The sequence below is a fragment of the Mesorhizobium sp. WSM4809 genome (assembly GCF_055811655.1).
The window spans coordinates 1-47,331 of sequence record NZ_JBVVQW010000028.1 but is presented as its reverse complement, the minus strand read 5'-3'; the positions used below and the strand labels follow the sequence as shown (position 1 = coordinate 47,331).

At 60.1% G+C, this 47,331-nt stretch carries 43 protein-coding genes and 10 pseudogenes; 25 read left to right on the top strand and 28 right to left on the bottom strand.

The annotated features are described in order from the left end of the window. Positions 1–147, top strand: a pseudogene (locus AC0L24_RS32420) (IS630 family transposase); the annotation flags it as partial. Here the strand turns inward: AC0L24_RS32420 and AC0L24_RS32415 are convergent. The 5 genes and pseudogenes from AC0L24_RS32415 to AC0L24_RS32395 all read right to left on the bottom strand — a co-directional run bounded on the left by AC0L24_RS32415 (position 130) and on the right by AC0L24_RS32395 (position 6,982). Next, positions 130–1,137: pseudogene (locus AC0L24_RS32415) on the bottom strand (IS3 family transposase). The pseudogenes AC0L24_RS32420 and AC0L24_RS32415 overlap by 18 nt on opposite strands. Positions 1,138–1,586: 449 nt before the next feature. Continuing rightward, positions 1,587–2,342 (bottom strand): class I SAM-dependent DNA methyltransferase, encoded by a 756-nt coding sequence (locus AC0L24_RS32410; protein WP_473564926.1) that lies wholly within the window; start codon positions 2,340–2,342, stop codon positions 1,587–1,589. An 821-nt stretch (positions 2,343–3,163) separates the two neighbouring features. After that, a complete protein-coding gene (alr, locus tag AC0L24_RS32405) occupies positions 3,164–4,330 on the bottom strand; it encodes an alanine racemase (RefSeq protein ID WP_473564925.1) in 1,167 nt (388 codons plus the stop codon). A 517-nt stretch (positions 4,331–4,847) separates the two neighbouring features. Then, positions 4,848–5,488, bottom strand: a pseudogene (locus AC0L24_RS32400) (aldehyde dehydrogenase family protein); the annotation flags it as partial. A gap of 1,308 nt (positions 5,489–6,796) precedes the next feature. Beyond that, entirely contained in the window at positions 6,797–6,982 is a 186-nt protein-coding gene (locus AC0L24_RS32395; protein WP_473564924.1) for a hypothetical protein, read from the bottom strand. A 96-nt stretch (positions 6,983–7,078) separates the two neighbouring features. Between AC0L24_RS32395 and AC0L24_RS32390 the strand changes: the two are divergent. Together AC0L24_RS32390 and proB are read left to right on the top strand one after the other, a co-directional pair. Then, positions 7,079–7,369: pseudogene (locus AC0L24_RS32390) on the top strand (transposase); the annotation flags it as partial. Between the two features lie 473 nt (positions 7,370–7,842). Beyond that, entirely contained in the window at positions 7,843–8,715 is an 873-nt protein-coding gene (gene proB, locus AC0L24_RS32385; RefSeq protein ID WP_473564923.1) for a glutamate 5-kinase, read from the top strand. 439 nt (positions 8,716–9,154) lie between these two features. On the opposite strand, the pseudogene AC0L24_RS32380 reads toward proB, so the two are convergent. Then, positions 9,155–9,512: pseudogene (locus AC0L24_RS32380) on the bottom strand (IS21 family transposase); the annotation flags it as partial. Between the two features lie 199 nt (positions 9,513–9,711). Here AC0L24_RS32380 and AC0L24_RS32375 point away from each other — a divergent pair. Then, the gene (locus AC0L24_RS32375) at positions 9,712–10,125 is read left to right on the top strand and encodes a phasin (RefSeq protein WP_473564922.1); all 414 of its coding nucleotides are present in this window, start codon (positions 9,712–9,714) and stop codon (positions 10,123–10,125) included. Between the two features lie 608 nt (positions 10,126–10,733). On the opposite strand, the gene AC0L24_RS32370 is transcribed toward AC0L24_RS32375, so the two are convergent. After that, on the bottom strand, positions 10,734–11,246 hold the full coding sequence (locus AC0L24_RS32370) for a cold-shock protein (protein ID WP_473564921.1): 513 nt from the start codon (positions 11,244–11,246) through the stop codon (positions 10,734–10,736). A gap of 399 nt (positions 11,247–11,645) precedes the next feature. On the opposite strand from AC0L24_RS32370, the pseudogene AC0L24_RS32365 reads away from it, so the two are divergent. After that, positions 11,646–12,108 (top strand): annotated as a pseudogene (locus AC0L24_RS32365) (plasmid pRiA4b ORF-3 family protein). On the opposite strand, the gene AC0L24_RS32360 reads toward AC0L24_RS32365, so the two are convergent. Further along, on the bottom strand, positions 12,105–13,127 hold the full coding sequence (locus AC0L24_RS32360) for an RcgR family putative quorum lactone hydrolase (RefSeq protein ID WP_473564920.1): 1,023 nt from the start codon (positions 13,125–13,127) through the stop codon (positions 12,105–12,107). The pseudogene AC0L24_RS32365 and the gene AC0L24_RS32360 sit on opposite strands and share 4 nt — an antisense overlap. Further along, entirely contained in the window at positions 13,117–14,730 is a 1,614-nt protein-coding gene (locus AC0L24_RS32355) for an RcgA family putative transporter (protein WP_473564918.1), read from the bottom strand. Before AC0L24_RS32355 ends, AC0L24_RS32360 begins: the two co-directional genes overlap by 11 nt. 132 nt (positions 14,731–14,862) lie before the next feature. On the opposite strand from AC0L24_RS32355, the gene AC0L24_RS32350 reads away from it, so the two are divergent. Continuing rightward, a complete protein-coding gene (locus AC0L24_RS32350; protein ID WP_473564917.1) occupies positions 14,863–15,207 on the top strand; it encodes a hypothetical protein in 345 nt (114 codons plus the stop codon). Here AC0L24_RS32350 and AC0L24_RS32345 read toward each other — a convergent pair. From AC0L24_RS32345 to AC0L24_RS32335, 3 genes are read right to left on the bottom strand one after another with little or no spacing between them, the layout of a single operon-like run. Beyond that, positions 15,204–15,368, bottom strand: a complete 165-nt coding sequence (locus AC0L24_RS32345) for a hypothetical protein (protein WP_473564916.1) — start codon at positions 15,366–15,368, stop codon at positions 15,204–15,206. The genes AC0L24_RS32350 and AC0L24_RS32345 overlap by 4 nt on opposite strands. Continuing rightward, positions 15,365–15,916, bottom strand: a complete 552-nt coding sequence (locus AC0L24_RS32340; protein WP_473564915.1) for a thermonuclease family protein — start codon at positions 15,914–15,916, stop codon at positions 15,365–15,367. The genes AC0L24_RS32345 and AC0L24_RS32340 overlap by 4 nt, the downstream gene beginning before the upstream one ends. Beyond that, complete coding sequence (locus AC0L24_RS32335) at positions 15,903–16,523, bottom strand: cystatin family protein (RefSeq protein ID WP_473564914.1); 621 nt, start codon at positions 16,521–16,523, stop codon at positions 15,903–15,905. Before AC0L24_RS32335 ends, AC0L24_RS32340 begins: the two co-directional genes overlap by 14 nt. Before the next feature lie 130 nt (positions 16,524–16,653). Here AC0L24_RS32335 and AC0L24_RS32330 point away from each other — a divergent pair, with 130 nt between their 5' ends. From AC0L24_RS32330 to AC0L24_RS32275, 12 genes and pseudogenes are all read left to right on the top strand, one after another. Further along, on the top strand, positions 16,654–17,289 hold the full coding sequence (locus AC0L24_RS32330; RefSeq protein ID WP_473564912.1) for a lytic transglycosylase domain-containing protein: 636 nt from the start codon (positions 16,654–16,656) through the stop codon (positions 17,287–17,289). A 14-nt stretch (positions 17,290–17,303) separates the two neighbouring features. Beyond that, positions 17,304–17,618, top strand: a complete 315-nt coding sequence (locus AC0L24_RS32325) for a TrbC/VirB2 family type IV secretion system protein (protein WP_473564911.1) — start codon at positions 17,304–17,306, stop codon at positions 17,616–17,618. 3 nt (positions 17,619–17,621) lie between these two features. Then, positions 17,622–17,915, top strand: a complete 294-nt coding sequence (locus AC0L24_RS32320; protein ID WP_066991233.1) for a VirB3 family type IV secretion system protein — start codon at positions 17,622–17,624, stop codon at positions 17,913–17,915. Beyond that, positions 17,912–20,314 carry a VirB4 family type IV secretion/conjugal transfer ATPase gene (locus AC0L24_RS32315; protein ID WP_473564910.1) on the top strand — a complete coding sequence of 801 codons (2,403 nt, stop codon included), beginning with the start codon at positions 17,912–17,914 and terminating at the stop codon, positions 20,312–20,314. The genes AC0L24_RS32320 and AC0L24_RS32315 overlap by 4 nt, the downstream gene beginning before the upstream one ends. Further along, on the top strand, positions 20,298–21,446 hold the full coding sequence (locus AC0L24_RS32310; protein WP_473564909.1) for a transglycosylase SLT domain-containing protein: 1,149 nt from the start codon (positions 20,298–20,300) through the stop codon (positions 21,444–21,446). The genes AC0L24_RS32315 and AC0L24_RS32310 overlap by 17 nt, the downstream gene beginning before the upstream one ends. A gap of 11 nt (positions 21,447–21,457) precedes the next feature. Further along, positions 21,458–22,192: a type IV secretion system protein gene (locus AC0L24_RS32305; protein ID WP_473564908.1), complete on the top strand. Its 735-nt coding sequence runs from the start codon at positions 21,458–21,460 to the stop codon at positions 22,190–22,192. Positions 22,193–22,404: 212 nt separating this feature from the next. Then, a pseudogene (locus tag AC0L24_RS32300) lies at positions 22,405–23,365 on the top strand (TrbL/VirB6 family protein). An 81-nt stretch (positions 23,366–23,446) separates the two neighbouring features. Next, positions 23,447–24,157, top strand: a complete 711-nt coding sequence (locus tag AC0L24_RS32295; RefSeq protein WP_473564907.1) for a VirB8 family type IV secretion system protein — start codon at positions 23,447–23,449, stop codon at positions 24,155–24,157. Next, positions 24,154–24,960: a TrbG/VirB9 family P-type conjugative transfer protein gene (locus AC0L24_RS32290; RefSeq protein WP_473564906.1), complete on the top strand. Its 807-nt coding sequence runs from the start codon at positions 24,154–24,156 to the stop codon at positions 24,958–24,960. The genes AC0L24_RS32295 and AC0L24_RS32290 overlap by 4 nt, the downstream gene beginning before the upstream one ends. Continuing rightward, positions 24,957–26,429, top strand: coding sequence for a type IV secretion system protein VirB10 (virB10, locus tag AC0L24_RS32285; protein ID WP_473564905.1), 1,473 nt, complete (start codon positions 24,957–24,959; stop codon positions 26,427–26,429). Before AC0L24_RS32290 ends, virB10 begins: the two co-directional genes overlap by 4 nt. After that, complete coding sequence (gene virB11 / locus AC0L24_RS32280; RefSeq protein ID WP_473564904.1) at positions 26,426–27,448, top strand: P-type DNA transfer ATPase VirB11; 1,023 nt, start codon at positions 26,426–26,428, stop codon at positions 27,446–27,448. Before virB10 ends, virB11 begins: the two co-directional genes overlap by 4 nt. An 11-nt stretch (positions 27,449–27,459) precedes the next feature. Beyond that, entirely contained in the window at positions 27,460–29,622 is a 2,163-nt protein-coding gene (locus AC0L24_RS32275; protein WP_473564903.1) for a type IV secretory system conjugative DNA transfer family protein, read from the top strand. Positions 29,623–29,849: 227 nt separating this feature from the next. Here AC0L24_RS32275 and AC0L24_RS32270 read toward each other — a convergent pair whose 3' ends face one another. The 4 genes from AC0L24_RS32270 to AC0L24_RS32255 all read right to left on the bottom strand — a co-directional run bounded on the left by AC0L24_RS32270 (position 29,850) and on the right by AC0L24_RS32255 (position 34,093). Next, positions 29,850–31,787 (bottom strand): relaxase/mobilization nuclease domain-containing protein, encoded by a 1,938-nt coding sequence (locus tag AC0L24_RS32270; protein ID WP_473564902.1) that lies wholly within the window; start codon positions 31,785–31,787, stop codon positions 29,850–29,852. Positions 31,788–32,104: 317 nt separating this feature from the next. Further along, a complete protein-coding gene (locus AC0L24_RS32265; RefSeq protein ID WP_473564901.1) occupies positions 32,105–32,518 on the bottom strand; it encodes a MobC domain-containing protein in 414 nt (137 codons plus the stop codon). Positions 32,519–33,005: 487 nt separating this feature from the next. Beyond that, a complete protein-coding gene (locus AC0L24_RS32260) occupies positions 33,006–33,416 on the bottom strand; it encodes a hypothetical protein (RefSeq protein ID WP_473564900.1) in 411 nt (136 codons plus the stop codon). Beyond that, on the bottom strand, positions 33,413–34,093 hold the full coding sequence (locus tag AC0L24_RS32255) for a ParA family protein (protein WP_473564899.1): 681 nt from the start codon (positions 34,091–34,093) through the stop codon (positions 33,413–33,415). The genes AC0L24_RS32260 and AC0L24_RS32255 overlap by 4 nt, the downstream gene beginning before the upstream one ends. A gap of 114 nt (positions 34,094–34,207) precedes the next feature. Between AC0L24_RS32255 and AC0L24_RS32250 the strand changes: the two genes are divergently transcribed. Further along, positions 34,208–34,381, top strand: a complete 174-nt coding sequence (locus AC0L24_RS32250) for a hypothetical protein (protein ID WP_158302685.1) — start codon at positions 34,208–34,210, stop codon at positions 34,379–34,381. A gap of 10 nt (positions 34,382–34,391) precedes the next feature. Continuing rightward, a complete protein-coding gene (locus AC0L24_RS32245; RefSeq protein ID WP_245468549.1) occupies positions 34,392–34,823 on the top strand; it encodes a hypothetical protein in 432 nt (143 codons plus the stop codon). Positions 34,824–35,113: 290 nt separating this feature from the next. Here the strand turns inward: AC0L24_RS32245 and AC0L24_RS32240 are convergent, their stop codons facing one another. The 3 genes from AC0L24_RS32240 to AC0L24_RS32230 are packed head-to-tail and all read right to left on the bottom strand — an operon-like array spanning position 35,114 to position 36,433. Next, the gene (locus AC0L24_RS32240; protein ID WP_473564898.1) at positions 35,114–35,491 is read right to left on the bottom strand and encodes a hypothetical protein; all 378 of its coding nucleotides are present in this window, start codon (positions 35,489–35,491) and stop codon (positions 35,114–35,116) included. After that, complete coding sequence (locus tag AC0L24_RS32235; RefSeq protein ID WP_292337276.1) at positions 35,488–35,802, bottom strand: single-stranded DNA-binding protein; 315 nt, start codon at positions 35,800–35,802, stop codon at positions 35,488–35,490. Before AC0L24_RS32235 ends, AC0L24_RS32240 begins: the two co-directional genes overlap by 4 nt. A gap of 55 nt (positions 35,803–35,857) precedes the next feature. Beyond that, entirely contained in the window at positions 35,858–36,433 is a 576-nt protein-coding gene (locus tag AC0L24_RS32230) for a hypothetical protein (RefSeq protein ID WP_473564897.1), read from the bottom strand. A gap of 286 nt (positions 36,434–36,719) precedes the next feature. On the opposite strand from AC0L24_RS32230, the gene AC0L24_RS32225 reads away from it, so the two are divergent. After that, a complete protein-coding gene (locus tag AC0L24_RS32225; RefSeq protein ID WP_473564896.1) occupies positions 36,720–37,061 on the top strand; it encodes a helix-turn-helix domain-containing protein in 342 nt (113 codons plus the stop codon). Between the two features lie 82 nt (positions 37,062–37,143). Here AC0L24_RS32225 and AC0L24_RS32220 read toward each other — a convergent pair whose 3' ends face one another. Continuing rightward, positions 37,144–37,893, bottom strand: coding sequence for a hypothetical protein (locus AC0L24_RS32220; RefSeq protein WP_473564895.1), 750 nt, complete (start codon positions 37,891–37,893; stop codon positions 37,144–37,146). Positions 37,894–38,320: 427 nt separating this feature from the next. Beyond that, positions 38,321–38,594 (bottom strand): annotated as a pseudogene (locus tag AC0L24_RS32215) (DUF736 domain-containing protein). Between the two features lie 587 nt (positions 38,595–39,181). Between AC0L24_RS32215 and AC0L24_RS32210 the strand changes: the two are divergent. Together AC0L24_RS32210 and AC0L24_RS32205 are read left to right on the top strand one after the other, a co-directional pair. Then, the gene (locus tag AC0L24_RS32210; RefSeq protein WP_473564894.1) at positions 39,182–39,310 is read left to right on the top strand and encodes a hypothetical protein; all 129 of its coding nucleotides are present in this window, start codon (positions 39,182–39,184) and stop codon (positions 39,308–39,310) included. Positions 39,311–39,320: 10 nt separating this feature from the next. After that, positions 39,321–39,575, top strand: coding sequence for a WGR domain-containing protein (locus tag AC0L24_RS32205; RefSeq protein WP_473564893.1), 255 nt, complete (start codon positions 39,321–39,323; stop codon positions 39,573–39,575). Positions 39,576–39,752: 177 nt separating this feature from the next. Here the strand turns inward: AC0L24_RS32205 and AC0L24_RS32200 are convergent, their stop codons facing one another. The 4 genes from AC0L24_RS32200 to AC0L24_RS32185 form a co-directional block, all read right to left on the bottom strand. After that, positions 39,753–40,043, bottom strand: a complete 291-nt coding sequence (locus AC0L24_RS32200; protein ID WP_473564892.1) for a DUF982 domain-containing protein — start codon at positions 40,041–40,043, stop codon at positions 39,753–39,755. 286 nt (positions 40,044–40,329) lie between these two features. Beyond that, positions 40,330–40,515 carry a recombinase family protein gene (locus AC0L24_RS32195; protein ID WP_473564929.1) on the bottom strand — a complete coding sequence of 62 codons (186 nt, stop codon included), beginning with the start codon at positions 40,513–40,515 and terminating at the stop codon, positions 40,330–40,332. Beyond that, positions 40,515–40,826, bottom strand: a complete 312-nt coding sequence (locus tag AC0L24_RS32190; RefSeq protein WP_125000731.1) for a DUF736 domain-containing protein — start codon at positions 40,824–40,826, stop codon at positions 40,515–40,517. The genes AC0L24_RS32195 and AC0L24_RS32190 overlap by 1 nt, the downstream gene beginning before the upstream one ends. Before the next feature lie 1,075 nt (positions 40,827–41,901). Then, positions 41,902–42,174, bottom strand: a complete 273-nt coding sequence (locus tag AC0L24_RS32185) for a hypothetical protein (protein ID WP_473564891.1) — start codon at positions 42,172–42,174, stop codon at positions 41,902–41,904. Positions 42,175–42,512: 338 nt separating this feature from the next. Between AC0L24_RS32185 and AC0L24_RS32180 the strand changes: the two are divergent. Together AC0L24_RS32180 and AC0L24_RS32175 are read left to right on the top strand one after the other, a co-directional pair. Continuing rightward, positions 42,513–44,163: pseudogene (locus AC0L24_RS32180) on the top strand (MFS transporter). 307 nt (positions 44,164–44,470) lie between these two features. After that, positions 44,471–44,896 (top strand): hypothetical protein, encoded by a 426-nt coding sequence (locus AC0L24_RS32175; protein WP_473564890.1) that lies wholly within the window; start codon positions 44,471–44,473, stop codon positions 44,894–44,896. A 337-nt stretch (positions 44,897–45,233) separates the two neighbouring features. Here the strand turns inward: AC0L24_RS32175 and AC0L24_RS32170 are convergent, their stop codons facing one another. The 3 genes and pseudogenes from AC0L24_RS32170 to AC0L24_RS32160 form a co-directional block, all read right to left on the bottom strand. Beyond that, a complete protein-coding gene (locus AC0L24_RS32170; protein ID WP_473564927.1) occupies positions 45,234–45,698 on the bottom strand; it encodes a ProQ/FINO family protein in 465 nt (154 codons plus the stop codon). Positions 45,699–46,265: 567 nt separating this feature from the next. Beyond that, complete coding sequence (locus AC0L24_RS32165; protein WP_473564889.1) at positions 46,266–46,778, bottom strand: hypothetical protein; 513 nt, start codon at positions 46,776–46,778, stop codon at positions 46,266–46,268. 240 nt (positions 46,779–47,018) lie between these two features. Continuing rightward, positions 47,019–47,331, bottom strand: a pseudogene (locus AC0L24_RS32160) (chromosome partitioning protein ParB); the annotation flags it as partial.

Below are 47,331 nucleotides of genomic sequence, written 5' to 3'. Positions count from 1 at the left end.
CATTCCGTCGTCGACCTCCAGGCCGCCATCAACCGCTTTCTTGCCGACTACAACCAACAGCCCAAACCGTTCGTCTGGACCGCCGACCCCGACGAAATCATCGCAGCTGTCAAACGTGGGCACCAACCGTTAGATTCTATCCACTAGCATAGCTTTTTCCTCAAACTCGACGGGGCTCATGTAGCCCAATGTCGAGTGCCGTCGCCGGGATTGTAGAAGCGCTCGATGTAATGGAACACATCGGCCCTAGTCTAGCGTCATCCCTTGTCCTGTAGACCTTGCGGGCAGTCCGCTCGGTTTTCAGCGACGAGAAGAAGCTCTCCATCGCAGCATTTGTCCCAAACGTTGCCCGACCGGCTCATCGGACAGGTGATGCCGTGATCGGCCATCAGGCGCTGGAACTGCTCGCTCGTATATTGGGCGGCCCTGGTCGCTGTGGTGCAGCAGGCAGTCGGGCCGACCTCTCCTCCAGATCGCCATGATGAGAGCGTCAGTGACGAGCTGAGCTGTCATCTCGACCTTCATCGCCCAGCCGACGACACGCCTGGAGAACAGGTCGACGACGGCCGCAACGTAGAGCCCAACCTTCGGCAGTCCAGATGTAGGTGAAGTCGGCAATCCACTTCTGGTTCGGAGCCGCGACCTCGAAGGCGCGGTCGAGGATGTTGCCCGACACCGCGGATCGTTCGCCAGTATCCTTTGGCAGCCCACGACGCAGCGGTCGGGCACGCAGCCCGTTCTGACGCATGAGCCTCTCGATGCGACGCAAGCCGCAGGACAGCCCTTCGGCGAGCACGTCGTGCCAGACACGGCGGGCACCGTAGGTTAGGTCGCTGCTCTTGAAGCTGCGATCGACCGCCGTCACCAGCACCTCGTCGTGCCGGGAGTGAGCGCTGGGGCTGCGGTTGAGCCAGCCATGGAGGCCCGGCCGAGAGACATCCAGCGCCTTGCACAGCCATGCCACCGCCAGCCGGGAAAGGCGTGCTGCGGATCCGTCGACAGATCGCGCACCCATTTGCGCAGAACATTCTCGTGGACATCAAGGTCCCGGGCCGCCTGCGCAACCGCAACGCCCCGATCTTTCACCAGCCTCACCGCCTCAAGCTTGAACTCGCGGCTGAACTTCCTTCTCTGCATTCCAACTCTCCAGTTCCGTCAAACACCTTATCTCGGTGTCCACGAACCCGGCAGCAGGCCAAGGAGCCTTCAAGGTGAACCACGCACTTTGATGGGTCAGTGGGAATGGCTCGGCCCCATGTCCCGGCAGGGAGGTCTCAGGCGCTCAGAGCGGACGAAGTCGACCTGTCTCGAAGCGAACTTCGAACGGCGCAACCGACCCTCCGGAATGATTGCGGCAACGCCGAAATCAGCTGAAGTGGCTTGATGCCTCTATCCGGGATGGCCCTGGTGATGACGCCGGTTCCTGCACCGAGCTCAGGAACTAGCATACCGGACGCCGGGTTGGCCATACTTGCCATTTGGCGCGCGGAATGAACAGCCGTCGGCATGAGCGCGCCAACTCTTTTCTTCTTCTTTTTGCTAGGCCTTGAGGAAGCTGCGACTCGGAGAATCCTGCCGCGCCTAGATCAGGCCCTAAAGGAGGCACGCCGATAAACCGAGATATGACGTTTGGACCCTTCGTTGAACTCACCTCTGGTCCAATCTCCCCACCGCTCCGCTAGCTTCAATCCTGCGCATTCGGCCATGGTATCGAGCTCCTGATGATACACGTAGCGAGCGCGGTAGGGCAAACTTCTGACCGATGTACCGGAAAACCAGAGGAGGGTTGAACCCAAGTTCTGGTTTAGCGGATTGTGGATATCCGTAGTAACAAATGTATTCTCGTCATCAAGGAGCGTGGTAGTAGTCTTCTGGCCCCCAACGAAGCCACCCATCGCCGGTACAGGCAATTCTATCACCAGAGCGCCCTCATCACATATCGCCTCTGCGGCAGATCGGAGGCAACTTATTTGCGCTTCACGGGTGAGGAGCGCCGTCAACGTGTTATAAGCGCAATACACTAAATCATAGCGTTGCTCCGATCTGAAGTTGGCCATGTCGCCCCTCCAAGCCTTGATCAGATCGGTGCGCTTCGCGAGAAGTTTCAGCATGCTATCCGAACTGTCGATACCTTCGACCCTGACGCCCCGCTCGCTCAATGGCACCGCCACGCGTCCGTCGCCAATACCGAGTTCGAGAGCACTCCCTCCGTGGCAATATCGCTCAAGAAACGCGGCTGTCTCGTCTGCTTCAGCAACTCTGCCGCGGATACTGTTAAATTTTGCATAGATCGAGGCCCAATTTGAGGCCCAATTCTCGTTAGAGGCAAGGTAATCAGACATGGCAGATTCTCCGGTTTGGGTCGGTTTGACAGTTTTTGGCAACTCATCACTGGCAGGAGCCATCGGCCAGCATAACTGGATGCAGGTACGGTGAACGCGCAGTCTCGCCACGCACAAGTTTTCCCAAATATCGTGAGAATCAACGGCTCCGTGTTTGAGCGAGTGTTGACGTTTAAACAGCAAAAGCCATGCCAATCCGCTTTAACTCAATATCTTGCCTTTTCGCTACCCGTCCCGATGTTTTCTGCGACGCAATTTCGTAAGGTTTCCGACAATGAACAAGCGGATTGCCTTGAGAGCGGCCGGGGATACTGTGACGCCGACTCTAGGACGAGACGCGGTATGCGCAACGGCACACCGCCGATCACCTGCGGCGGAATGCTTATCCCGTTACATCCGTCAGCCTATGCTTCGACAGGTCACCGAAACGGCGAGAGCATACAGCGACAGTAGGGCTGCTTGCCGCCAATTGGCTGGCCGAACGCATCCACGTTATCGACTGCAACCATGGCAAATCGGAATCCAGGGCCGTTGCCCGCCACGACTTACAGGAACTGGTCAGCGAATTAGGCCTCTCAATCTCGGTGTCGTGAAGGGGCTGGACATCTCGCGCCTGGCCCGCATCTGCGCCGACTGGCACCGGCTGCTTGAACTGGTGCACCCTGACCAGCACCCTCATCCTCGACGATGACGCGGTATCCACGATCCGGCAGCTTCAACCAAAGCCCACTGTTGGGTTTAAGAAGGGCGAGTGACCGAGTTCTAGCGTCAAGCTTCGTCCACGGAGCCTGGCCCAAGACGAGCACCTACTTTTCCATCGGTCATCTCTCTGCTCTCGACGGGCGACTCATCGCCGCCATTGAGCGGTTTGCTGAAAACCCCGCAAATGGGGAGCACAAATTCACATATTTCCGCGTGCAACCAGCGCCAAGCCGAGTCAGCGTCTCCTGAGGACTCACGCCAGCGGCCGCTGCCAGGTCATTCACGGTGAAGTCTTCCGTCAGGAACTCCACAAAGGTGCCTGGGATACAGCGTCCCGCGGGGACATCTGTTATATCGATCATTATGTATTCCATGGATATTCTTCCTATTGACGGCGCTGAATGTTCCCCCAACCGAACGACTATCTTGTTTGCGCAGGACCATGGAAGGCCGTGCTTATACCCGATCCCGACAATTGCTACGCGGCTGCTTCGGATCGTACGAAACGTTGCACTATACCCGACGGCCTCCCCCGCCGGGACGTCTCGCACATCAAGTATTCTTGCTCTGAGCTTAACCACGGGTTGTAGGCGAGTTGCCTGCACGCCAGCGGTATCGATCCCGTACAGTGCCGATCCTACGCGCACCATGTCAAAATGGTAGGACTTGCCGAGCCATACACCGGCGGAGGCTGCCAGACTGCCGCCCGTGGGTCTCAGAAGATCATAGACTGACCGAAAACGATCCCTCTGCAGTACATTGGTTTCGTCCCAACTGCATTCGCCGCAGGCGAGGTGACTGAGCAAGATCGATGGGCGGCACCTTTCGAAGGTGCGTAGCAGATAGTTGCGATGGACATCACCAACACTGAGTCCAAAGCGAGAGAATCCCGTTTCCACATTGAGAAAGTACGTTTGCGCCTCTCCGACTGTGCAGATTGCATGCAATTCCTTACAGTTATTCACAACAGGTATTAGGCCATACGACTGATAACACGCGCCAAACCTATCAACCTCATCGCGAAAAACTGCAATTGCAATTCTATCAAAACGTGACCGTAGAAGTATAGCCTCATCCAAATTGGCTACAAACAGTAGGTCGCAGCCGGTTTCGATGAGTGCCTTTGCGATGTTTGCAAGACCAAGTCCGTACGCGTCACTTTTGACGACTGCAGCCACCCTTACGTCAGGTCCGACCAGGGTCGCGATGTACCGGAAGTTAACCCGAACAGCCGCTAGGTCTATTTCTAATACAACGTCGTCCGGCCGAGCTAGAGAAAACGTCATTTACTCTCCACAATTGCCTGGAACCCGGCCTCCTATTTGGAAGCGCGGTGCAAAAGGTCGACACCTGCAACTCTATCCACTATGGCGTTGGGCGGCAGGAAACGATATGATACAACATGGCGTTAACAGACAAAATTAAGTTATTGTCAAGTCAATGTCTCAAAGCTGAAACATTTATTCGAACAAGCCTAGATGGAGGGTTAGTATGTTTCAAGCGCTGCTGAGGCGTGACGACTATATTATCGGACAAATGCTCAAAGATTTCTGCATCGTCGGCTGTGGTAGGCCAAGGCTACCTCAAGCTGTTAAGGACCGCAGACGGAGAGCAGTCGTTATCACGTGTACTGCCGGAGCATTCCTCCAGCACGATCGTACCCACTTGAGCAGATGCTATGGGGCGAGCGGCGAGGGCATGCATCCTTCGCTGTTTCAACCATCATCAGAAGGAGGCGTCCCATGTCGCAATCTTTTGACGCGAGCCGGTCCCTTGCCGCTCTCGAACAGGATAGCACGATCTAAGTGCACGACTGTCGATCAGAGGTTCGAGAGCCACTGCCGGATCGAAGCCGACCCCTACTGAAAGGGGGCGATTCCTTCTCGACGAATTCATCATGAGCATTCAACTGGACATAAAAGCGATTGGCGGAAACACATGTTTGATCGACATTGCGAATTTCGCCTGCATCGCGTTGCCGCCAAGCTCGAGGCCCACCTTCTTGATCTGATCCGAGCACTGTCGCATCAAGAGCCGGCCGACCTCAGTTGACCCGGTGAAGCTGATCTTGCGGACCTTCGAGTTTGAGCAGGGTTCGCGGCCGACCGCATCGCCATCGGACGCATAGACCAAGTTGACGACACCTTCGGGAAAGCCGGCCTGGTGGGCGAGAGCGAACATCGCCCCCACCACGAGCGGTGTTTGTTCAGCAGGCTTGAGCACAATCATGCAGCCCGCCGCTAACGCGGGCGAGATCTTGCGCGCCACGATGGAGGCCAGGAATTTCCATGGGGTGATTGTCCCAACGACGCCGATCGGCTGCTTGATCACGATCATCCGCCGGTCGGTCGAGGGCGGGGAGATCGTCTCGCCATAGATGCGATTGGCCCTTCGGCGTATCACTGACGGTACGAGGCCGCATGCGTTACCTCCGACTTCGCTTCCGGATGGGCTGAGGTGACCCTGTTGCCAATGCAGCCGCCGCCTTCCGTGGCAGGTGATAAGGTAGCCGTCCCGCGAAAGTCCGATCCACGTCGCCATTTTGCGTCCAAGGCGCCGCGATGCTGAACCGCCCCCAGCCATTGTTAGGCTCTATCCATGCGCGGCGAGGATAGGATCGCTGGTCGGGATGGCCCCGAACCGCCGCTGCCGTGAGTTGCTCGTATCCAGACCCTCGTCGAAGGCCCTGGTTGCCGCGCCAACGTCCGCCAGCTCATTGAGCATGACGGTCTCGGGCACGATGACGCCCGCGTACTACAGGCGAGATACGTTGCGTACTTGTTTTCATAGAGCCTTACCGCACCGGCCTCCGGCATGAACATGCGTGCCTTCCGGAAACGAATTCGAATTCCGCATTCATGTCGGCGGCATAAAGGAGGTCCGGCTCAACCTTATCGATCAGACTGTTCAAAGCATCGAGCCCAGCCTCGGCAAGAATCCAGTCCCTTCACTGGTTTTGCCTCGGGAGCAAGGTCGACCGAACGGTTGCTGACGACGAAGAATGCATATCCGGTTGCCCAGTTCGCAGTGAAGGCGGGAACAAGCAATCCTTCGCGCAACGGGTGGTCAATGAGATGGGTCCAACCCAAGGCAATGCCTTGCCCTCCGATCGCTGCTTGCACAACCAGCTATAATTATTGAGGCGCCTGCCTTCACCAGTGTCGGCTAATTCAACCCCAAAATGGGCAAGCCAGTCCTTTCGATGCCGGACGCGGGCGGTGGTGCTCGTCAAGGTGGATAAGGGTCCGCCTAGCGAGATCTGGCAAATCGCGCGGCGCGCCGGATTGCGCATGGTAGTTGGGGCTGCAGAGAAAAGAGCGGTAAATAGTTGGAGAGATCGAGGCGCCTTACAGTCTTGAAGAAGCGAGCTGATGCGGTAAAGATCGCAACTTTCCCCTCCAACTACGAAGCGAGCCTTCAGGAAGCGGCGGCCGAGGCGCACGCGGACAGGATTTTTGGGCTTGTTGATCTTGAGCAGTACGCCGTGGCGTGCAAATTGCGGGGCGTGGCCCCGTCGAAAAGCTGGGCGAGTTCGAATTGTTCGGAGCGCTGACGACCGGAAACACTGAGCTGATCAAGTACGCCCCAGCCGCTTCGACACGCTTTTCATTTCGGAGCGCAAAGTCTCGAGGCGCGCCTTAAGCTCCGATGGCAGGTCTCTGCCTTTTAGCGCCTCCAAAGCTTGCCCTCGGTCGCGCGGGCAAGCTCGTGAGCCACCACCTCGACCATCAGTCCTAGGCCAGCCATTTGAATCATTTGCTTGCCGTCCGCTTCGACTTCTTCGATGCGTTTCTGAGCTCGCGCTGTAAGGTCTGGGAATTCAACGAGCGCGTGCTGCGGTCATCGACGACGTCTTGCTCTTCCTTGGGAACGAGCCGCCGAACTCGGGCAACCGCGGCCGAGGCGCGCGATGTCAGCTCATCGATTTGCGATTTCATGTCGCTGAGTTCGATTGGGGTAAGCTTGTGTCGCCTATCCACGTCCTTGAAGAAGCCCCAAAGTAGGTCCTTGATGACATGGTCCGGGGCCTGAACGAAGTCCGGTGCGGTGGCCGGATCGTCTCGGTCGCAGTCATCATCGCCGTCGGCGTCAACCCGGACCGCCGGCGCGAAGTGCTGGGCATGCCGAGCCGATCTGGACGGAGTTTCTGCGCAAGCTGACACGTCGCGGCCTGTGCGGCGTCAAGCTCGTCGTCCCGACGCGCACGAAGGCGTCAAGACCGCAGTCACCAGTGTGCTTCCGGCCATATGGCAGCGCTGTCGTGCGTCCACTTCGTGAGCAACGTGCTCGCCCATGCCGGCAATAGCGGCCGCAGGGCTTCATCGCCACCAGAATCCCGAAGGACGCACTAACTGCCGTTTTCAATAAATTCACACAACTTCACAACCGCAAATCGCCGACGATGATACTTTCAAACCAGGTCTGAGATTAGGCGCACCAAAAAGATTAGCATCTATGTACGCTTCGGACCGAGGCACGGCATGCAACTCGGGATCAAAAGCAATGGCCAAACGAGTGCTTATCCCGGTTGAAGGCTCGAGGACTGGCTGTTATCCGAGCACATCAACCTTGTCATCGGCGATAAATCGGATTTGCGGAAAAGGCATTCGCGATTGCATCGGCCCTTGGAGAATAGGAACCATCAGCGGCCCCCGACTTTCCGCATCAGGCCAGGTCGGCGTCATATGGAAGGTGATCGTCGTCCGAACGTTGAGGAAATTGAGAGCACGAGAGAAACGCAAGTCGAGGAGATACCAAACTTTGCTCCTGACCGCTCGCGCGACTGAATGCTATTGAAATGCAAAAAGAGATTGCAGAGAAATCTCTTGCAACGAGGGCGGTCCAATTGCCTTCGGCTCGCCGGTTGATCGTGAAGATTGGCTCCGCAGTAGTTGCCGATCCAGAGACCGGAGAGGTGCGCGGTCCTTGGCTTCAAACGCTGATAGAGGATGTCGTCCGATTTTTCGCACGCGGCCAGAAGGTGATCATCGTCACCTCCGGCGCCGTCGCGGTTGGATCACGTCACTTCAAGCAGTTGGACAGATCACTGCAAACTAAGGAGAAGCAAGCGGCCGCCGCGATTGGTCAGGTTCAACTCATGCTTGCCTATGAACAGAATTTGAAACGCCATGGGTTTGGCCTGGGGCAGGTGTTATTGACTAGCGCAGATGTAGACAATCAGCGCTGCCGCCTCAATGCGCGGTCAGCCTTTCAACAACTCCTCAAAGTTGGCGCTGTACCCGTTGTCAACGAGAACGACGCGACCGCAACGCCCGAGATATGTCTAGGCGACAATGATCGGCTGGCGGCACGGGTCGCGCAAATTGCAAAGGCCGACCTTCTCATTCTGCTTTCCGACGTTGATGGCCTCTTTACGGAAGATCCACACGACAACACCTCGGCTCGTATTATCCCAGAGGTGCGGCGCATTACCCCGGAGATAGAAACCATGGCCGGCCTCTCCCCCGCGCGCCATGGTTCGGGCGGTATGGCGACAAAGTTGATGGCAGCAAGGATAGCGATGGAAGCGGGCTGCAGCGTGTTAATTGCGAACGGAAACAGATCTTACCCGCTCACCGCAATTGAGAACGGTGCGCCATCAACATGGTTTATTCCTTCAGCGAAGGAGATGGCAAACGCGGGAGTCGTTGAAGAAATTCTCCCCGTTTGAATTACTTGGGCGACCATCGGCCCGATACTACGGAACCCACTTGCGGGTTGTCTCCAGGCAGATTCGTTCGGAGCCTGCGCGTCTGCCGCCCAGCCGAGCCTGAAAAGATGCTCTCGGCAGAGCGATGTCAGAAGGCCGGCCATTCGACTGCAGCGCCGACGCACCACGAAACCGCGGCCTTTTTTGCCGCATGAAGGGCTGGTGTGTGGATAATCAGCGCTGGCGTCTTGCCGATTGCGCCGGCCGGCGCGCACTCTCGCAGGCATGGTGGCTGAGCATGTTGAATTGGCGTTGTTTGAGCAGTCGCTCGGCATATCGAGGGGCTCAATCGACCTTTCTATGATCGCGTAGCGGACGCCGCGGAAAAAACCGCAGGGTCGCTTCTGTTCGATATTCGCGTCGACGGCGACCCCTGCGTTCAGCGAATGGCCGCGATTGGATAATCGTCGGGATGGGCAGCGCGATACTCCTGCCACAACAGCGTCAGCGTCACGCCCTTGCGCTTCAGCTCCCGGCCGATCAGCGCCCAGTCGGGCTCACTCAGATCCTGTGGCGGCCGGCCCATCCGGCGGAACAGAAGCCGCTCGAGCGCCGCATCGTCGTCGTAGCCGGGCGGCAACGGCCAACGCGAAAGCCCCGCCTTCGCTCGCGCGTAACAGATAGGTCGAAACCGTCGTCTTGCTGATCTTCAGCCGTTCCGATACCGCACGCACCGAAAGGCCATGCTCATGCGTCAGGCGCAAGATCGCTCGGATGTCCTTCACCGTCGTCTGTCTCGTTTGCTTCCGTCTTGGCATGGCCCCTCTCAACGTCATCGTGAGAGGTCCAAATGCCAGAACGGCGCAGCCGAGAACCGACCGTCAAATCCGCCCCGGAAACTGTCCGGGACTTAGCGGAAATGCTGTCCGCGACTTACTGAAATCACTGTCCGGGACTTAGTGAAATCGGCGTCCGGGACTTACCGAAACACGCACCAACGCCACCGATCAGTTGCATGTGGTTGCCCAAACGGCCGAGCAGTGGGCAGGAGCTATTGTCAGAGTCGCGCCGGGCGCCGAAGACGCCCAGAAGATGCTCAAAACCGTCTTCGACAACACAACGGCGGTCGGTATCGACTTGTCGCTGAAGACGATCGCTGCATTGCGGGCCAACGCCGAGGCAGACCTCTCACATCTGCAGGCGCTGCTTGGCGCCAAGCTGCCGTCGGAAGTTATCGCGCTGCAGTCGACCTTCTTTCGCAAACGGGTCGAACTCTTTGTCGAGCAGGCCAAGGAATTCCAGGCACTCAGCACTAAGGCCGTGGCCGATGTCAGCAGGCCGATCAAAAAAAACGTAGTACAACTGCTTCACAAATTGCGAGTCTGCCGCGGACTGTCCATGGGCTTGTGGAACACTGACATCAAACGATAGGCGGCAATACAGAGACTGGCGTGGTGATGGAAGCCCCGCCACCCTCGGCCTTCGCTGTGGCCCTGCCCCAGTGCCTTCGAGCTCCTGACGGTCTCGACGATCCGCCAACGCAGCTTGACGGCATCAACCAACTGGCTGATCGAAGTGTGATTTAACATGGGGCGGATGTGAATGGACGACGACGGCTCGATCGAAAAACCATGGGGCTAAACCTCACCGATCGATTGCAGAGGACATCGTCGCCATACAGCCAGTCGCCCGCGATACCTCTTCAGTTCTGCCCTTCGTGCCCTCTCGCCTTGACCGAAGTCGCCCCTGTTTACCCTTGCAATCTTCTGCGTCGTACCCGAGATGAGCCTCAGGGGCCGTTCCCGATCGCAGCCTCCCGTGCTCGGCGTTGTACTCGACGTTGAAGAATCGTCTCATCAGAGCGGAACGCGCCTCGCCCTTCGATTGAGCCTGCGACAAGGAGCTGGCATGATGAAGCTGCGCGGATGACGGCGTTCGCAGATTTGAACCAGCATACACGGCAGCGAGACCCGCCGCACACCGAGCTCTTGCCAACCCTCGAAGGGGCAGGAGCATTAACGCTCCGCCGCAGGGATAAATCAAAAGGGACTTCCCTCAGCGCTCGCAATCGTTGTCGTTTGAGCGCTGGGTTTTGCGGTCCTGTTTGTCCGCCTCGAGCGCCTTCTTCTTGTCAGTGCCTTGCTGCTTTGGCTTGACTGCTCAGCGCTGGCGCGCGACGCCTCTGGCTGGCAGCGGTCATCCTGCGCGGGAATATCTCGATCGCGCCCCGCGCGCTCGGGGAGCGGCTCGCCGCCGGTGCCACCGCTGCGACGCTGCTGCTGGCCATCGAATTGCACCTTCGCCAGGCAATCATGTTGCCCCCTTTTCGTTTCCTCCAACGTGACCTTGAGATGCGCTCCCTCGGCGACACCGTGGCTGCCAATCGCCTCCAACATGCGTAGGGGCAAATAGGCCCCTGTGCCGTTTGAGGCTTTGACGAACCCGAACCCCTTGCTTGCGTTGAACCACTTCACGTAGGCGTCGACAGGCGCCGCGACCGCGGGCGGCGGCCGCTGAAAGAAGCTGAGCACGAAGACTTTTCCGGAAAACAAAACGGCTCGTCGTCATCTCGATGCCGACGCGGCTTGCGATGGTCTTTGTACCTGCTCATGTTCTCTCGGCTGGCGGCTTCACCGCCAATCGCATCTTCGAGGCAACCGAGTTACGGATAGTCGATTTGGTTTTTTTCTACGATCCCCGACGAGCAGCCCATCACGATCCTCTATGAGTACGACTTCGGCGACAACTGGCGTTCCAGACGGAGCAGATGGCGTAGGAGGGAGGCGTTGCGCCCCTATGAATAAGGTGGGACGGCTAGCTGATCAACAATCGGGGTTCCTTTCGCAGCAGCGTTCCTTACCCGCGAAATGTCGTCGCATCCATCGCCACATTTGTCCCGCCGTAATTGCCGCCCCCTTTCTCACGCCATTCACGCGCGGCATGCTTGCCACATGCTCGACCCTTTCGCTCCCGACAGCTACATCGTGCGCGCAGAGGCCCACATTTATCGGAATTGAGCCGAGTGATTAGCCGCACCCTTGAGTGCCGATGGTGCTCAACCTTGCCCAACTCCACTCCCTTGGTTGGACCGATAGCCATTTGCACCAGTTCAACATCGGCGGCATCATCTATGGCGCGCCGGAGTTAGATGACGACGCCTTCCGCGCGAGGCAGGCGTCAATTATCCTCGCTGCATTGCAGCTGGCCGGTCAGGGCCGCCAGAGGACGTCGGCGGCCCGCACGGCCATGCCGAGTTCCTCGAAGCATGGCGCGACAGCGGTCACGAAGAGCATAAGCCATGCGCCGGTGGGCCGGCCGCAAATTTCATCCCGAAAACTGCACCTCGACGCCATAAACAACGCGATCGCCAAGGCAGTGCGCGCCGCACGAGGAAACTACCGCTTCCGCCGCTAACCCAGGGTAGAGTTGTCCGCACACGACAGAGACCGTTTCAAGCTCAAACCGGCCAACAAAATGTAAGGCGGCATGGCAAGCGAATAGTGACCACAGTTCAATGCCAATATAGTTAGCCTGGCTCCGGCGTGCTCCAGCCTCTGCATGAACCTCGCCGAGAGCGCCGGCAATACCACTTTGTCTCTCTTGGCCAACACGACGTGAAGATCGAGATCAGGCCGTGCCAGACTGTGTGCGTAATTCTCTAAGTTAAGTGGGCCCCAGGCCCTTCTGAGATCGGTCAGCTCAATCTCAGGCTCAAGGCTATCGCGTATCGTTCGTGTCGCGCGGCCCGTCCAGACCATGTCCGCTAGACTCCCCGCCGTCAGGAACAGCGAGGTTTTTGACACGGCCTGGTCGCGCGCAGCAATCAACCCCGCGACCCAGGACCCTAAGCTCATACCAAGAACCGAAATCTCTCTGTAGCCTTCGCTTTTCAACCAACGTATGAGCTTTCGCCCATCCAATACGGCCTGCCTTATGGACTGGATCGTTCGCCCGAGATTGGGGCTAAGCATATAATCGGCGTGGACGGAGCCAGGACGGCTGCGCTCGAAGTGATACGGCATGGCAATCTCGACAACGGTGATACCGCGCCGCGAGAAAAAACTGGCAATCCAACGGTTCCGCGCGCTTGCATTCCAATGGTGAAAGATCACCATCGCCCGATCGAACGACCCGCTTTCTGTGACTTTCGCCCACACAACATTGTTCGGTGCGATATCAGTCGCAATGTCCGACGGAAATTTTAGCCACCCATCTTTCCATTCAAAACGCTCATCGCTCTCACTCGGCTTATCGAAAAAGGCTGGATCAGCCACGGCCTTGTCGGCAAGGACACAAAACTCCTCGATGCTTGCAATCTTCCCCGCGCCCGGAAAGGCGCGGTCCGCGTCAAGGATGAAATCCGTTGTCTTCTTCCCTACCTCACCGCGTCGCGCACGGCGCTCATCCCAACGATCAAGCCAGCTATGATACACTGTGATTTTTTCCTAATTCGCTTGCTCGCCATCGCCCAAATCCGGGATCAAATAGGCCGTATGTCGCGAGCAGCACTCCAACGCCCAGCAGGATCGAAAAGCCATCAAATGCATCGATCAGCAAGTAGCCAGCAGCGAGTAACGCCACGACCGCCGACATCTTCCACAAAGGAACCTGAACCCGACTTCCGCCGCCTAAACGGATGGTCCCGTAGACAAAAACAACACAGGTCGAAATAACGATAAGAAAGCTGCTGTAATGTGTCGGCATCCTATAGGCGATCCCGTCGCTCACGTCGTTTCCGCCATAGAAGGCTGACGACACATCGTCGACCAACCAAGCCACGATGTTTTCTCCACGCGATGTCAGGTAAGCACTCTGGAGCTTCATGACTATGGCGATCAGAACCCCCAAAACAGTACACCGAAAAATTCCACGCATCACTCTGAGGCTGGCTTCGTTGACCTCACGTTGATAATCCGCCTCCGGCCCACTTTTCGATGCCCCGCCGATTCTCCAAAGATCATGGATCACCGTATAGAGCAAAATGAGACCTACGAAGAACAGATAAAAGCAAAGGCACATGTAGAGGTAAGCGAGCCCGGTGAATACCACCGCTTCTGGAACCGATATGACCTCAGGGCGGACAATCGCTAACGAGCCCCAATCCGTCGCATAGTCGCCACCACCTTTCATCAACGGGATCAATGACACGCCAATCCACTGAAAAAGACCGGCGAACAGCACACAAATCAAAAAAACCGCCCAATATGAATACGAAGAAGCTTCTACGCTGCGCGGCCAGGCATCGTCGCTTTCCATCTTATTGCGATTCCCCACAAGCTTTGGGCGGCCTTCATCTTTCCAAAAGGTCACTAGCTCGGTCACGAAGGCAAAAAACAGTGGCAAAAATACCATGAAGACGAATGTCCAATTCGCTGTCCAAAGAAACCCAACCTGCTTGACGACGCCATCCGCCCGGCCATATGTCACGCTGTGAATCCCCATAAGATATGACAAAAACCCAAGAGCGGTGACACCCGCAAACACCGACGCCGGTAAATTCAGGGGAGATCCGTGAGTAAAAAACGCCTCCGATTTCCTCGCCAAACTAAAACGCCGCCTCGGCCTCTTGGCGTCAGTATCCCGTTTTAGCTCTGCCGGAGACGCTGTGTCGTCATCGAAGGTCGCAGCCAGTGCTGTATCTGGAATCTCCTGTGCAATGCTGCTTCCGGCTCTCTTCCATTCTCGTCTCTTCGCCGACAACCGCGATTGCGCCGCACTAAGCTCCATCTGCCATTCGCTGGTTGCCACCGGATCATCGCATCCAAAAACCCTCGCCAGCCAACGGATGTTGGCAGCGCTAATTCCCTTCTCGTTCTCTTGAAACCAAAGCTGCACTGTTCGCAGATCGACTCCAATCCGGTTGGAATCAATTTGTGAAATCGCTTCTGCAAGAAGCTCGGGCGTCCATGGGCCTGCAGGAAATCCATCTTTGCCCAATGGCCGACCCGCACCCGCAGCGGCTAATCGTTTGAATAGTTCTTTAAAATCGCTCCCGTCTCTTGGTGGGGGGAGGAATAACTTTCCGTTCTTGAACAACTACTTACAGGCTCTGGTTTCGCTTCGTTTCGCTAGTCTTCGTATCTTATCGTGCCATCGTCGCTAATCAACTGTTTATCAACTCGATGCAACGGGCGAGCGGGCGGGGCGCGGATCACTCGGAGCAGGAAAATGGCTGTTGAACTGGCGAGCAGCAACGAAGAAGCGCAGGAGACGGACGCAGTCGCGGATCTGATTGCGGCGCACCGCCGCGCCATCTCAGATGTGGAGTATCTCGGGAAACGTTTGATGCACGCCGAAGAGGCCGAGGCGGAGCTGATCGGTCCGCGGCTTGACGCTGCGATGAAGAACGAGACGGTGATCCGACGCCAGGCAGCGATGGCGCTGGTGGCCGATTTCGGCGAGCTGAAAATGAAGGCCGCATATTTCGCGCGGCTCATGAACGACGGTTGGTGCGACGTGGATGCGGATGACTTGCATGAGCTGCTGCGATCTTTCGTGGACTTTCAAATCTAAGGAAAGAGGGCGGACATCCAAGACGCGAACGCGTGCCATGCGGCATAGGTCAGCGCCGGCACCGCGATGATGGCGATGAATGCGAACGCTCCGGCTATGGCACCGTCCGTTCGGCCCTCGACAGGGTAGTAGTAGCGGCTCGATTCATGTTCGTGGTTCATTGCTTGCGCTCCCCTGCCCGTCTCAGCAGAAGTCCAATGGGATGTTGAAACTTCATCGCCCACAGACCATCAGCCTTCATCTTCGCGTTGAGCTCAGCCACCAGATAATTGGCGCTGACGGTGTTGCCTTTCGCGTCGGTGGCAGCGAACGCGTAGCCGGCCGCGATGAGGGCGGTCCCAACGTCGATCGTATTGCCGTCGAGTTTCGCGCCACACACCACAAACGTCGCTTTGTCGAGCGCCAAGGCGATCGGCTGGCAGGTCACGGCCGTCGTCGAAAAAAAGGCGGCCAGGTGGGCGAGCGAGACGTTGCCGCAATCGAGCTCCTTGCCATTGGCATCCAGGGCGATCGTGCCGCGCAAGCATGATTGCACGCCATAAAGCCGGTAGAGCTTGCCGCGGTCGCGCCACGTATCTCCCGTCAGCAGTTCGACGCTTTTCGACACGAGGAAGGGAGTGACTGTCGCGCTTGGCGGCGCAGCGCCTTCGGCGCTCACGCCGTGGGCGGTCGCGAGTGTGATAAGCGCGGCGAGGCTAGTTCGCTTCATCGGTCTGGAACTGCTTGCCGAGATCTAAGGCATGTTCGAGATCCGGCCGCAGGGACTTGCCGTCCTTGTTGCGGCCGATCTTGGCCATGTCGAAGAAGACCATGGAATCGTCGTCATAAGCGACCGAATAGGGATCGTTGGCATTGCCGGCCCCGACGAGCGCAAAGCACGAAACCGCGTCCGGAACGCCGGGGTGGCTTTTGAGGACCAGCGTCTTGCACAACACGACGGATGCGCGGGTGTTGTAGACAGCGTCGTCGTAGTCCCGCACGGCCTTCGTGCAATCCCACTCCTCAGCCTTGTAGGTGATCTTGGGCTTCGGGCAGGCCGCGAGGCCCCGCAGCCTATAGGTGACGCCGTTGATGACGCGTTCGGTCGCGGACTTGATCTCCACCGGCTTGGCTAGCGCTGTTACGTCGCGCTGAAAGAGCGCCCCGCGTGCGTCGTAGCGCTCGTAGACGAAGGTCTTTTCGCCAGGTTTGGCGAACTTCTGCAGATACGCGGTCGACGGCTGCCCGAACGGATGCGGCTCGTTCGTGCCCAGATCGGCGGCGGATAAGACGGTGCCGTGGAGCAACAATGCCGCAAGGAAGAAAAACTGCTTCATCGGAAAAATGGCCTCGACTCTGCTTCTCGTATTGACACTTTACTTTGGCTCCATGTACCCATAGTAAAATGTCAAAATTGGTAGCGCAATGAAAAACCGGATCGCGCTTGCGCTTTCTCTCTCAGCCGTCATGGCGCCATTCGGCGCATATGCGGATAACACGACCTCGACGCGCATCGCTGCGGCGTTTGCTCTGCCGGCCCGCCCAGCGGTTTCGACCCGTTCGGCCGCTGAGAACGGTTCGCCGATCAGCGGCGGGTGTGCGCCGACGGATCGCGGGCGGGCCGCGGCCTTGGTGCGCCAGATCGCCGAACAAGAGGGCTTCGATCCCGATCTGAGCGAGGCGGTTGCCTGGGCAGAAAGCGACATGGGCGGCAATCAAGGGCCGTCTCGCGCGGGCGCTCTCGGCATCATGCAGCTCATGCCGGCGACAGCGTCGCGTCTTGGTGTGGCCGACAGATGCGACGCGGGAGCCAACGTCCGTGCCGGCGTCCGCTATCTGAAAGCGCTTTATGAGGAGTTCCATGATCCGCTGCTGATGCTGGCGGCCTACAATGCAGGCGAGCAGAACGTTTACAAAGCCAACGGCATCCCCGTGAACGACGAGACCACGAAATACGTGGTCAAGGTGCTCAATCGCTGGAAGCTCGGCAAGCTGATCAAGGCTCCCCTTCCCAACCCTGTTGACGATCATCGCGCAGCCGCGACCGGCGCGGCCGGTGGCGTCGCCTGGCAAGATGGTCACGTCATCGATTTTGGCAACTGAAAGGTAAGACGACGATGGATTATAAAAAGACGGGCAAATTCGCCCTGCAGTTTATGGCCGCCGCGGCGATCGGAATGGCGCTCGCGCCGGCCAGCGCATACGCGCAGTCGGCGGCCCCCGTCGAGGGCGTGCTGGAATGGTTCGTCGGTGTCCTGCAGGGCAGCATTGCTCGATCTTTCGGGATCATAGCGGTTTGCTTTCTCGGCTTCCTTGCCATGACCGGCAGGCTGGTGTGGATGATGGCGCTTTCCATCATCATCGGCATCGCTCTGGTCTTTGGCGCCGCAGCTCTGGTCGATTCCATCCGGTCCACCGCTGGAGGCGCGTGACCGATGGAGGACGAAGAGGTCTATGTCGAGCCGGTCAGCCTGCCTCTAACGCGCCCGCCGATGAAATGGGGTGTGCGCTACGAGGTGTTCGCGCTTAACGGCATGGCTGCCGTCATCGGATTCATCGCGACCAGCAGCTTCACGCTCGGCCTCGGCCTATTCAGCGCGACCCATCTAATCAGCGCCTATCTGTGCCAGCGCGACCCATACATCTTCCACATAGTCGAACGACGACTGTCGAAGCGGGGCGCGGTCGCAAACTCAGGCTTTTGGGGTGCGAGGAGCTATTCACCGTGACCGTGAATGCCGACCTGAAATTCGCCAAAGCCCGCAGACGGGAAAAGCCTGTTGAGGGCCATGTCCCATATTTGCGCCATGTCGACGACAACCTGGTCGTCACGAAAAGCGGCTTTCTGCTCGGAGTCATTCAGCTTAGCGGCCTGCCCTTCCAGACAATGGATCAGGCAGAGCTCAACAACCGCATGTTCAATCGCAACACGACATTCCGCAACCTCTCCACGTCCCGCTTTGCCGCCTATGCGACCATCATTCGGCGTCATGTGACGCCAGAGATCGAAGGAGATTTCGAAAACCCTTTCGTGGCGGAGCTCGATGCCCGCTACATGGACGAGTTGGGCTCGAAGAACCTGTTCGTCAACGAGGCTTTTCTGACTCTCATCCGCCGCCCGATGGTCGGGCGCGTCGGCTGGGTCGACAAGGCGCTCAACGCGTTCCGCATCAGCACGGCCGGCGAAGAGACTCGTGAAGAGGCGATGGCCGAATTGCACGATGTCCTCAATGGCGTCACCAAGGACTTTTCCGCCTATGGCGCGCGGCTCCTGGGCGTGGTGACGCGACGCGACAGCGTGTTTTCCGAACCTGCCGAATTCATCGCCAAGATCCTTGCCGGCGGGGCGGATGTCGAAATGCCGCTGCCGCGCATGAGCTTGGCGAGCGCCTGTGCGACGCGGCAAATCTTCTTCGGCAAATCCGCTCTGGAGATCAGGGGGGCGCAGACCAGCAAGATTGGAGCCATGGTGTCGATCAAGGAATACCCGCCCTTCACCGCACCCGGCTCGCTCGATGGCCTGTTGCGGCTGCCGCATGAATTTATCCTGACGCAGTCGTTTGCGATTGAAGATCGCGTGACGGCCATGCGCCGCATCAACACCATCTCGAACCAGGTCAGCGGTTCGGATGAGGCCGGAACCACGGTCGAGGATTCCGTGCACGCCGGCGCTGACAAGCTCGCCGGTGGCGAGGTCATTTTCGGGCAGCACCACATGACGGTGATGGCGCTGGCTGCCGACGTCCAAGGGCTCAACCGCTCCTTGTCCGACATCACCGCCGAACTGTCGCGCATGTCGATCGTCCCGGTGCGAGAAACGCTCAACACCGAACTTGCGTTTTGGGCACAGCTGCCCGGCAATTTCAGCTACATTGCGCGCCGCGCCCTGATCTCGTCGCTGAACTTTGCCGGGCTGTTCTCGGGCCACAATTTTCCCTCGGGCCAGCGTGAGGGACTGCACTGGAAGCGGCCGATCGCGCTCCTCGAGACGACCAGCCAGACAGCCTATTATTTCAACTTTCACGTCCACGACGTCGGCCATTTCACGGTTTTCGGTCCGACCGGTTCGGGCAAGACGGTCGTGCTGTCATTCCTGATGGCGCAGGCAATGCGCATCACGCCTCGGCCCCGCTGCGTGTACTTCGATTATATGCGAGGCGCCGAGCTCTTTATTCGCGCGCTCGGCGGCCGCTACGAAGTCATGGAGCCGATGCAGGCCACCGGCTTTGCGCCGCTCCAGCTGGACGACACGGCAGAAAACCGCACGTTTCTCGAGGGGCTGCTGCGCTACATCCTCACCCCTGACGACGGTTCGCTCGACGTGGCCGAAATGCGCGTGATCAACACGGCCGTCGACAAGGTCTACAAGATCCCGCGCCAGCAGCGCACGTTCGAGCTGCTGCCGGAAGTGCTGCGCGGCTCGCTGGCGCCGGGGATGAACGATCTCGCGGCGCGCATTGAACCGTGGCTCGATCCTGGCGACAAGGGCTGGCTCTTCAACAACCCCGTTGATCTCGTCGATTTCTCGAAGCCGGTGGTCGGGTTCGACATGACCAAGATCCTGGCCGATAAAAAATTGCGCTCGGCCGCTCTGCTTTACATCTTCCATCGGCTCGAAGAGATCATCGACGGCACGCCGCTTCTCATGTTCCTCGATGAAGGCTGGAAGCTGCTCGATGACGAGGTGTTTGCCGCCTTCATTAACGAGACGCTGAAAACAATCCGCCGGCGCAACGGTGTCGTCGGCTTTGGCACCCAGACGGCCGAGGATGTGGTCAACTCGTCGATCTCGTCCTCGCTGATCGAGCAGACGAAAACCAACATCTTTTTCCCCAATCCGAAGGCGAGCAAGGACTCCTACATGGCGCGCTTCTCGCTGACGGCGAAGGAGTTCGAGTTCGTGCGCCGTACGCCCAAGGAAACGCGCACGTTCCTGGTCAAGCACGACAGCGATTCCATCGTGGCCAAACTCGACCTGTCGGGCATGCCCGACCTCATCAAGGTTCTGTCGACCAACGAAGCCAGCATCAAGGAATGCGAACGGCTGCGCGAGATATACGGACAAGAGCCGGAAGCGTGGCTGCCTTACCTGTGCGGATGGGAGAGCGAGCATGAAGAAGCGGCTTAGCAGCGTGATCGCCGCGGCCGCGATCATGCCTGGGCAGATCACGGCTCTCCCGGCGGTGGCCCAGATCGCCGTCATCGACAATTCCAATCTTGATAAGCGCGCGCAGGACGAGCAGCACAGCACAAAATCAGATGAAACCAAATCGGACGAGAAGCAGAAGAAAAAGAGCCTCGTTTGCACCTATACGAACAAGTACAGGTCGCAAATGTTCAACCGCTCCCCTGGCGAGGCGCTGAGCCGCGACGCCGAAAACGCAAAGCTCATCCGTTACTATGCGCAAAAATATGGCGTTCCGGAGGGCCTGGCGCTGTCAGTCGCCTACCAGGAATCCCGCTTGGACAGCTGTGCCGGCTCGCACACCGGCGTCAAGGGCGTGATGCAACTGACAAAGGGAACGGGCAGGCAGCTCGGGTTCGATCGCGACATCAACGAGCAAAACATCGAGGGTGGCGTCAAATATCTCGGCAAAGGCGTCGCGCAGTGTGGCGCCAGCAACTACAGCTGCCTCGCGAGCTTCTATAACGGATCGAATGCCGCCGAACAGGCTGAGTGGGCCTCGGGCGTCGGCCGATGGCACGGGACCTTCGACAATTACGTCTCCAGCGGACAGGCGCCGGCGGCGGCCCCACCGGCAATCAGCATCGTGACGTCCAGCGGACCTGGCGGTGCCGCTCAAAGCGGCGCTCTCGATTCCGTCTCCAAAGCCGCGGCCGACCTCGACACCAGCTCCGAACAGATGACGGCCAATTTCTCGCAGATCGACGCGCTCGCCGGTGGCGTCGGACAAGTTGGCGAATACAAGGATGCCTGGGAGCTCAATTCGTCCGCTCGAAGTCTCAATGCCGACGTGACCGGCCAATATATCAACCAGGCCTCGGACTTCACCGCCCTGCTCGGACAGTTTCTTTCGTTGAACAACGTCGGAGCCTCGCAGACCGCGCGGATCATTGCCCCGCCGCCGGATGGCGGGCCAAATTCCTTTTCATGCGACCCGGCCGAGTTGCAACGGCTGCGGCTCGATCAAAACCAATGGCTACCTTGTGCCAGCCGGAGCGCCGAGAGCGGTTCGGGAACCCAGATCAACGCCGATCCAACCGGCGCGCGGCGCGCGATCGAAGCAATTCAGGAATAGGAGGTCTGAGAGTGAGAAAAATCGCTTTCGCGGCATATGTAACACTTCTGTCCAGCGTCGCTCATGCGCAGATCGCCGTCATCGACAATGCGAATTTGGACATTGCCCGCCAGAATGCGGACAACACCAATTCGATCATGGGCTCCAACAAGGACATCCTCGAGAAGAGCAATCAGATCCTGCAAGCCCTGACGGGCAGCCGCAACGGCTCTCTCGGCATCGGCCAAATGGGCCTGGGCGGCAACATGTCGATTGCGCAGGCGCCGAGCTTCGGCTCGATCCTCAATGGCGGCGCCCTCTCCTTCGGCGGGCTGTCGCCGGAAATCCAGAAGATCGCCGGAGCGGTGATCAACGGCCTGCAGCTGGTCAAACAGCTCCAGCAAATCACCGGCGATGGCAGCAGTGCCGTCAACACTGCCTATAGCAGCAGCGTCAACGTCGCGTCGCTGTTGAGCGCCCTCACATCGCAGGCCTCGCAAGGGATCGCGCAACGCGAACAGTCGTTGCAGTCGGCCAGCGGCCAGATCGGACAGTCCGAGGATGTCAAAGGCTCGGTCGATCAGAACACGCGCATGCAGCTCGAGAACGCGCGTGCGGTTAACGAGCTCATCGGCGTGCAGAATGGCGCCGTCGCCGCGCTCAACGAGGAAATGAAGACCCGGCTGTTGCGTCAAAGCCAGGTGCAAAAGCTGATAACGCCGGCGCAAGTCAATCCGTTCCAGAACTTCGGCACAAGCGGGAACTGATCGTTGTCGTCAAAAGCGAAAAGGATGCCAGATTTGTCGGGCTGGGCCGCCGTGGTCGCCTTGGGGGCGATGAGCGTCACAGTGGCCGGGTGCGCCAAGCCAGGTCGCGAGCTCAAAGCGCCGTGCGCGCCGCTGGCTTATGTGGGCGATGCGAGCTGCGGGCCCTTGAAGCCGGTCAACGCCCCGCCCTTCGATCGTGTTGTCGAGGATGGATGAACGGCCTGGCGACAAGCATTCTGGGAGGCATCGACGACGTCGGAAAGGGCTTTGTTTCCAGCGTCTACATGCAGCTTGGCTACGCGCTGGGGAATGTCTACGCGCTCATGCTCACCATTTACATAATTTGGTGGGGTTACTCGATCCTCAGCGGCCGCGAGACGATCTCCCCGATCGAGTCGGCATATCGCCTCGGACGCGCGGTGGTCATTTATCTGCTGCTGAATGGGTGGGGCACGTTCTCCGAGACGATCTACAAGCTCGTGCAGGCCGTGCCGAGCGAAATCGGCAAGATCATCGTCGGGGCCGTCTCGCGCGCCACCGGCAACCAGCTCTCGGATCAAGATGCGATCCCGGCCCTGATCGACAATCTCTACCGCGGGGCCCAGGACGTTGCCAATCAGGTCTACAGCGGCACATTTTACGACATATTCGGCGCGCTGCTTTCCACCATCGTGCTTCTGGCCGCCATCATCGTTCATCACTTTGGCGCTGGCGCCGGTCTGGATTGTGCTTTGGCTCTACCGATGGTCAACCCGGATGAGCGAAGGCTTCATCTCGCTCACCACCTATCTGATCATCCAGCAAATCCTCATATACGGCTTCCTGGGCTTTTATTTTTCGCTGGTCAATCTTGCCTTGAACACCGCCACGTCGGGAGGCGCCAGCGTCGACAACAAGATGTCGATGGTCCTTCCGCTCGTCCTGGTCACGATCATCGGCATCTATGTGCTGATGCAAATCCCGGCGATCGCCTCGATCCTGAACGGCGGCGGCTATCTCAGCACAGTCGGCGCATACCGCTCCTATGGCAATGTGCCTGGCAATGTTGTCCGCTATTCCGGCGCGCGGTTTGTCGCAAACCGGTGGCAGCGGCTGAGATCATCCCGCAGCAGCGAGGCCGCTCGATCATCCATTCAGCAGGCGGCGCGCGATAACGCGAGACCCCTGGCATAGACCGAGAGCATCCGCCCTGAGAAGCGCGGCTTATGGCTGGTTTGGGAGCTTTGACAATGAGGCTAAAGTAAAGTGACGACAATGCAGGCAAGCATCCCCGCCGAGACCGGCCAACTCGTTGACCAGCGCTACTATCAGGCCGGCGCGACATGGGAGGACGATACGCACCGGTCTCTGAGACGTTCGCGCACGCTGGCCTGGCTTGTCAGCGGCGCTGCCAGTGTTGTTGCAGGCCTTTCGTTGCTGACCCTCGTGCTCATCCTGCCGCTCAAGCAGTTCGAGCCCTATGTGATCGAGGTCGACAAGACGACCGGATATCTCGAAGTCGCGCGCGCACTGAAACCCGGCGATCTGTCGCAGAATGAGGCGGTCACAGCCGCCAATCTCGTTCGCTATATTCGCGCCCGCGAAACCTATGACGCGCACGAGATCAAGCAGAACTACGATCTGGCGCAGCTTTATTCGATGGGAACGGCGTCCAGGGATTTGACTTGGGCTTACACGCCGTCCAACGCGCAATCCCTCGACAAGGTCTACGGGCGCAACGTCACCATTTCCGTCGACGTCAAGTCGGTTTCACTGCTCAACACCACGACCGCTTCGGTGCGGTTCTCGACCACGACACGTCGCGAGAATTCTTCCACGACCGACAATTGGGTGGCCGTGGTCAAGTTCCGTTACACGACGACGCCGATCAAGAACGAATGGCGCTTCGACAATCCGCTTGGCTTCCAGGTGATGGAATACCGTCGCGATCAGGAGTCCGCGCCGACGGCTGGGAGCGCGCAATGAAGACCCACATCGGCGCCGCCCTGTCGCTGCTGATTTTGCTCGGCTCGACCAGCTACGCTGCCGCGCGCGACCATCGTATCCGCTACGTGCCTTTCGACAACGACAATGTCACGACGGTCAATGCCGCGCTCGGCGTCTCCACCATGATCGAACTCAGCCCGTCCGAGGTGATCGAGACGGTTTCGGCCGGCGACACCAAAGGCTGGTCGATCGTGCCCAAACGCGGCTCGCGCTTTCTGTTCATCAAGCCGCTCGAACGGGACGCCTGGACGAATGTCAACGTCATCACCGACCGTCGCGTCTATTCGCTGTTGCTCAAAGCCACCGACAGCGATCGCGACCGTGCCTCGTTCCAGGTCCGATTCAGATATGCGGATGAGGATCAAGACGCGCGCTTGCTTGCCCAGGCCCAGCAAAGCGCGGCCGACCCCGACCTCAAGAACCTCAACTATGCCGATCTCAACTACGATTACGTCTATGCCGGCGATGATGGCCTGAAGCCGCGCGTTGCTTTCGACGACGGCACCAAGATGTTCCTCGAGTTCACCGGCGACATCCCCGCCATCTTCGTCGTCGACGAAAAAGGTCAGGAGTCGCTGGTCAATCAGCGCACCCAGGGAAAATACACGATCGTCGACAAGATCGGCCGGCAATTCACGCTGAGGGCCGACGGCAAAACGCTCTGCCTCTACAATCGAGCGCGGCCGTCGAAGACAGATCCTGTCTCTGACGTCTACGGGCCGAAGAAGCTGGTGCGCGGGCCGGCCCCTTCTCCTCCCCGAGCGCGAGCGGACGATAGATGAGCAATATCGACTATAACGAGCTTGATGGCGGCCCGAGCGTCGCCAGACGCTATGCCGGAATAGGCACAAAAGTCGCCATGGTCGCCGCAGGGCTGATTGTGGCGATCGCGCTGATCTGGATCAACTGGCCCCGCGAGCCGCTCTCTCGCGATGCGGCCTCGGACGCTAGCGAAAATTTCAACCCGCCTGAATTTCGCCCGCCGGCCCTGGCCGAGACGCCACAAGCGGCCGACAAGACAATCGACCAGATCGTCGTTCCACCGCCCGCGGCAGGCGAGGCCAACAAGCAACAGGCCGACAACGTCGATCAGACGGTTGAGCAGGGCGCCGATCTCGATGCGCAGCGGCGCGCGATCGAAGCCCAATTGGCGGCCGAGCAGGCTCGGCGCAAAGCCGAAGAAGAAGAGACCCGCCGCAAGCAAGCGGCCGACGAGGAGGCCCGCCGGAAGGCCGAGGAGGCTGAGCGGCAAAAGGCAATGTGGGAGCGCCTGCGGTCGAACCAGATGATTACCAGCGAGCAAGCAAACCCGGCCGCCGGGCACGATCAGCCGGCCCAGGCGCAAATCGCCGCCGACGGTCAGCTTGTCCCGGTGCCGGGCGCCGACAACGACCCGAACAAGGCTTTCCTCGCGCAATCGGAAACACATTCGAACGCGATGGCGAAGGCGCGGGTTTTCCGGCGCACCGATGCGTTGATCCCCGAAGGCACGATGATCCGCGGATTTCTGGAAACCGCCATCAACACCGATCTGCCCGGCATGGTTCGCGCGGTGGCACGCGAGGACGTCTATTCCGTTGACGGCCGCCGCATTCTGATCCCGAAAGGCTCTCGGCTGACCGGCGAGTATCGTTCGGGGATCGCGCGTGGGCAAAAGCGTGTGTTCATCGTCTGGAACCGCGTCATCCGTTCCGACGGCGTCTCGGTCGACATCGCCTCACCTGGCGCCGATCGTCTCGGACGGGGCGGTCTCGGCGGCCGCGTCGATACGCATTGGCTTGAACGCTACGGCAATGCGATCATGCTTTCCGTCGTTGGCGGCGTTTCGGAGTACCTGTCCTCCCTCGCCGACAATGGCAGCGACAGCCAGCAACGGCAGGTGACGACCGTTGACCCGGTCACGGGGCAGACGGTCACGACCACCTATGGCGGTTCCGGCTCGCAACGCGACGCCCGCAGCATCGCCTTCGACAAATCATCGACGGCGCTGCAACAGCTGGCACAAGAAGCGTTCCGCGACACAAAAAACATCCCGCCGACGATTTATGTCGACCAGGGCACGCCGATCGTCGTCTTCGTGCGCCGGGATCTGGATTTTTCCGAGCTCTATGCGGATCCGGTAGAAGAGGAGCTGGCTCGACTGAAGCGCGGCGGCAAGCCGGCAAAGGCGGTCGATCCGACGCCGCTCTTCATGACGCCGAAGTCGGAGGCTGATCCGGATTATCCAGGCTACGGGACTCCGGTGAGATGAATGTGCAGCCTGTGCCGAACCCTTGGGCGCGCGCACCGGTGCTGCGCGCCGAATTGGAACCGATCTGGCCCTACATGGAGGAAGAAGCGGTTTCCGAAATCGCCATCAACCGACCCGGCGAAGTTTTCATCGAGCGCCTGGGTACAAAGGAGATGGAGCACGTCGTCAAACGCGAGCTCACCAGAAACTGGATCCGCTCGGTCTCGGTTGGCGTCGCTTCGGCCACCAACCAGGTCGTCAACGAGGTCACGCCGGTACTGTCGGCAGCTCTCCCCTCAGGCGAGCGCTTTCAATGCGTGCTGCCGCCGGCGGCACCCGATGGCGGCGCGATCTCCATCCGCAAGCAGGTCATCATGGACATGACCCTTGGCGACTACGCCAAGATGGGCGCCTTCGAACAGACCGAAATGGGCAGTGGCCTGGCGCTCTCCGCCGAAGAAAAGCAGCTCGCCGAGATGCTCAACGACACCTCGCCGTTGGAATTTCTGCAATACGCGGTTCGCAATCGCATTTCTCTCATTGTCTCCGGCGGCACGTCGACCGGCAAAACAACCTTCCTCAATGCGTTGTTGAAGATCATCCCCTCTCATGAGCGCATCATAACCATCGAGGATACGCGCGAGCTCAAGCCGGCGACGGCCAACACGGTGACGCTGCTTGCCTCGAAAGGCGACCAGGGCCTTGCCAGGGTTACGCCGCAACAGCTGCTCGAGGCGTCATTGCGCATGCGGCCCGACCGGCTGCTGCTCGGCGAGCTCCGCGGTGCCGAGACATTTTCCTTCCTGCAAGCCATCAACACCGGCCATCCTGGTTCGCTGACAACCGTTCACGCCAATTCGGCCCGCTCGGCCTATGAGCGCCTGGCCCTCATGGTCATGCAAAGCAATGTCGGGCTCTCTCGCAGCGAGATCCTTGACTACCTGCGCGAGGTGATCCCGGTCGTCGTGCAAATGGTGCGCGGCGACGGCGGACGCCGATCGATCAGCGAAATCAAGTTCACGAAGGCTGAGACGATGTGACGGGGCGCATTATGGAAAAGATCGCCGGCAGGATTTTCCTGGCGTTGATGGCCATGGCGCTGGGCGCGTTGCTGTTTGTGGTCGCATACGCGGCGACCGACTGGTACAGGACCGGATCGCATTTTCTCTTCGACAGCCTGAATGCGGACCCGCGGCCAGTCTTCGGCTACGCCTGGACGGACCTGAAAGCTGGAAGCTTCGCAAAGCTGCAATACGCCGGCGCCGCGGCCCTATTCGGCTTCGTCCTGCCGCTCGCGATCGCATTCTTGATGCGGCCGCCCAAGCGCAACGACGCGAAATTCATGTCGATGGCCGACGTTCGCCGGGCTGGCCTGCTGAAGCCGAGGGGCATCTTCATCGGACGCGCCGGCGGCAGACTGGTCAACGTCTTTGCCCCGCACCGCGATCGGCGCACCGGCAAATTGCGCCTGACGCGCCCCAGAGTTCGCGGCGGCAAGAAACTTTGGATCGACGGCGATGACGTCGGCGGCTTCGTCATTGGACCGCCCAGATCGGGCAAAGGCGCGGCGCTGATCATCCCCAACGCGCTAATGTGGCCACATTCGCTGGTCGTGCTCGATCTGCGCGGGGAGACCTATGAAGCGACAGCCGGCCATCGGGCCACCTTCAGCGAGGTCGTCCGCTTCGCGCCGGCCGACCGCGACGGCAACACCGCCTTCTATAATCCGATGGATTTTATTTCGCTCGATTCGGCTCAGAGGGACATCGACCTGCGCAACATGGCGGCCGCGCTCTTTCCGCGGCCGCCTGCCAACGCCGATCCCTATTGGGTCAACGATGCGCGCCTCCTTTTCACCGGCATTGCCTCTTACGTCATGGAGTCCTCGCGGATCGCCGACGAAAACCGCAGCTTCGCCACCATCCTCAAGATCATGAACGGCGCCGACGAGCCGATCCTGGAGTTCCTCGCGAGCCTGCGCGACACCCGCCGGCATGAAGTGTCCGATTTTACGCTGCAGACGCTTCTGCCCTATGCGGATATGGCGGAGAAGCAGTTTTCCGGTCTCTATGCCGGCGTTCGCACCGGCATGGCGCCTTTCCTGAACGAGCGGCTTATGCGGGCGACCTCCCGGAGCTCCTTCGACATCCGCAATCTCAAGAGCGAGCGGGTCTCGCTCTATCTCGATTTCCGGCGCGAGCAGATGGCTTCGATCGGCCCGCTTTTCAATGTGCTCATCACCCAGATGATGAACTTCATGTCCGAATCCATGCCACGCTCCGGCGAGCACCAGGTGCTTGTCCTGCTCGATGAATTTCAGAACCTCGGCAAGCTTGAGAAGGTAACGGACATGGCCACCGTCCTTGGCGGCCACGGCGTGCCGATGTGGTTTTTCGTGCAGTCGCTGAAATCCGTCGACGAGATCTACCGGAAGGAAAGCCGCGAAACGCTGATCAACGCTGCCCGAGTCCAAATCTTCTTCGGCGCCCAGGAGACCGACGATCTACGCTACGTCTCCGAGCAGATAGGCGAAACGTCCGAACCCCAGAAGGACGTCACCACGACGCAGGCCAGCCTTTTCGACACCTATTACACGCGCTCTGTTCACAGCAAGCAAGTGCGTCGGCCGCTGATGCGTCCGGACGAGATCCGTACCATGGACAAGAGCAAGGTCGTCATTTTGCCGCGCGGCGAGAATGCAATCCTTGCAACCCGCAATTTCTATTTCGCTGATCGGGAGCTCTCCAAGAGGGCTTTCATGGCGCTCCCGGAAAGGGCGAACGCAAAGCACGCCAAACCGGTCGCTGCCCCCGCCCTCCCCTCCCCGTCCGTCCAGTCGATCGTGCCGGTCGGGCCACGCTACCGCTCCGGCATCATCCACTCGCGGCTGCAGCGCGGTGCGACCTTCGCTGCAAAAGTCGGACGTACTGAGCCGCCAATCGCTCGCCGTCGCTTGCCCGCCCCGCAAAAGAATGAGCTTGAGGCGACTCATATCCCGTCGGCAACGGCGGCGCCCGTTGCGCCACAGGCTGTCGACTTTTCGGCTTTGGCGGCCCGGGCGGCGGCGACCAGGATCTCGCCGCAAAAAGAGGCCGTGATTGCGGCCATTCTCGCCGAGGCTAAATCTTTCCGTTCGCAGTCGACTGACTCCGAGACATTCGACCGCAATTTAAGCGTCGTCGCGGAAGCATTGCCGGATGTCGTGGACGAGTGATCCCGTCCGACAACCGCGCGTCGGCGGTCATTGTTGGTGGGGTCCAACAAGCTCCGTTTCCGCTGAGAAGAGTTCAGTAGGCGGCAAAGACCCGGCCATTGGGTTTGGCGGCTCGCGGTGGCCGCACATAAAACAGGGCGCCTGAAAAGGACTCACGCGCCCTGTCTAACGGTTTGAATTAAGCATGTCTTCTCCCGAAACCGGGCCTACCTTCGAAAGACATGTGCTTAGCGCTCGTATTCGTCGTCCTGGCTGCGCTGTGTCTTGCGGTCCTGATCGTCGGCCTGCCGGCCCTTTTGCTTAGCTAAGTCTTTCTGCTGCTGAACGCGTTGCCGCGCCTTCTCGGCGTGTCGCGCCGAGGTCTCGGGCTGACGCGTGTCTTCTCGGGCCGGCAAATCGCGGCCGCGCGCCTCTCTTTCAGGCGCGGCGTCCCCACCTCCGCCCGCGCCCCTTTGCTGCTCGAACTGGAGGCGGGCCAGTCGATCGTGCATCTTGTCGTTCACGCCATCGCGGTATTGCTCGAAACGTGTTTGCTCGGCGTTGGGAAGCGTGTCCCGCATCTGATCCAACGCCTGGTTCACACGTGCCATCTTCTGCCGCATTTCCAAAGGTGTCTGCGCCATTTCGGTAGCTCCTATCAGCCTGGTCAATTCTTTCATGCCGGGATGGGACAAGAACGACGAGGTCCGCCCCGGTCCCTCGCCGCCCCTGGAGACAGCGGCTGCCGGCTTCTCGCCTCCCCTGTGCGCATGAATCTGGAGGACAGTGTGGCCGATCGCCTCGGCTGCAGTCAGCGCTTTGCCGGTGATCCCAGCCGACCGCATCACGGCGGCCGTCTGCTGCCACACGCCGGCGATCGCTCCGCCATTGGCGACGAGCAATCCGCTATCCATTCGACGCTGTCGTTTGTCCTCCACACGCGCGACAGTCTTGTCACTGACCTGATAGCGCGCATCGTGCTGCGCGCGTTTGTAGGCGCCCGCGTGTTCCTTCGTATAAGGTCGGCTCATTGCGTGATCGTACCGGCGGGTCGCGACCATCGCGATGCCGTGTTCGCGCGCCTTCTCCGCGTACGCTTCGCGCCAGGCATGGAGATCCGCCTTGTAGAATGTCAGCCGCTCGCCGTCGGCCGACCACGCCTGCACCATGGCGTGGATATGGACGTGCTTCGTCTCGGCATGGTGTGCGAGCACGAATTTGTGCCCGGGCGCGCGCTCCTCGAGCACTGCCCGCGCGGCCGCCAAGACCGCTTGCGCGTCCGTACCAGCCCGGGCCGAGAAAAGAAGGTGATAGGCGTTGCGACGCTCGCGGCCGAAAAGTTGTGGCCGCCATTCCTCAAAAATCGCCGCGGCCGCCTTCGTCGGCTGTTTGCTGGAAACCGCCTGTCCATTCGCCTGGCGAACCTGCTTGTGCGCCCGAATAAACTTTTGCAGAAAATATTGCGCCTTGCGCTCGTTACCGACGGCCGCCGTCACTCCAGCCGCTGCGCGGATGCCGGCCTTCTCCATGGCTTCGCGCAAGCCGGCTTCGATCTTGTCGAGCGCTTTGCTGCGTGAATTTGCCCGCCCGGCGGCTAAGATCTTGGCAAGTGGTCCGGCGCGTTCTCCCGTGTGGCCATAAACGGCGACGCTGTCGCCCGTCGTGCGAGCATAGACGAACGGCTTTGATCCAAAGGCCGCGTTCAACGCCTCGCCAAGCGCTTCGTCCGTGACGTCGCCGGCGAGCTCGAACCGCACCTCGATGAAATTCGTATTCTCGAGCTGCGGCTCGAATGCCTGGGTGAATTGGTGCAGAAAGCCGCGACGGTCCTGGGCATTGGCAAGCCCCTGTCCGCTATCAGTGAAGATCGCGATATCGCGCTTCTCGCCCTGTTCATTGGCGCGTGTGCCGATATAGGCGAGCAGGGCGCCGGCCTGTTTGCCATTGGCCGCGCTGGACAAGACCTTGAACACCGCCGGCTGCGCGCCGGCGGCATAGGCTGCTCGCGCCGCAACCGCCCTCGCCTCTCGGGTCGCCCGCGCGAAGTGTCGAGCGGACGGGAGCGCGCCCGACCTTCCGCCGCCCCCGCCACGGCGCCGCCATTCTTCTTCCTCTTCCTTGACGAAGGCGCCCAATGCGAGATCGAAAATCGCTATCGCCCCTTTTGCGTCGCTGGATGAACGCAAGCTCCCGCTGGTGCCCACAGACAGTGGTAGCGCGCTGAGCGGTCCGCCTCGGCCTGCGGACGAAACCGGGGCCGTTGCGGCGCGAGGGCTCGCTCCTGAGTGCTTTGCGCTCGCTGTCGGCCATTGCCCACCAGCTTGGGGTGAAGGCCAGCGGCCCGGGGCGACGCCACTCGCACGGATGTTCATCGCTTGACGATCGGCCGTCTCCCGACCAGCCGCTTGCAAAAGCTTATCATCGTTAAGCTCCTCGAGATCGCCAGCGCCCGGCATCCGCAAATAGCGTTCGATCTCGGCAGCATATCCGGCGAGACGGCCGCTCATGCCTTGATCTCGCGCCGCTTGCGCGGCCTCGCAATCATCGCCTTCAATTCTTCGCGGAACCGACGCACGAGCTCGCCAACGGCGATCAAGGCGCGCTCGAGGTTTTCGTCATACGGCACCCGGCCCTCGTTCATCGCGCGGACCGCCTGATTGAAATTCACACCGACGCGGCGAAGCTGGTCAGTGGCCTCCTCAATGGCGGGTCGCAGCTCCCCCGTCGCCGCCGGCAGAAACCCCGCCTCGGTCCGAACAAGGCGGCGAACGACTTCGCTGACCGTCACCGACTCCCCGTCAGCCATGGTGCGCAGCCGCTCCAGTTCGACGCTTGAGAAGCGCACATGCAGGACCTCGCCATAGCGCCGGGATGTGTTCTGACTTTCTGTTTGGCCACTGTGGGGTCTCATCTTCAAGCCCGATTGCGGGCGCCAAAGGCCCCCTTGGGCCGCGACGCCTCTTTTCGTGTGTAACACAAAAAAGGCTATCCTGCCAAAGACAAAAACAACATCACCAAAATATCCTTGCGGTGGTACGCTAAATAACCCCAGCTTTCATTTCCAAATCATCTGCACATGTTAGCAAGGAAACATGCTCACCGGAAACATATTGCATCGTCAACTTATCGACAAGCCACTTTCGCGACATGTTTTTTTTCAGGATGTTACCTTGCTGCGGAATCATCATGCTAACATGGAGACAGATCGCAGGAGCAGGGAACGTGAGCTGGCGCGATCGGGATCGCCGCGACCCCCGTGGGTTAGGTAAGGCGGAAAACCGAGGCATGCGACCGAGGCCGACGGGCACGGCCGATTTGCGCCGGGCCGAGCATCGATGGCCGGCCCCGGTTGCGTGGCCTCGAGCGTTCTCTGCAACCGCGGCGGATGCCGCGGGCAGGCTGACCTAATCGTTCGGCAGCTTGTGCTTATGGATCCTGATGTAGTCCTGGACCGCCTGGCGCAGCAACTCGGTCATGCTGTGGCCGTTGCTGATCGCGAGCAGCTTGAATTGGCGCTGTTCGCCGGCCGTAAGGTAATAGCCGCAGCGCACCATTTCCTCTTCGCGAATCTTCTTGCCGGCAACCGGATCCTTCTTCTGGCCCTGTCGCAGCATTTTGCGGAAGTCCGGCCGAGCTGACGCTGGCGCAGCTTCCACCTCCGATGCCGCCGCGGATGCGGCGGCAAGCGCCTGAGGGGCGGGATCGGACTTGGGAGCGATGAACATGCTCGGAAGCGCCGACGGCTCAGTGGAGATCGCTCGCATCATGCGAGCCTTCTTGTCGTCTTGTGACTCCGGTGGGCTTTTGTCGGTCATGCCGCCTGCCTCATTGCTTCGGTGAAGGTCTTCAGGACGTCGTCGAAGACCCCTTCACTTTCGGCAATCGCCTTCGCGTCAGGTTGACCCGGGCTATAGAGTGTCTGGCCGCTTTGCAGGTCGCGATAAGCGACACGGTTTTGCAGCGCATGTTGGGCGATCGGCGTGCCGTTCGCCTGAATGATTGCGCGCAGTTCGCTCAAGGCTCTCGCCTTCGCATCGATGATGGTCTGTTTTGTCAGGACAAACACGGCTGGCAGCGGCCGGCCGCGTGTTTCGGCCGCGAGCGGGATGTAGTGGTCGGTGATCTGGATTGCGGCGGTCACGTCATCGAGCGCGAAGAAGATCGGCACCACGACGATATCGGAAGCAAATAGCCCGGCCATGAGGTTGTCGTTCGTGGTGCCTTCGGTGTCGATCAGCACCACGCTGCGCTCGCCATTGTGCAGTTCTGCCGCCTTCAGGATCTCGCGCGGCGTCGTGGCGCTGACCAGCTGGAGTGTCTCGGGACGATTGCCGGCCTCCTTGAGCATTTGAACCCACCGGCTCATGTTCTGGCGAACGTCGCCGTCAATGAGTGTCACCGCGTAGCCGCGCTTAAGGGCGACGGATGCCAGCGCGCGCAGCAGGGTCGATTTGCCAGTGCCACCTTTGGCGATAGCGGCAGATATGATCATAGCTCGGGAGACCTTCGATGAATCGGTTTTATGCCAACCGCCTGCCCGGCAATTGTCATACCCGAACCCAAAGTGTAGTGTCAATTTATGAGTGATCAACCGGACAGGACAGTGATGTTCAGGGCAGCTTTGGCCGAGATCTCGACGCGCGACGGCTGCGAGGCCGCGCTTGATGCGGCAGCCGCCACGCTGGCGCATTACAGCGCGCTTGCCTCCGTCGGCATGATGCGCCAGCGCGAGCTGATCTTGATGGTGCCGAACAGTAAGGTGTGCGGAACGGATGATTAGGGCAGTATTGGTGGCCGTAGCGGCGGCGGCGAGCCTCGGCGCCGCCGCTCCAGGTGATCAGTCCAAGGAGGCCGGCAGCAATCCGATGTGGCCCGCCGGACTGCGATGGGATTGCGCCACGGCAGCAAAAATCGTGTGTGAACGCGACGGCTCCTGCAAGGTCGCAAAAGGGGATGCTTCATTCCTGCTCAACTACGACAACAACAATATCGAGTTTGCCAGCGGCGATGTGCGCATCAAGCGGCATTATCAGCAAACGGTGCAGGCAAGCCCTCTCCAAAGCGAGGTCAAGGTGGAGCTTGCCGACAATCGCGTCATCTGGCTGACGGCGGTGGACGCCAGTCGCACCTATTCCGACGCCTGGGTGGGTGCCCTCACTGAATTGAAGGGTGGCGCCGTCCTTTTGGAATCCCAAGGCGTCTATTGCACCCCACACAAGTGAGGACGCGAACCGGCCCGCGCCAGGGACGGCACGGCTTCTGTAGCGCCGGAATCGCCAGCGGCCCGTTATCTCCGGCCTCCGCCGTCCCTACGGCGCTAGTGGGGGCGCGCTCCGGCTCCGGCTCTTTGGGCATGGGAACTGCGGCGACACAAAAGAAGGTGCTTCGACGGACCGGATGGCGGCTCAGATAGGCCCGGTGCCGCTCGCGAGGTGATCACTGCAGGAAAGGTTTCGAGGGTTTGCTGATCGACGCCGGAACTGAACAAAACCAGATGTTCGCCAGCAGACAATTATTGCAGCTGTACCGCTTGCCAGCCATCAGGTCCCCTGGAGAACGCGACCACGCCATCACCTTCGTCTTTCCAGGCAGTGCGAAGCTTGTACTTCACGGTGCACTGTACGCCAGGTCCCACGGCGTTCTTCGAGCACTCTCCGATGCGCAACGTCGCTTGATCAGTATTTTTCGCTCGCCGGAAAGCGTCCAAAGCCTCGGCCGCCGATGGAATCTCAAGGCCGGCCGCGGCCAGTTTCGCACACAGCGCCGGCTCGGACGCAATCGCCGCGGAGAGCTGGTCTTGTGTGGGATAAAGAGCCAGCGTGGCGGCTATGCCGACCAATGTTCCGGATGCCGCTGCCGTGATAAGGGCCCCCGCATTGAAGATGATCATGGCTTCGGAAAGACGTTGAAGGTCGAGGCGATAAGGTCCGTCGTATAGACCGTCTCACCGTTGCGCTTGAAAGAGTTGTTGCTGATGCGGCCTTCGACGAAGACGACATCGCCGGGCTTGGCGTTCTCCGCCACCCAGGCGGCTTGCTTCTCCTCCAGGACCGTCACCTGGACCCAATCCGTGGCTTCCTTGGCAACGCCTTGTTCGTCGCGCCAATTGCGATTGGTGGCAATGTTGACCCTCGTGCTTTTGTCGAAGGGTGCGACCGACCCGACATTGCCATGAATGGTGAACCTGTTGACGCTTTTCATCGGGGTAACTGCCTCTTTTCCTGCCACTGATTTAGCCGCCCGGGGTGACTCGGGATCATGGTCTGCTAAGGTTGAACCAGGTGCGCTGCCGCAGCCCGTTCGCGTCGTCGTATTCGATGTAGTAAGGCTTCGCGCGGCGCGGGCGTTGAATGTCGTAATAGGTGGTCGTTCGATCGTTATGTGCTCCGCTGGAAACATTGGTAAGCTGGACCGGCACGGTGCGGTCGCCGAGCTGGATGGTTCCCGTCGGACTTCCGTCGGCCCGACCATGCCGCGCTCCAAAGCTGGCAGGCTGACCGAGATTGCCAGCCGCGATTCGGCACATGCTGGCCTGGCCTTCGCCCGGCCGGTCGCTGGCCGGCGCGTAAGGCGTCCACCCCTGCGGGCAGGCCTCGTACGGATCGTAGCGGGCCCCGGACGAATTGGCCTGCGGACAAGTCGGCCACGAAAAGCCCGGCAATCCCATGGCGTCGATAAGTCGGTCAATGGGTGGATGACAAGACGGCGTGCCCTGCCAGTCACCAGACAGGCAAAGCAGGACCTGACACCCCCACTCGGATGCGAATGTTTGGGACGGAACAGACGCGGCGCCGGCGATCGCGGCAGCGCCCACAACGAGATATTTCAGCATGGTGCGGGCTCTTTTCCTCTGAGGGTTTTTGACACTTTACTATGGATTTCGGCCCGGGAAAAGGGCAGACCGAACGGGCGGGTTCGTGCGAATACATAAATTCATGCTGCCAAACGAAGCGGGCGAGGTGAACAACCCGCTTCGGGACAATATCGCCTGGTTCCTCGAAACCGAGCGCCGGAAGCGAAAGCTTCGCCATCAACACATGGCGGAACTGTTCAAGACGTCGCCTGGTCAAGGGCTGGCATACCGCACCTACATTCGCACCATGAGAAAACGAAACAACGTGACGCTGCGCACGGTCGAACAGATGGCCCAGGCGCTCGAGGTGTCGATCGCGACACTTCTGGTCGGCGGCGCGGCGGTGGAACCCTGGGCGCACGAGTTCACCGAAAAATCGATCCGCGCGCGCCTTGCCGCCATCATCGACAGCGAGCGCAAGCGCCGCAACCTGGTCCGCTATCAAATGGCGGAGCTGCTGGGCGTGTCGGAGATCACCTTCACCAAGCTCGAGCGCGCGAGCGGCAATATCAGTGTCGACACGATCGCCGCCGTCGGCGAGGCGCTCGGCCGCGATCCGGCAACCTTCCTGTTTCAGGAACCCGACAGCCAGCACCAACCGGCCTGATTTGGCGCGACCGATCGCCAAGGCTGCTTCAAAAACAGCCTCGTGCCGCTTTTAGGGTTCCGCGGCAAGCGCGGCTAACGCGTCAGTCGGTCGGCGATGCCTGACTGGGGAATGGCTTCGACCCGTCCGGGGGCCAGTCGGATCGGCTGCTAAACGGTCTTTTGCTCCGTTTATTGCGGGAGCTTCCTGTGGACGCCGCTTTTTTGAAGGCAGTCGGATAAACTTTAACGCCGAGATTGGGCCGAAATTTCGCGATCCAGGCGATCTGACGCCGATGCACGACAACAATGTGATTGGTGAGGTTCCTGGCTCGCCATTGTCTGCGCTCGGTGACGCGCAGCAAGCGGAGCCTGCCGGCTTTGCGCAGCGCATTGCGAACCGTGGTCGGCCCGACGCCGGCCCGATCGCCGATTTCCTTTACCGATCGGTCGCAGTTGCCGTGCTGCCGGCAGTCGGACATGACAATGTAGAGTGCCGCGCTTTCGCCTTCGGTGAACTCGCCGGCGAACTCGGGCCGGATAGCCTGCATGCGGGCGAGACGCCGCTTGCGCTGCCACCGTACAGGATCTCGCAAGCCGCGGGCAGCTTCGCGGCGGCCTCGCTCACTGCGAGGGTGTTGCGGATAAGAGGAGCCGGGTAGTGCGCGATCATCCGCAGGGGCCTTCTTGAGGTTGGCGCGTTGTCGCTCAGCCTTCTCGCAAAGCCGCTCTGCATCGGCCTCGCCCAGCAACTCCTCGCCGTACAGCTTCCACATCTGCCGGCAAAAATCGTCCAGCTCGGCCAATGACCGAATGTTCGTGAGCCACAGGCTCAACGTTGAATAGAGATCCATTTCTTTCCTCTCGCCAGGCCGTGCAAAGCCGTGGCGCGGAAGCGCATTTTTCTTGCAATGCCGGGAAAGACGGGCTACGGTCTCACAAAATGTTCGGGCGAGATCAGGAGCGCCAACTCCTGTAGCCTATTCCCTGAAAAAAGCCGGCCTCCGCGCCGGTTTTTTTTGTGCTCGATTTTTCCTCCGTTCAGACTCATTCGGCATAATTGCAAGGCGGAGCATACAAAGTAAAGTATCAAAAAATCCGCGAGCGGGTCGTCGAGATCGCCGCCCGACAGGCAAGAATCGCGCGGGGATGCCAGGCGTTCGTATGTCTTGCGGTTTGCCCGAAGGCGCTCCATGGCGCGTCAAGCTATCGATCTGAGGCGCTGAGTAGCTGGGCGATCTGAATGACGCCCCGCTGTTGCAGGGCGCCATTCGGTGTTCGTCAGTCGCCGTTGCGACGGTTCGGCCGAGACCAGATGAGGCTGTAGCTCTGACCGCCTTCGTCGGCGACGAGGTTGGCGTAGATTGGGGCGGTGAAGCACGGACCGTCGAGCTTGAGGCCCAGATAGGCGCGGCCTCGTTGGACGGTTTGGACCAGCCGGCACCCCGAACTCGACTCGATCCACGAGCACGCGGTGGCTGGGTGCGTTTTCGCCGCTGGCGCGCGTATCGGGGACGATCCGGACCTTCTTGGCCTGGAGGGAAAGCGTGACGATCTCGCCGTTGAATACTTTGCCAGCTGGAAGTTGCCGATAGTAGCCATGTTCGTGTGCTCCTGACTGGTTTGTCCGAAGCCGCCCTGTGCGGCCTCGATAGCGGTCGTGAGACGACGGTCCGGCCGCCTGCATCCGCTGGGCCGCAGCGGAGCGGAGTACGGCGGAAGCCGAGCTTGTTGTCCCGCGAATGCGGCGAAGCCGCAGGGGAAGAAGGTGGGCGAAGCCGTTGCAGGCAAAAAGGCCGGACCGGCGTCAGACCAATCTTAAGAGAGGCCGTTCAGGGAAGGTCCGGGCATCCGTTCCAGAAGGACGATACTGGAGATATCGGAATGTCCGCCATGCATCCGGCACAAGCGGCACGATCATGCCGCCACGAAACCAGAGGCACGAGGTCTATGCCGGTCGCCGCTCAAACGGCCGCACATGATCCCGCCGCCAAAGGTTCAGGCGATGAGAGCAGTTTTGATGACGACGATTAACCCCGCGAAGGGGTGGTTCCGGCGGTCTGATAGGCTCGGGGGCCGAATTGCTGCGCGCTTGCGTCGTGACGGCCGACGCGTGTGCCTTCGATCATGCACAGTGCGGCGATGAGCTTGCTGGCCACCGCGGTGATCATGACCTTCCTGAAGCGACCGCGCCGCACCCATGACCGCAATGAATCGGTTGAGCCGGTTGGATTCAAAGAACTCGTTGGACGCCGCTTCCAAGCCAAGTGAGACTGCGGCCATGGAAAACGAAGAGGCAGGGCCGGTTCATCTTCGACGCATCGACCCATCGCAGAATATGCGGCGGTTTTATATGGTTGCGATCCAACCGACCTTGTTCGGCGGAGCATCCGTCATTCGCAACTGGGGCCGCATCGGGACCAGCGGCCAGTCGATGATGGAAACCTTCGATAGCGAAGACAGTGCGGCCACCGCATCAATGAAGCTTCAGCGTGCCAAGCGCCGGCGCGGATATCGCGACTGTGATTCGGACTAGCGGCTGGCGACATCGCGCAAAAGATCGCAGGCCCGAAAGGCCAACTCGATGCCTCGGCGGCCAGCCGCTTCCTGTTTTCCGGAATTACCGGTGATGATGGAGATTCTTCCGCTCTTGTCCGCGATCGGTGAAAATCGAACGGAATGCCCCCAAGCTTAGCTACAACCCAACCTGTCCCTACGCGCGCCGCTTTTTGCAGGCGGCGATCCACTGCATGGCGGAGATTGGATCTTCTAGGATGGCGACCTGCCTGGCGAAATCGATAAAAGTATGGTGTGCGGCGCTTAACGGTTTGTGCCCATCCTCTGCGTCATAGCAGGCCTGAAGGGCGGTCTGGTGGATCAGCTCTCTTTGATGCTCGGGCCAGACGCTGAGGAAATCGATGGCGTCCGCGAGGCTCGCAATCTCTTGCACGATATAGGGCGCAAGCTTCACGAAAATGGGGCTGCCGAACTCCTCCGCATCCATGCGCTCCTCCCAGTTCACGAACCACCGCTTTGGACGAGCATTCCGCCCGGCAACCATCGCAAATGTGCTGTCCGGACCGAGACGGTTCAAGGGGCGCGATGGGAGATTTCTGGTTGGCGCAGTGCCTGGGGACTGTGGCAGGATCAGGGCATCAAACGTGCGTAGCAGAATGTTGCGGCGCTGTCAGTACGTGGCCCAGCCGACGACGAACATGATGAGATCAGCCATCTCCGATCGTCGTGTCAATAAACGGCTCGTCCAGCAGGCCGCAGGCTAGCGCGCTGCTCTAGATGGCGCGCAGGATGGTGAGTAGGTCGAGGAGATTGCGGGCGATGCGATCAGTGGCAACGGCTAGCACCTGGTCGCCGGGCCCGAGGCTTTTAAGCATGGTTTTCAGCCTCGGCCGCTCGGTATCCTTGCCGCTGGAACGGCCGAAGGCCCCGCCGTGCGGCGGAGCCCTCTTCGAGGCGATCAGTCCCGGTTGGGGCGAGACCAGATCAGCTGCAGGCCTTCCTCGCCTTCCACCTCGATCAGGGTGGCGTAGATCGGCGCGGGGAAGCTCGGGTCGTCCAGCTTGACCGAGAGGTAGTCGCGGCCCTCGTTGGAGACCTTCTGCCAGGCGGCTCCCAGTTCGACGCTACCCGAGTAGACGCGGAAGTGAGGGCCCTTGTCGGAAGGGTTCTCGACGCGGATCAGCTTGGCCTTGACGTTGAGGTTGAGGGTCTTGATGGCGCCGGAAAAGCCAGCGTTGCCGTTTGAGGTGAAAGTGCCGATGGTAGCCATGATGTCGTCTCCGTGAGTTTCTCGGGCCGCGACCACCGCGACCTCGATAGCGGTCGACAGACCGGAGGCGATCGGCCCCGCACCCACCAGGGTCCCCGTTGCGCGTGCGCAATGGGGTGGTCCTTAGGGCCGGAACGACAGTGAAGGGCAGCCAGGACGAGGCTTTCTTGTTCCGCGCGGAATGATGGCGAAGCCAGCAGGGGAAGAAAGTCGCGGCCGGCTGTTGCGCGCTTGGGAACGAGGCGCAGCGTAGCGAAGACGGCCTTCGGTCAGACCAGCCCCATCGAGGACGCAGGTGGTGCGCCCTTCTATGAAACCGCCGGCCAGACGACAGGCGAACCCTAGCGGCACGATCACCGCAACCACAGCCACGGTGAGGCGCCATCAGGCCCGGCCGTCCCCGTCACGCATCATGGCAAAAACTACCGACAGCCACAGCCGGAAAGGGACGCACCCGCCCCCATCACTTCGGTCGATTGACGACCGGCCGACTGGCGAGACTCCGAGGGTCCGGCGTCTGCCGCTTAAGGATGGATGACCGCGAACACACGGAAATACCTAACCCGAGCGGGACGTCGGCAGGGGCCGGCTGATTTGGCTCGGCCCGCCGGGGTACTACCCGAACTGACCGGGTGCCAATGGCGGATCCTCAGCCGGCTGCAAGATAAGAATGGCTCTGCGCCACCCCGACATGGATCGGAGAATGCAGCATCATGCAGCCTCCGCGCTGTGCGTCGCATTCGGATGGAGATCATCCAGATAGTTGACGCACGCTGGGCATGGCCGCCTCGGCATTTTGGAGGTGAGAGGGATGCTCGGCGTTCCTGCATAGCTGCATCGCACAAAATGTGTTTGCGCATCGCCCAGCGTTTAGCCATTAAGGCTAAAGCTGAAGACGAGATGGTTTCCTCCCATTTGCATCGCAATCGGCTGTTCCCCTCTGGAGGTTTTGACCTTCACATCTAAAGGGCCCTCGGTTTTCCGACGGCCCTATTTTTTTGGTAGTGCAACGTCATCCTTCGTCACTGTGCGGAACGCGGCGTGATCGCCGCTTCCAGCCCTCAGGCTTTGGGTGTCATTTCTGCCTGGCTGTATCGACCCCTCCCGCCAAAAGTCGGACCTTTGCCAGCCGTCTGCGGGCAAGCGTTCGCGCCAGAAGTTCAAAGCCACGTCCGTAACACTCAACAACGAAAGACAGCGTCATCAGATCGAGCAGAAAGTCGTCGATCGCATGTGTGAGCGCATCAGACCTTGGTTTGAATTGAAGCAGCAAGGCGCGCGCCTCTTCGATAGCGGCCCGGCAATCGTCTGCGTCTATCAATGCGTCAAGCCTGTAAAGGATCTGCAAGCGTCTCACTCTCCCCAAGGCCACTCTCAGCCGCATCGAACGTCGCTGGCGAGTGAGTATTCATCGAAAGAACATGGCCGCGTCTCGCGAAAAGGCATCGCTCGGCAAAGTGCCCGTTGATGAAGCATGCCGCGTCAAACCACAAGCAAGAATCCGGACTCCACCCAGATGAAGTCTTCCAAGGCGAGGCGAGCCGGCTCGGGTCTGCGTCTCGGCCGAAAAAATGCTGCTGAGAGGAACTGCGGTGCAAAAGAGTTTCTCTCAAGTTTGCCAGCCGCCACTGTTCAGTCGAGATTACATGCGAGACGGCCGATAACGCAAAGCAAAGGCTCGCAAGAATGAGTAAAGCAGCTGGATCAGTTGAAGATTTGGCTGCACCAAAGACCTTTTCGCCCCTCGTGCAGCCGACCTTTCGTTCGATCTGGCTCGCCACCCAGGTCTCTTCTCTCGGCTGGCTGATGCAGACTGTTGCCATCAGCTGGCTGATGGCAACGATCTCGACTTCCGATCTGATGGTTGCGCTGGTCCAGGCGTCATCGAACCTGCCCGCGTTCATCTTATCAGTATTCGCGGGGGCTCTCGCCGACAATTTCAGCCGTCGCCGGGTCATGTTCGCCGGCCGCTGCCTGATGGTGATAGGATCTGCAATGCTGACGGCGGTTGTGGCGCTGGGCTTTGTCAGTCCGTGGATGATCCTCGGCTTCAGCTTCCTGATCGCATGCGGGGGTGCTCTTCACGATCCCGCCTGGCAGGCCTCGGTTGGCGATATCGTCGACCGCCGCGATGTCCCGGCCGCCGTGACCCTGCTCTCCGTCGGCTTCAACACGGTCCGGACCGTGGGCCCGGCACTCGGCGGCATTGTGGTTGCCTCGTTTGGGCTTTTGGCAGCTTTTACCATGACCACCCTCACCTATTTGGTCCCTTTGGGCACGATATGGCGCTGCAAGTGGAAGGTTCGCTCTTCGCCTCTCCCGCGTGAGTCGATGAGAACGGCGATCTATGACGGGCTGCGCTTCACGGCGATGTCTTCGGAAATCAAGGCGGCGATCGCACGCGGAACGCTGTTTGGCCTGGCAAGCATCGCCATTCTCGCGCTGCTGCCGCTGGTTGTCCGTGATCATCTGGGAGGCGGACCGCTCGCCTATGGCACGCTCATGGCCGGCTTCGGGACGGGGGCCGTCTTCGCCGGCATCTCCAACGGCACATTCAGACGGAGCTTGTCGCAAGAACGTCTGATGAAGCTCGCGTGCGTCGCCTGCGCGGCCTGCTCCCTCTCCCTGGCACTGACCTCTTCGATTGCGGTGGCCGCACTTGCGCTCGCCTTGGGCGGCGCGGGGTGGGTCACCGCCTGGTCCGGGGTTGGCGTAAGCGTGCAGCTGGCGAGCCCGCGCTGGGTCGTGGGGCGCACGATTTCGATCTACTATGCATTGATAGATGGCGGCATCGCGGCACGGCAGCTGGGTATGGGGCACGGTCTCCCAAAGCCATTCCCTGACATGGGCGCTGGAGGGTTCCGCTGGAGCGCTGCTGCTCGTCGCCGCAGCTGGCGTGCTGTTTCCTTTGCGCGAGCGCCACGAGTCCGAGCCCGATCCTTTGGAGGAATTCGACGCCCCGGCTGTCGCTCTCAATTTGAAGCCGAGAAGCGGTCCTATCGTGGTCAAGGTCGAATATCTGATAGCCGAGAGAAATGTCGAGGCCTTCCTCGAGCTCATGCGGCAGCGCAGGCATATCCACAGCCGCGTCGGCGCTCGGAACTGGACGCTTCAGCGCAACCTGCAGAAGCCCATGCAATGGACAGAGACATTCCGCACGCCGACCTGGACGGACTACCTTCGCCTGAACCACCGCCTGACGGAAGTGGACAAGGAACTGGACGAGCGTGTCTCCCAGTTGCAGGCGGGCGAGGAAGCGCCTCAGTTGACGCTTTCAATTGAACGGCCGACCAGCTCGCCTCGTAAACGCGCAATCCTCCCACTTCCCCGTCATTGAAGCCTGACCGTCGCGTCTTACCAGCGATTGCTAATGTTGATACTGCTAACGGTCGTGGTGAACGCGGAACAATCACCGGGATTCGATGGTCAGCGGCGCAGATGTACAACAGGCTGTCTCGCGCGAGTGGGTACGCAATATCCTGTGTCCGCGACAGAAGCCAAAGACCAATTTCATCCGGTCAGCGTGCCGGAAGCGGACACCACGAGGGTGCTGGCTTGATGTGGACAATGCGTGGGGGCGGGTGGACGAAGGCGCGCGATGGGCTTAGACGACGTTCGCAATCCCCAAGTCCGCCGAGAGCACTATGAAGCAGCAGCGACCCTTTGTCGTCGAGATCAAACAGAAGCGTGGCCTCGTAAAACGGCCAGAGTCGATCTGGGCAGGCATCGACCTGGCCGCCATCGGGTACGATTTCGCGAAAGCGAACACGAAAGGTGCGGTCGCTGAGGCGATGCGGCAGCCGATAGGTCCTGGCGCAAATCTTTCCCAGCCCGTGTTCACCACCTCCGAAGAAGTATCCCAGGCCAAGGAGATGACCTCGCCCGACGCATCCCCTCCTGAGCCACCCACGATCGAGAAAGCGCCCGTTCCGGATGCATCTCACGCACCGACTGGAGACCGACGAACTCACCGCAAGAAGCGGTGGCAGAAAGATGTTCCTCTGCCGCGAAGTGAACGATGGAAGCGGCGCCTGCCGTGGGTGCTCCGCCAGAGCCGGGCCGAGCGGTAGGTTGACCGTTCAACGGGCCAGAAGGAGAATAAAAGCGCGTGACTGCGGCCCACTCACTGCCGTACCGCTCGCTCAAGACGATCCGTAAGCGCCATGATGATAGATCAGAGCCGGATCCGGCTCTCCGCTGGCCACATGCCGGACGCTGCCGAGGGCGAGCGCGTGGCTGTGGCGCACAATCGTGTCCTCGACCGTGCAATCGACCGCGGACTCGTCGCCCGCGGTGACGATGTTCCAACCGGCGCGCCCGCCGCTCAGAAATGTTCCTCTGGGGCATAGACCTCTTCATTATGGCTATTGCTGGGAAGCCCATGAGTCTTGGGAAGACCTTTGCCGCTCAAGCCATCGGCTTTCGGAAAGACCGGCGACGCTTCGTCTCAACGACTATTCCAGCCGTATTCTTCGCGGTGAGCACGGCCGTTTGCTTCGGCTTCGGTTGGGGCGGGGCATCAGGCGCCCTTGGCTCCGGCGTTTTCTTGGTCTCTTCCTTGTTCTTGCGGGCGCACAGCAAAGCCTTGGCGCTCGCCGCCTCCGCATCCGATACCTCGCCGGCCGGCTCCCCATCAAGATTGACCCGCACAGCGCCAGCATTCAGTCTCGCCAAGTACCTGGGCATGCTGGTATAGGCACGCAGGGCTCTCCTCAATTCATCATCTGACAGTTCGCCGTCCAGCACGCGAATGTCATGGTGGATGCCGATCCTAAGCGGCTTGGGCGCTTTCGGATTGAACGCCGCAGGCCACTTTGCCGACAAATGCCGGAAAAGCTGTGCGGGCGATTTCGCTCGGCTGGGGGTCGTCATGATCAAGCCTCGCCCGATTTGTTTTGTTTCCCAGATCGGACCCTCCGTAGCACCTATATATGCAATGATTGTGGACGGCAAAAAAATGGGGATTCGTCCGGCAGGGGCAAAGCAGCGCATCCTAGCTTCTAGATGAATACCGTTGCCCTCCCAATCTCCTCGCGACTTCTGAGGTACGGAAACGATAAATCGGACGACCAACCTTCTGAACGCGTAAGAACTGTCGGCCATGCCGTTTGGCAAAGGACGGCTGCGCCGAGTTAATCGGCGGCAACTTGGCATAGGAAGAGAAGTCTACTCCAATCAAGAAGCCAGCCGCGAAACGCTAGCTAACGCCTAAGGTCTGGAGCTCGCCTTCTGCTCAACGCCATCACAAGGACGGCGTTGAGCAGCGTAACGACGCTTACATCCTGATGTTGCCAAGCCGTCCTGGACGCGATCTAGTACTCGATTAGCGTATAAACGAAAAAGGATTGCAGTTTTTTCGACACGCCGCCGCTCGAAAAGTTCCATGTTCGCCTTTTGGCAACGGCTGGCTTGGTCACGCGAGCTTCCCGTACGGGGCGGCTATTGCAACCGATCGCTCTGAAGCTGCCCGCAGCCGCTCGTCGCTAGCCACCGCGCCCGCGCCAAGTGGGATGTCCAAGCCCGACGTGCCCGTTCCGGCTGGCGCTCTGCGTCAATGTTCAAGATGGCTCGTGCCACCTTGCGCCAGTCGAGGCCCATCGCCTCCGACATCAGCAGGACGGCGTAAGTCTGAAAGTGCGCCACATCATAAGGCGTGACCTCGGCCAACTCGGGTGTTTCATTATCGATCCAGGCCTCCTCCTCCATTGGGGGCGCGTCGATGTAGCGGCCAATCGACGCTAGGTGCGCCGCAATCTGGTAACGCAGGTGATCGCGGCTCCCGTAGCGCGCATCAATTTCGCCGAGCTTCTTGTACAATCCCCTACGCTTGTCGCGCGGAACATCGGTATCGCCCAGGGAGTAACAACTCGGACCGACGGCGCAGATATCGCAGCCCGTTGCGACCACGTCCTGCACGAATGCAGGAATGTCCTTTTCTTGCATGCGCTTCATTTCAATAGGCCTCTTCTGACTTCACTTTTTTTATCACAGATCACTCAATTTGCAACCTTGCCGTGCAATCTTGCGCGTCACCGCGGTGCGCAAGCACCTTCCCTCTCAGCTGCCCGTGAGCCCCGCGCCGGTCGTGGCGCGGCTCAAAGGCTGCGAATGTGCGGCCGGCGCCGTGCCGGGAGATGGCTGCCCCAAGCGGCGGCTTTTGAAAGAGCCGCCGCCGTGGGCTTGGCTAGATCATTACGCCGCAAACAGCGGTTGAACGCGCGCCCATTGATCGGCGGTGCGCAAGCCGCCTCGCTGCGTGTAGCTTTCGACCGGGAATTTCATCCAGCGCGGCAGCCAGCTTCCCACCTTGTCGCGGCCGTTCTCGCCGGAAAGAAAGTCGCGGATAATCGTCTTTTGCGTCTTCACCTTCTCGGCGACATTGCCGTCCGCGACAGGCTTTCCGCCGAGCTCGGCCAGCATGGCATTAGCAATTTCCTTGTCGCGCAACAGCTCGAAGAAGGCGTCGTCCGGTTGCCAGCAAGCGGCGAGGTCGACATTCAGATGA

What these genes read in the sequence shown, in the direction of transcription:
- virB10 (WP_473564905.1), top strand. Translation starts at nt 24,957, where the DNA reads ATGAGCAATATCGACTATAACGAGCTTGATGGCGGCCCGAGCGTCGCC.
- AC0L24_RS32165 (WP_473564889.1), bottom strand. Translation starts at nt 46,778, where the DNA reads ATGAAGCGCATGCAAGAAAAGGACATTCCTGCATTCGTGCAGGACGTG.
- AC0L24_RS32175 (WP_473564890.1), top strand. Translation starts at nt 44,471, where the DNA reads ATGAAGCAGCAGCGACCCTTTGTCGTCGAGATCAAACAGAAGCGTGGC.
- AC0L24_RS32350 (WP_473564917.1), top strand. Translation starts at nt 14,863, where the DNA reads ATGGCTGTTGAACTGGCGAGCAGCAACGAAGAAGCGCAGGAGACGGAC.
- AC0L24_RS32210 (WP_473564894.1), top strand. Translation starts at nt 39,182, where the DNA reads ATGAGCTTGCTGGCCACCGCGGTGATCATGACCTTCCTGAAGCGACCG.
- AC0L24_RS32220 (WP_473564895.1), bottom strand. Translation starts at nt 37,893, where the DNA reads ATGGATCTCTATTCAACGTTGAGCCTGTGGCTCACGAACATTCGGTCA.
- AC0L24_RS32335 (WP_473564914.1), bottom strand. Translation starts at nt 16,523, where the DNA reads ATGAAGCAGTTTTTCTTCCTTGCGGCATTGTTGCTCCACGGCACCGTC.
- AC0L24_RS32260 (WP_473564900.1), bottom strand. Translation starts at nt 33,416, where the DNA reads ATGACCGACAAAAGCCCACCGGAGTCACAAGACGACAAGAAGGCTCGC.
- AC0L24_RS32395 (WP_473564924.1), bottom strand. Translation starts at nt 6,982, where the DNA reads ATGAAATCGCAAATCGATGAGCTGACATCGCGCGCCTCGGCCGCGGTT.
- AC0L24_RS32275 (WP_473564903.1), top strand. Translation starts at nt 27,460, where the DNA reads ATGGAAAAGATCGCCGGCAGGATTTTCCTGGCGTTGATGGCCATGGCG.
- AC0L24_RS32190 (WP_125000731.1), bottom strand. Translation starts at nt 40,826, where the DNA reads ATGGCTACCATCGGCACTTTCACCTCAAACGGCAACGCTGGCTTTTCC.
- AC0L24_RS32250 (WP_158302685.1), top strand. Translation starts at nt 34,208, where the DNA reads ATGTTCAGGGCAGCTTTGGCCGAGATCTCGACGCGCGACGGCTGCGAG.
- AC0L24_RS32340 (WP_473564915.1), bottom strand. Translation starts at nt 15,916, where the DNA reads ATGAAGCGAACTAGCCTCGCCGCGCTTATCACACTCGCGACCGCCCAC.
- AC0L24_RS32235 (WP_292337276.1), bottom strand. Translation starts at nt 35,802, where the DNA reads ATGAAAAGCGTCAACAGGTTCACCATTCATGGCAATGTCGGGTCGGTC.
- AC0L24_RS32320 (WP_066991233.1), top strand. Translation starts at nt 17,622, where the DNA reads ATGGAGGACGAAGAGGTCTATGTCGAGCCGGTCAGCCTGCCTCTAACG.
- AC0L24_RS32295 (WP_473564907.1), top strand. Translation starts at nt 23,447, where the DNA reads ATGCAGGCAAGCATCCCCGCCGAGACCGGCCAACTCGTTGACCAGCGC.
- AC0L24_RS32325 (WP_473564911.1), top strand. Translation starts at nt 17,304, where the DNA reads ATGGATTATAAAAAGACGGGCAAATTCGCCCTGCAGTTTATGGCCGCC.
- proB (WP_473564923.1), top strand. Translation starts at nt 7,843, where the DNA reads ATGCAAAAAGAGATTGCAGAGAAATCTCTTGCAACGAGGGCGGTCCAA.
- virB11 (WP_473564904.1), top strand. Translation starts at nt 26,426, where the DNA reads ATGAATGTGCAGCCTGTGCCGAACCCTTGGGCGCGCGCACCGGTGCTG.
- AC0L24_RS32290 (WP_473564906.1), top strand. Translation starts at nt 24,154, where the DNA reads ATGAAGACCCACATCGGCGCCGCCCTGTCGCTGCTGATTTTGCTCGGC.
- AC0L24_RS32170 (WP_473564927.1), bottom strand. Translation starts at nt 45,698, where the DNA reads ATGACGACCCCCAGCCGAGCGAAATCGCCCGCACAGCTTTTCCGGCAT.
- AC0L24_RS32205 (WP_473564893.1), top strand. Translation starts at nt 39,321, where the DNA reads ATGGAAAACGAAGAGGCAGGGCCGGTTCATCTTCGACGCATCGACCCA.
- AC0L24_RS32230 (WP_473564897.1), bottom strand. Translation starts at nt 36,433, where the DNA reads ATGCTGAAATATCTCGTTGTGGGCGCTGCCGCGATCGCCGGCGCCGCG.
- alr (WP_473564925.1), bottom strand. Translation starts at nt 4,330, where the DNA reads ATGACGTTTTCTCTAGCTCGGCCGGACGACGTTGTATTAGAAATAGAC.
- AC0L24_RS32255 (WP_473564899.1), bottom strand. Translation starts at nt 34,093, where the DNA reads ATGATCATATCTGCCGCTATCGCCAAAGGTGGCACTGGCAAATCGACC.
- AC0L24_RS32410 (WP_473564926.1), bottom strand. Translation starts at nt 2,342, where the DNA reads ATGTCTGATTACCTTGCCTCTAACGAGAATTGGGCCTCAAATTGGGCC.
- AC0L24_RS32330 (WP_473564912.1), top strand. Translation starts at nt 16,654, where the DNA reads ATGGCGCCATTCGGCGCATATGCGGATAACACGACCTCGACGCGCATC.
- AC0L24_RS32200 (WP_473564892.1), bottom strand. Translation starts at nt 40,043, where the DNA reads ATGGATGCGGAGGAGTTCGGCAGCCCCATTTTCGTGAAGCTTGCGCCC.
- AC0L24_RS32345 (WP_473564916.1), bottom strand. Translation starts at nt 15,368, where the DNA reads ATGAACCACGAACATGAATCGAGCCGCTACTACTACCCTGTCGAGGGC.
- AC0L24_RS32310 (WP_473564909.1), top strand. Translation starts at nt 20,298, where the DNA reads ATGAAGAAGCGGCTTAGCAGCGTGATCGCCGCGGCCGCGATCATGCCT.
- AC0L24_RS32240 (WP_473564898.1), bottom strand. Translation starts at nt 35,491, where the DNA reads ATGATCATCTTCAATGCGGGGGCCCTTATCACGGCAGCGGCATCCGGA.